General features: G+C 58.3%; 53 protein-coding genes, 1 tRNA gene and 1 pseudogene (1 of these 55 only partly in view). 28 read left to right on the top strand and 27 right to left on the bottom strand.

Going from position 1 to position 56,124, the window contains the following annotated elements; genetic code table 11:
* The 5 genes and pseudogenes from ACFWW2_RS25825 to ACFWW2_RS25805 all read left to right on the top strand — a co-directional run.
* Positions 1–736: the 3' portion of a hypothetical protein gene (locus ACFWW2_RS25825; RefSeq protein ID WP_393933385.1), read on the top strand. 176 nt of this gene lie to the left of the window's left edge; the window shows 736 of its 912 coding nt (coding positions 177–912); the start codon falls outside the window, past its left edge; its stop codon occupies positions 734–736.
* Positions 733–951, top strand: a pseudogene (locus ACFWW2_RS25820) (pentapeptide repeat-containing protein); the annotation flags it as partial. The gene ACFWW2_RS25825 and the pseudogene ACFWW2_RS25820, both read left to right, overlap by 4 nt.
* Positions 952–984: 33 nt before the next feature.
* Positions 985–1,314, top strand: a complete 330-nt coding sequence (locus ACFWW2_RS25815; protein ID WP_393933391.1) for a sigma-70 family RNA polymerase sigma factor — start codon at positions 985–987, stop codon at positions 1,312–1,314.
* Positions 1,315–1,506: 192 nt separating this feature from the next.
* Positions 1,507–1,737 (top strand): acyloxyacyl hydrolase, encoded by a 231-nt coding sequence (locus ACFWW2_RS25810; RefSeq protein ID WP_393933383.1) that lies wholly within the window; start codon positions 1,507–1,509, stop codon positions 1,735–1,737.
* Positions 1,738–1,819: 82 nt separating this feature from the next.
* On the top strand, positions 1,820–2,338 hold the full coding sequence (locus tag ACFWW2_RS25805) for an acyloxyacyl hydrolase (protein WP_393933381.1): 519 nt from the start codon (positions 1,820–1,822) through the stop codon (positions 2,336–2,338).
* 251 nt (positions 2,339–2,589) lie between these two features.
* Here the strand turns inward: ACFWW2_RS25805 and ACFWW2_RS25800 are convergent, their stop codons facing one another.
* The 3 genes from ACFWW2_RS25800 to ACFWW2_RS25790 form a co-directional block, all read right to left on the bottom strand.
* Positions 2,590–4,233, bottom strand: a complete 1,644-nt coding sequence (locus tag ACFWW2_RS25800; RefSeq protein ID WP_393933379.1) for a CTP synthase — start codon at positions 4,231–4,233, stop codon at positions 2,590–2,592.
* Between the two features lie 159 nt (positions 4,234–4,392).
* Positions 4,393–4,746 (bottom strand): preprotein translocase subunit SecG, encoded by a 354-nt coding sequence (gene secG / locus ACFWW2_RS25795; RefSeq protein ID WP_393933377.1) that lies wholly within the window; start codon positions 4,744–4,746, stop codon positions 4,393–4,395.
* A 76-nt stretch (positions 4,747–4,822) separates the two neighbouring features.
* Positions 4,823–5,218 carry a DUF6524 family protein gene (locus ACFWW2_RS25790; RefSeq protein WP_393933375.1) on the bottom strand — a complete coding sequence of 132 codons (396 nt, stop codon included), beginning with the start codon at positions 5,216–5,218 and terminating at the stop codon, positions 4,823–4,825.
* A gap of 141 nt (positions 5,219–5,359) precedes the next feature.
* Here ACFWW2_RS25790 and ACFWW2_RS25785 point away from each other — a divergent pair, with 141 nt between their 5' ends.
* Positions 5,360–6,652, top strand: coding sequence for an adenylosuccinate synthase (locus ACFWW2_RS25785; RefSeq protein WP_393933373.1), 1,293 nt, complete (start codon positions 5,360–5,362; stop codon positions 6,650–6,652).
* Positions 6,653–6,658: 6 nt separating this feature from the next.
* Positions 6,659–6,874 carry a DUF2842 domain-containing protein gene (locus tag ACFWW2_RS25780; RefSeq protein WP_393933371.1) on the top strand — a complete coding sequence of 72 codons (216 nt, stop codon included), beginning with the start codon at positions 6,659–6,661 and terminating at the stop codon, positions 6,872–6,874.
* A gap of 192 nt (positions 6,875–7,066) precedes the next feature.
* On the opposite strand, the gene ACFWW2_RS25775 is transcribed toward ACFWW2_RS25780, so the two are convergent.
* Positions 7,067–8,923 (bottom strand): hypothetical protein, encoded by a 1,857-nt coding sequence (locus ACFWW2_RS25775; RefSeq protein ID WP_393933370.1) that lies wholly within the window; start codon positions 8,921–8,923, stop codon positions 7,067–7,069.
* 134 nt (positions 8,924–9,057) lie between these two features.
* Between ACFWW2_RS25775 and ACFWW2_RS25770 the strand changes: the two genes are divergently transcribed.
* Positions 9,058–9,723, top strand: a complete 666-nt coding sequence (locus tag ACFWW2_RS25770) for a thiamine diphosphokinase (RefSeq protein WP_393933368.1) — start codon at positions 9,058–9,060, stop codon at positions 9,721–9,723.
* Here the strand turns inward: ACFWW2_RS25770 and ACFWW2_RS25765 are convergent.
* The gene (locus tag ACFWW2_RS25765) at positions 9,668–10,579 is read right to left on the bottom strand and encodes a DMT family transporter (protein WP_393933367.1); all 912 of its coding nucleotides are present in this window, start codon (positions 10,577–10,579) and stop codon (positions 9,668–9,670) included. The two genes, ACFWW2_RS25770 and ACFWW2_RS25765, sit on opposite strands and share 56 nt — an antisense overlap.
* Positions 10,580–10,770: 191 nt before the next feature.
* Between ACFWW2_RS25765 and ACFWW2_RS25760 the strand changes: the two genes are divergently transcribed.
* Entirely contained in the window at positions 10,771–11,781 is a 1,011-nt protein-coding gene (locus ACFWW2_RS25760) for a heme-binding protein (RefSeq protein WP_393933366.1), read from the top strand.
* A gap of 6 nt (positions 11,782–11,787) precedes the next feature.
* Here ACFWW2_RS25760 and ACFWW2_RS25755 read toward each other — a convergent pair whose 3' ends face one another.
* From ACFWW2_RS25755 to ACFWW2_RS25745, 3 genes are read right to left on the bottom strand one after another with little or no spacing between them, the layout of a single operon-like run.
* Positions 11,788–12,270 (bottom strand): DUF6886 family protein, encoded by a 483-nt coding sequence (locus ACFWW2_RS25755; RefSeq protein ID WP_393933364.1) that lies wholly within the window; start codon positions 12,268–12,270, stop codon positions 11,788–11,790.
* A 10-nt stretch (positions 12,271–12,280) separates the two neighbouring features.
* Positions 12,281–13,654: an L-serine ammonia-lyase gene (locus ACFWW2_RS25750; protein WP_393933362.1), complete on the bottom strand. Its 1,374-nt coding sequence runs from the start codon at positions 13,652–13,654 to the stop codon at positions 12,281–12,283.
* The gene (locus tag ACFWW2_RS25745; protein WP_393933360.1) at positions 13,654–14,340 is read right to left on the bottom strand and encodes a glutathione S-transferase family protein; all 687 of its coding nucleotides are present in this window, start codon (positions 14,338–14,340) and stop codon (positions 13,654–13,656) included. Before ACFWW2_RS25745 ends, ACFWW2_RS25750 begins: the two co-directional genes overlap by 1 nt.
* A gap of 170 nt (positions 14,341–14,510) precedes the next feature.
* Between ACFWW2_RS25745 and rpiA the strand changes: the two genes are divergently transcribed.
* The 5 genes from rpiA to ACFWW2_RS25720 all read left to right on the top strand — a co-directional run bounded on the left by rpiA (position 14,511) and on the right by ACFWW2_RS25720 (position 20,558).
* Positions 14,511–15,299, top strand: a complete 789-nt coding sequence (gene rpiA, locus ACFWW2_RS25740; RefSeq protein WP_393933358.1) for a ribose-5-phosphate isomerase RpiA — start codon at positions 14,511–14,513, stop codon at positions 15,297–15,299.
* 30 nt (positions 15,300–15,329) lie between these two features.
* The gene (locus tag ACFWW2_RS25735) at positions 15,330–16,796 is read left to right on the top strand and encodes an FAD-dependent oxidoreductase (RefSeq protein WP_393933389.1); all 1,467 of its coding nucleotides are present in this window, start codon (positions 15,330–15,332) and stop codon (positions 16,794–16,796) included.
* A gap of 78 nt (positions 16,797–16,874) precedes the next feature.
* Positions 16,875–18,011, top strand: a complete 1,137-nt coding sequence (hflK, locus tag ACFWW2_RS25730) for an FtsH protease activity modulator HflK (RefSeq protein ID WP_393933356.1) — start codon at positions 16,875–16,877, stop codon at positions 18,009–18,011.
* Positions 18,011–18,892, top strand: coding sequence for a protease modulator HflC (hflC, locus tag ACFWW2_RS25725; protein WP_393933354.1), 882 nt, complete (start codon positions 18,011–18,013; stop codon positions 18,890–18,892). Before hflK ends, hflC begins: the two co-directional genes overlap by 1 nt.
* A 184-nt stretch (positions 18,893–19,076) precedes the next feature.
* Positions 19,077–20,558 carry a Do family serine endopeptidase gene (locus ACFWW2_RS25720; protein ID WP_393933352.1) on the top strand — a complete coding sequence of 494 codons (1,482 nt, stop codon included), beginning with the start codon at positions 19,077–19,079 and terminating at the stop codon, positions 20,556–20,558.
* 64 nt (positions 20,559–20,622) lie between these two features.
* On the opposite strand, the gene ACFWW2_RS25715 is transcribed toward ACFWW2_RS25720, so the two are convergent.
* The 3 genes from ACFWW2_RS25715 to ACFWW2_RS25705 are packed head-to-tail and all read right to left on the bottom strand — an operon-like array spanning position 20,623 to position 24,167.
* Positions 20,623–21,003, bottom strand: coding sequence for a GFA family protein (locus tag ACFWW2_RS25715; RefSeq protein WP_393933350.1), 381 nt, complete (start codon positions 21,001–21,003; stop codon positions 20,623–20,625).
* 11 nt (positions 21,004–21,014) lie between these two features.
* Positions 21,015–23,108, bottom strand: coding sequence for a TRAP transporter permease (locus ACFWW2_RS25710; protein ID WP_393933348.1), 2,094 nt, complete (start codon positions 23,106–23,108; stop codon positions 21,015–21,017).
* Positions 23,109–23,165: 57 nt separating this feature from the next.
* On the bottom strand, positions 23,166–24,167 hold the full coding sequence (locus ACFWW2_RS25705; protein WP_393933346.1) for a TAXI family TRAP transporter solute-binding subunit: 1,002 nt from the start codon (positions 24,165–24,167) through the stop codon (positions 23,166–23,168).
* Positions 24,168–24,492: 325 nt separating this feature from the next.
* On the opposite strand from ACFWW2_RS25705, the gene ACFWW2_RS25700 reads away from it, so the two are divergent.
* Together ACFWW2_RS25700 and ACFWW2_RS25695 are read left to right on the top strand one after the other, a co-directional pair.
* The gene (locus ACFWW2_RS25700) at positions 24,493–24,816 is read left to right on the top strand and encodes a 2Fe-2S iron-sulfur cluster-binding protein (RefSeq protein WP_393933344.1); all 324 of its coding nucleotides are present in this window, start codon (positions 24,493–24,495) and stop codon (positions 24,814–24,816) included.
* A gap of 146 nt (positions 24,817–24,962) precedes the next feature.
* Entirely contained in the window at positions 24,963–25,649 is a 687-nt protein-coding gene (locus ACFWW2_RS25695) for an FG-GAP repeat domain-containing protein (RefSeq protein ID WP_393933342.1), read from the top strand.
* Here ACFWW2_RS25695 and cobS read toward each other — a convergent pair.
* On the bottom strand, positions 25,639–26,403 hold the full coding sequence (gene cobS, locus ACFWW2_RS25690; RefSeq protein WP_393933340.1) for an adenosylcobinamide-GDP ribazoletransferase: 765 nt from the start codon (positions 26,401–26,403) through the stop codon (positions 25,639–25,641). The two genes, ACFWW2_RS25695 and cobS, sit on opposite strands and share 11 nt — an antisense overlap.
* Positions 26,404–26,480: 77 nt before the next feature.
* Between cobS and cobT the strand changes: the two genes are divergently transcribed.
* Positions 26,481–27,491, top strand: coding sequence for a nicotinate-nucleotide--dimethylbenzimidazole phosphoribosyltransferase (cobT, locus tag ACFWW2_RS25685; protein WP_393933338.1), 1,011 nt, complete (start codon positions 26,481–26,483; stop codon positions 27,489–27,491).
* A gap of 2 nt (positions 27,492–27,493) precedes the next feature.
* On the opposite strand, the gene ACFWW2_RS25680 is transcribed toward cobT, so the two are convergent.
* Positions 27,494–29,368, bottom strand: a complete 1,875-nt coding sequence (locus tag ACFWW2_RS25680; RefSeq protein WP_393933387.1) for a monovalent cation:proton antiporter-2 (CPA2) family protein — start codon at positions 29,366–29,368, stop codon at positions 27,494–27,496.
* Between the two features lie 118 nt (positions 29,369–29,486).
* Here ACFWW2_RS25680 and ACFWW2_RS25675 point away from each other — a divergent pair, with 118 nt between their 5' ends.
* Complete coding sequence (locus ACFWW2_RS25675; protein ID WP_393933336.1) at positions 29,487–30,677, top strand: MFS transporter; 1,191 nt, start codon at positions 29,487–29,489, stop codon at positions 30,675–30,677.
* On the opposite strand, the gene ACFWW2_RS25670 is transcribed toward ACFWW2_RS25675, so the two are convergent.
* Positions 30,674–31,132, bottom strand: a complete 459-nt coding sequence (locus ACFWW2_RS25670) for an Lrp/AsnC family transcriptional regulator (RefSeq protein ID WP_393933334.1) — start codon at positions 31,130–31,132, stop codon at positions 30,674–30,676. The genes ACFWW2_RS25675 and ACFWW2_RS25670 overlap by 4 nt on opposite strands.
* Positions 31,133–31,264: 132 nt before the next feature.
* Here ACFWW2_RS25670 and hppD point away from each other — a divergent pair, with 132 nt between their 5' ends.
* Positions 31,265–32,359, top strand: coding sequence for a 4-hydroxyphenylpyruvate dioxygenase (gene hppD, locus ACFWW2_RS25665; RefSeq protein WP_393933332.1), 1,095 nt, complete (start codon positions 31,265–31,267; stop codon positions 32,357–32,359).
* On the opposite strand, the gene ACFWW2_RS25660 is transcribed toward hppD, so the two are convergent.
* Positions 32,356–35,496 (bottom strand): hypothetical protein, encoded by a 3,141-nt coding sequence (locus ACFWW2_RS25660; protein ID WP_393933330.1) that lies wholly within the window; start codon positions 35,494–35,496, stop codon positions 32,356–32,358. The genes hppD and ACFWW2_RS25660 overlap by 4 nt on opposite strands.
* Before the next feature lie 134 nt (positions 35,497–35,630).
* Complete coding sequence (locus ACFWW2_RS25655; RefSeq protein WP_393933328.1) at positions 35,631–36,923, bottom strand: O-acetylhomoserine aminocarboxypropyltransferase/cysteine synthase family protein; 1,293 nt, start codon at positions 36,921–36,923, stop codon at positions 35,631–35,633.
* Positions 36,924–37,010: 87 nt separating this feature from the next.
* On the opposite strand from ACFWW2_RS25655, the gene ACFWW2_RS25650 reads away from it, so the two are divergent.
* Both ACFWW2_RS25650 and ACFWW2_RS25645 read left to right on the top strand, forming a co-directional pair.
* Positions 37,011–37,430 carry a VOC family protein gene (locus ACFWW2_RS25650; protein ID WP_393933326.1) on the top strand — a complete coding sequence of 140 codons (420 nt, stop codon included), beginning with the start codon at positions 37,011–37,013 and terminating at the stop codon, positions 37,428–37,430.
* Between the two features lie 203 nt (positions 37,431–37,633).
* Positions 37,634–39,955 (top strand): glycosyltransferase, encoded by a 2,322-nt coding sequence (locus ACFWW2_RS25645; RefSeq protein WP_393933324.1) that lies wholly within the window; start codon positions 37,634–37,636, stop codon positions 39,953–39,955.
* A gap of 201 nt (positions 39,956–40,156) precedes the next feature.
* Here the strand turns inward: ACFWW2_RS25645 and ACFWW2_RS25640 are convergent, their stop codons facing one another.
* Entirely contained in the window at positions 40,157–41,140 is a 984-nt protein-coding gene (locus tag ACFWW2_RS25640) for a hypothetical protein (RefSeq protein ID WP_393933322.1), read from the bottom strand.
* Between the two features lie 121 nt (positions 41,141–41,261).
* On the opposite strand from ACFWW2_RS25640, the gene ACFWW2_RS25635 reads away from it, so the two are divergent.
* Together ACFWW2_RS25635 and ACFWW2_RS25630 are read left to right on the top strand one after the other, a co-directional pair.
* Positions 41,262–42,263 carry an HWE histidine kinase domain-containing protein gene (locus ACFWW2_RS25635; protein ID WP_393933320.1) on the top strand — a complete coding sequence of 334 codons (1,002 nt, stop codon included), beginning with the start codon at positions 41,262–41,264 and terminating at the stop codon, positions 42,261–42,263.
* Positions 42,264–42,298: 35 nt separating this feature from the next.
* Positions 42,299–42,586 carry a DUF1330 domain-containing protein gene (locus ACFWW2_RS25630; protein ID WP_393933318.1) on the top strand — a complete coding sequence of 96 codons (288 nt, stop codon included), beginning with the start codon at positions 42,299–42,301 and terminating at the stop codon, positions 42,584–42,586.
* Here the strand turns inward: ACFWW2_RS25630 and ACFWW2_RS25625 are convergent.
* The 7 genes from ACFWW2_RS25625 to ACFWW2_RS25595 form a co-directional block, all read right to left on the bottom strand.
* A complete protein-coding gene (locus ACFWW2_RS25625) occupies positions 42,583–43,512 on the bottom strand; it encodes an AEC family transporter (protein ID WP_393933316.1) in 930 nt (309 codons plus the stop codon). The two genes, ACFWW2_RS25630 and ACFWW2_RS25625, sit on opposite strands and share 4 nt — an antisense overlap.
* A 67-nt stretch (positions 43,513–43,579) precedes the next feature.
* Positions 43,580–44,380, bottom strand: a complete 801-nt coding sequence (locus ACFWW2_RS25620; RefSeq protein ID WP_393933314.1) for an MBL fold metallo-hydrolase — start codon at positions 44,378–44,380, stop codon at positions 43,580–43,582.
* Positions 44,377–45,165, bottom strand: a complete 789-nt coding sequence (locus ACFWW2_RS25615) for a TatD family hydrolase (RefSeq protein WP_393933312.1) — start codon at positions 45,163–45,165, stop codon at positions 44,377–44,379. Before ACFWW2_RS25615 ends, ACFWW2_RS25620 begins: the two co-directional genes overlap by 4 nt.
* 10 nt (positions 45,166–45,175) lie before the next feature.
* Entirely contained in the window at positions 45,176–46,282 is a 1,107-nt protein-coding gene (locus tag ACFWW2_RS25610) for a DNA polymerase III subunit delta' (RefSeq protein ID WP_393933310.1), read from the bottom strand.
* Positions 46,279–46,887 (bottom strand): dTMP kinase, encoded by a 609-nt coding sequence (gene tmk / locus ACFWW2_RS25605; protein ID WP_393933308.1) that lies wholly within the window; start codon positions 46,885–46,887, stop codon positions 46,279–46,281. Before tmk ends, ACFWW2_RS25610 begins: the two co-directional genes overlap by 4 nt.
* Positions 46,884–48,074: a D-alanyl-D-alanine carboxypeptidase family protein gene (locus ACFWW2_RS25600; protein ID WP_393933306.1), complete on the bottom strand. Its 1,191-nt coding sequence runs from the start codon at positions 48,072–48,074 to the stop codon at positions 46,884–46,886. Before ACFWW2_RS25600 ends, tmk begins: the two co-directional genes overlap by 4 nt.
* Before the next feature lie 28 nt (positions 48,075–48,102).
* Positions 48,103–49,059: an SPOR domain-containing protein gene (locus ACFWW2_RS25595; protein WP_393933304.1), complete on the bottom strand. Its 957-nt coding sequence runs from the start codon at positions 49,057–49,059 to the stop codon at positions 48,103–48,105.
* Between the two features lie 376 nt (positions 49,060–49,435).
* On the opposite strand from ACFWW2_RS25595, the gene ACFWW2_RS25590 reads away from it, so the two are divergent.
* Positions 49,436–49,525 (top strand) — tRNA-Ser (locus ACFWW2_RS25590).
* Between the two features lie 203 nt (positions 49,526–49,728).
* Here the strand turns inward: ACFWW2_RS25590 and ACFWW2_RS25585 are convergent.
* From ACFWW2_RS25585 to ACFWW2_RS25575, 3 genes are read right to left on the bottom strand one after another with little or no spacing between them, the layout of a single operon-like run.
* Complete coding sequence (locus ACFWW2_RS25585; protein ID WP_393933302.1) at positions 49,729–51,408, bottom strand: recombinase family protein; 1,680 nt, start codon at positions 51,406–51,408, stop codon at positions 49,729–49,731.
* The gene (locus tag ACFWW2_RS25580; protein WP_393933300.1) at positions 51,405–51,890 is read right to left on the bottom strand and encodes a DUF2924 domain-containing protein; all 486 of its coding nucleotides are present in this window, start codon (positions 51,888–51,890) and stop codon (positions 51,405–51,407) included. Before ACFWW2_RS25580 ends, ACFWW2_RS25585 begins: the two co-directional genes overlap by 4 nt.
* Positions 51,887–52,195 (bottom strand): DUF3489 domain-containing protein, encoded by a 309-nt coding sequence (locus tag ACFWW2_RS25575; RefSeq protein WP_393933298.1) that lies wholly within the window; start codon positions 52,193–52,195, stop codon positions 51,887–51,889. Before ACFWW2_RS25575 ends, ACFWW2_RS25580 begins: the two co-directional genes overlap by 4 nt.
* Before the next feature lie 508 nt (positions 52,196–52,703).
* On the opposite strand from ACFWW2_RS25575, the gene ACFWW2_RS25570 reads away from it, so the two are divergent.
* From ACFWW2_RS25570 to ACFWW2_RS25555, 4 genes are all read left to right on the top strand, one after another.
* Entirely contained in the window at positions 52,704–53,129 is a 426-nt protein-coding gene (locus ACFWW2_RS25570; protein ID WP_393933296.1) for a hypothetical protein, read from the top strand.
* Positions 53,130–53,484: 355 nt separating this feature from the next.
* Positions 53,485–54,231, top strand: coding sequence for a hypothetical protein (locus ACFWW2_RS25565; RefSeq protein ID WP_393933294.1), 747 nt, complete (start codon positions 53,485–53,487; stop codon positions 54,229–54,231).
* A gap of 6 nt (positions 54,232–54,237) precedes the next feature.
* Entirely contained in the window at positions 54,238–54,666 is a 429-nt protein-coding gene (locus tag ACFWW2_RS25560) for a hypothetical protein (protein ID WP_393933292.1), read from the top strand.
* Positions 54,667–55,028: 362 nt separating this feature from the next.
* Complete coding sequence (locus ACFWW2_RS25555; RefSeq protein WP_393933290.1) at positions 55,029–55,745, top strand: DUF3800 domain-containing protein; 717 nt, start codon at positions 55,029–55,031, stop codon at positions 55,743–55,745.
* Positions 55,746–56,124: the final 379 nt, after the last annotated feature.

The following is a 56,124-nucleotide window of genomic DNA, read 5'->3' as shown; positions in this document are numbered from 1 at the left end:
ATTTCGAAAGTGTTTCCTGAGGTTGAAGTTGGACAGGTGCCAGATTATTAACTCAACACCGCGCTATCAGACTACTCTCCCACCCGAAGACTTTGTCCAACTGGTCAAGCGAACAATTCAAAAAAGCCGAGACGCGTCCGGCAAAATTGGTGCCTCTGTAGATGGGCTACTAAGCAAGGTTCTTTCATCAGTTGGCCTTGAGGGCGCTCTCGGTGGTAGTATCGAGAAGACAATGCAAAACCTCGAAATGGACGAATACAAGAGTACCATCAAGTATCGAATTGTTGAACCTACCGCCGGTGACTCTTGGAGGATTGGGCATGAGGTCCTGGGCGACCCTCGAACTTTGGATCAAACACTGTCCGGTCAGTACTTTCGAGATAAGTCAGACAACACCAAAGAAGAAGCGGAAGACGCAACCGCTCTTTGTGCAGTGGGCCCCGACAGCGAATTACAAAAGACTTACGAAGTTGGAGTCATGATCTCCTGCACCTTCAAAGATGGTGTTTATTTGCCCATTGTAGAAAATGAGGACGCCGACCTAATGCCGAACTCATTGGACTGGAGATCTAGCAATAGGTTAAAAATTGAGAAACTAATGATGTTGAAGGCAATTCGCGACGACCAGATTAAGAATGGATGGGATGTTCATGAGGGAGAATTGATAATTTCTCACGCAAAAATTAAGGTTCGAATTTCAGATGCCGAACAAGACAACATGAGAGAAAACCTATGATGGAGCTGGTAAGTAAAAACCTTCCGTTCAAAGTTGCAAAAGAAGTGCGAGAGTCAGAAGGCGGTAATTTGGCGGATTTGATAAGAACTGCCAAGATCAACCCAAAGAAGGATTTTCGATTTGCTGACTTGCAGGGCGTTAGTTTTGCGGGGGTAGATTTAGACGGCGCCGATTTCTTTGGGGCTGACCTGAGCAACGCGAGTTTCTATGGAGCAAGAATTACTGACTCAACGAGCTTCGAGGGTGCAATGGTTGAATCGGTTATTTGGAATGACGATGCGCCGGAAGATTGGCACCTGAAAAAATTGGAGGGAAAGTCCACCCAGCCGCAGGACTCTGCCATTCACGAGAACTTACGAAAAACCTCAACGCGCCCTCTCTCTTCTCTGACTCCACGCGAGGAAAAGGTCTTACGCATGCGCTTCGGTATAGGCATGTCCACCGACCATACACTTGAAGAAGTTGGCCAACAATTTGGTGTAACTAGGGAACGAATTAGGCAGATCGAAGCAAAGGCGCTTCGCAAACTGAAACATCCGAAAAGAAAAGCGACAAAGGCACGTAAAGAATCGAATTGAGAGCGGTAGTGCTTACCATTTCTTGAATGGGACACATGGTTAAGCTTGTCTCACTCTGTACCAGCAAACCGCCATTTGCTCGTCTGCAACGAACGGTAGAAAAGTCCGCTGACCGGCCGATCCTGCCCAGAATTCGAATGGCCGGTTCGGGCTGGATTTTCCTAGGAAACATCCTTTATCCGTGGCATCCACTTGCGCGGCGATGGGCCTGATTTAGGCGGAGAAGTTCATTTTCGTGCAGCGATCGGCGCGGGATATGAATTCGACAATGGATCCACACTCACGTTATCATGGGATCATTGGTCGAACGGCGACACACGCGCGACCAACCCCGGACTAGAAAATTTGTCGATCCGCTACGCGATCAGTTTGAACCAACGACGTTTGTCGCATTATAAGTTATCAACCGTGCAGGCGACTTGATCTGCATATGCGCCTTAGTTTTATCTATCATTAGTACCTCTCGCGGGAGGCTCCACCGGGCCACAAAAAATAGGATGATATCATGGACGGTACACTTGGTCTAATCTGGCTGCTGACGAGTTTGACAGATATGACGTTGAATGATTGCCCCAGCGGTTGCCTTGATACCGAAAAGCAAGAACCACAGGTGCTTTATCAGCTGGGACAACTGCAATCTGATGAATTTCAGAGTGCGAATGAGTTCTACCTTGGCTACGACAGCCATCGTCGACGCGGCCCCTTTCGCCCCACTTACGGCCTTTCGCTGACAACCGATGGGGCTGCATGGTTCGGGATCGGCTGGAAATGGAGCACCCAATACGTCTACGACACCCCATTGTTCATCGAAACCTCGATGATGCCCGGTCTTTATATGCAAGGTGACGGCGCTGATCTTGATGGAACTCTGCAATTTCGATCGGCACTTGGTATTGGCTATACGTTTGACAACGGCAGTAAAGTGACGATCAGCTACGACAGCATGTCCAACGCAGATTTTCGCGATGCAAGCCCAAGCCGCGAAACGCTCGCTATCCGTTGGTCGACCAACTGGGAGGGATAGAGCCATCCTTCAAAAATGCTTGATGATAGAGATACCCGAGCAAGGCGGCCTCGTCTTTCGACAGTCATGATAAGCACACTGGGTCGCTGTTGTCGGTCCAGTCGGCAATCTTCACCTTTAATGCGGACGTTGATCCGGAACGCACGAGGTGGTTGATACGTGCATCCAATGTCTTCTTTGGTCTGGCACCAGTTAATCGCCAAAGTTGTGCAAACGACGGCTCTTCCCGCTAAGCGGCCCCAACCTCACACCTATACCAGCCGCGATGTTTCTACTGCGGCTCTGACGAAGTCCGCGAAAAGCGGGTGGGGGGCGAAGGGTTTGGATTTCAGTTCGGGGTGGAACTGGACGCCGATGAACCAGGGGTGATCTTCCCATTCGACGATTTCGGGCAGTTTGCCGTCGGGTGACATGCCGCAGAATTTCAGCCCGGCCTTTTCCAGCGTATCGCGGTATTTCACGTCGACCTCGTAGCGGTGCCGGTGTCGTTCCTCGATCGAGGTGCTGCCGTAGATCTGCGCCACTTTGGAGCCTTCGGTCAGGGTCGCGCTGTAGGCGCCGAGCCGCATGGTGCCGCCTTTGTCGTCATCGGCCTTGCGCGCCACCTTATGATTGCCCTGCACCCATTCCTTGAGGTGATAAACCACGGGTTCGAAACGCTTTTTACCGGCCTCATGGTCAAATTCCTCTGACCCGGCCTTGTCCATCCCGGCGACGTTGCGCGCGGCCTCGATCACGGCCATCTGCATGCCGAGGCAGATGCCCAGATAGGGGATCTTTTTCTCGCGGGCGAACTGGGCCGCCTTGATTTTGCCTTCGGTGCCGCGTTCGCCAAAGCCGCCGGGCACGAGGATGGCATGGTATCCTTCGAGATAGGGGGCGGCGTCTTCGCGGTCGAAAAGCTCCGCATCGACCCATTCGATCTTGACCTTGACCCGGTTGGCCATGCCGCCATGGGTCAGCGCCTCTGCAATCGATTTATAGGCATCTTCAAGCTGGGTGTATTTGCCGACGATGGCGACCTTGACTTTGCCTTCGGGGTTGTGGATGCGGTCATAGACATCGTGCCAGACATCCAGTTTCGGGGCCGGGGCGGGCGAAATGTCGAACGCATCCAGAACCGCCTGATCCAGACCCTGTTCGTGATAGGCCAGCGGCGCCTCGTAGATGGATTTCAGGTCATAGGCGGCGACCACGGATTCCTTGCGCACGTTGCAGAACAGGGCGATCTTTTCCCGCTCCTTGTCGGGGATCGGCTGTTCGGACCGGCAGACCAGCACGTCGGGCGCGATCCCGATGGATTGCAGTTCCTTGACGGAGTGCTGGGTTGGTTTTGTCTTCAGCTCACCACTGGCCGCCAGATAGGGCAGCAGCGTCAGATGCATGAAAATGCACTGGCCGCGTGGTTTGTCGTGGCTGAACTGGCGGATCGCCTCGAAGAACGGCAGGCCCTCGATGTCGCCGACGGTGCCGCCGATTTCGCAGAGCATGAAATCGACCTCGTCCTCGCCGATCTTCAGGAACTCCTTGATCTCGTTCGTGACGTGGGGGACGACCTGAATGGTCTTGCCCAGATAATCGCCGCGTCGTTCTTTTTCGAGGACATTGGAATAGATCCGCCCGGAACTGACGGAATCGGTCATGCGGGCAGGCACGCCGGTGAAACGTTCGTAATGGCCGAGGTCCAGATCGGTTTCGGCCCCGTCATCGGTCACGAACACCTCACCATGTTCAAAGGGTGACATCGTACCGGGATCGACGTTTAGATAGGGGTCAAGCTTGCGAAGACGCACGGAAAAACCGCGGGCTTGCAAGAGCGCGCCGAGGGCCGCAGAGGCCAGGCCTTTACCAAGGGAAGACACCACGCCGCCGGTGATGAAGATATAACGCGCCATGGCTGGGAACTCCCGTGAAAACGTCCAAAATCTGTGGGAAAGCGAACGGCGAAGTTCGCATCATCACGGGATTTGACTATTACCGGATTCGGGGCGTGCGCGCAACCGGTGACGCAACATCATGTTGCCGAACTTGTCCGTTCGGCAACAGCTTGTGGTTTAGTCGCCAGTTGGAACCAGCGGATCATCATCTGCCGACGGTGGCAGAAGGCTGTCACCCAGATCAGGGGCAGGCACGCCTTCTTCGGTGCCGGTTCCACCCAACCGGTCCACTACGGAGGAGCCTGCGGATTTTTCCGCCGCAATCAGCGTCAGGGCAATGGATGTGCAGATAAAGGCGATGGCCAGAAGCCATGTGAACTTGCCCATCGCTGTTGGCGCGGGCCGTCCCCCCGTGGCGGCACCGCCACCGCCGCCGATGCCAAGACCGCCACCTTCTGACCGCTGCAACAGCACGGTGCCGATCAGGCTGAGCGCCAGGATCAGGTGGATGATGAGGACAACGTTTTCCATGACAGGCCTTTCGGGGCGTTCGCGAACACGCGGTATCTAAAAGCTGCAGGGCTATCCCGCAACCCCTGAATGTCCCTTATTCGTCGATGTCATCCACGTCAGTCTGGCCGGTCAGCTTGCGGCGTACGATGGACCAGCTAAGACCGATGGCCAGAACCACCGACAAGGCTGCAAGTGCGATCCATGTGTTGAGCGTTGGGTCGTCCAGATTGACGATACCCTGATCATAAAGAACCCACAGGACGGTCCCTACCACGGCCAGGATCAGAACCATCCCGAAGATACCGATCGATCGCAATGTGGCGCGCAGATAGATGATGTAGCCCACAAGAAGGACCAGCCCGAACAGCACCGTCATGGACAGGTTTGTTTCGGCATTGGCCGCGCTCCACCGCACGAAGTTCCATTCCGTCGGATTATAGGTGGCCGCCAACAGCACAAAGGCAAAGACCCAGCGAATGACGAAACCCATGATATGCCTCACTTCTTTTTATCTGGCAGGACAATGGCGAGGCCCGCGTGCCCTGTCCAGCCTGCGGGGGGCCAAATTTGCGGTTTCGTCTGAACTGTGGCGGCTATATAGGGGCGTGGGACATCTGTAAGGACATCGCGTATGGCAAATGTAGTGGTCGTTGGCGCCCAGTGGGGCGACGAAGGCAAGGGCAAGATCGTGGATTGGCTATCGGAAAGGGCCGATGTGATCGCGCGCTTTCAGGGCGGCCACAATGCAGGCCATACGCTGGTGATTGATGGTGAGGTCTACAAGCTGCACGCGCTGCCCTCTGGCGTGGTGCGCGGTGGCAAGCTGTCGGTGATCGGCAATGGGGTGGTGCTGGACCCGTGGCATCTGGTCAAGGAAATCGAAACCTTGCGCGGCCAAGGCGTGCAGATCACACCAGATACGCTGATGATCGCCGAAAACACGCCGCTCATCCTGCCATTTCATGGCGAATTGGACCGGGCGCGGGAAAGCCAGAACTCTGTCGCCAAGATCGGGACGACGGGGCGCGGCATCGGCCCATGTTACGAAGACAAGGTGGGCCGCCGGGTGATCCGTGTGGCCGACCTTGCCGATGATGCGACACTGGAATTGCGGCTGGACCGTGCGCTGATCCATCATGATGCGTTGCGTCGTGGGCTGGGGCTGGAACCGATTGACCGTGATGCAGTGCTGGAACAGCTGCGGGGCATCGCACCCGAGGTTCTGCAATACGCAGCGCCAGTCTGGAAAGTGCTGAATGAAAAACGCAAGGCGGGCAAACGGATCCTGTTTGAGGGTGCGCAGGGCGCGCTCCTCGATATTGATTTCGGAACCTATCCGTTTGTGACCTCGTCCAATGTGATCGCCGGTCAGGCGGCCACCGGCGTTGGTGTCGGGCCGGGAACGATTGATTTCGTACTCGGCATCGTCAAGGCCTACACGACCCGCGTGGGCGAGGGGCCGTTCCCCACCGAACTGGAGGATGCGGACGGGCAGCGGCTGGGTGAGCGGGGCCATGAATTTGGCACCACCACGGGCCGCAAGCGGCGCTGCGGCTGGTTTGACGCCTGCCTTGTGCGGCAAACCTGTGCGACCTCTGGCGTGTCCGGCATCTCGCTGACCAAGCTGGATGTGCTGGACGGTTTTGAGACGCTTAAAATCTGTGTTGGTTATGATCTGGACGGGGAAAAGCTGGATTACCTGCCAACCGCCGCGGACCAGCAGGCGCGTTGTGTGCCGATCTATGAAGAGATTGAGGGTTGGTCTGAATCAACCGAAGGGGCGCGCAGCTGGGCGGACCTGCCAGCGCAGGCGATCAAATATGTGCGCCGGATCGAAGAGTTGATCGAATGCCCGGTCGCGCTAGTCTCTACCTCGCCTGAACGCGAGGATACGATCCTCGTCACTGATCCGTTTTCCGACTGAGGATGAATGACCTATAAAGCGCGCAAAAGACTGGCCCTGTTCGTGCTGGTGGTCGGCCTGCCGGCCTATATTGTGCTGGCGGTGACGATCATGTCAGGGGCGTCGCGCTTTCCAAAAGTGATCGAGTTTTTCATCTATGTCGCCCTTGGCATTGGCTGGGCATTTCCGCTGAAATGGGTGTTCAAGGGGATCGGGCAGCCCGATCCGGATGAAAAACCCTGACCAAAATGCGCGGACCTTCGGCTCGCAAGACATGTTTGGTTTGGCGCATGAATGCACGTCATGGCCGACGGTTAAGCGGTGTCAGAAATATCAGCCATCAGATGGTCGCGACTGCACCGTCTTTGCTATGTCCAAACGAGAAAAAGGCGGGGTATTAACCCCGCCCCTTTCACCCTAGCGTCTGCTCGACGGTCAGCCTTGTGCGGCCTTATCATCAGGACGGAACCGTGTGTCTTCGGACACCTGGAAACGCCCGTTATTCAGTTTGATAATTTTGCTTTGCCGCAGCAGACGCCCGAATGAGCGGAGCCCATCCTCGCGGCTGAACTGATCGGCGGAAGCCATCTGAACCTTCTTCATCACCTGCGGACGCGAGAAATCGTCGTCGCCTTCGACAAACGCGATATAGGCGGCGGCGGCCTCAAGCAGATCGGCAAGCTCGGTTGCGCCTTTTGCGCTGGCAAACTCGGCAAAGCCACCTTTCTGACCTTCGCCATCATCTTTTACAGAGGCGATCTGACGCAGGCGGTCTGCGGGATCAGACGGCTCGTCCTCGATGCGCTGCTCGGCCACCAGTTTCAGCGGGGTTGAAACAGAGCGGGCGGCAGGTGCCTCGTCGCTTTCCTCGTCCTCTGATCTGACAGCCTCATCCAGATCTTCACGGAAAGCGTCGCGCGGATCCGTAGTCTCGTTTTGATCGCCCAACTGGCGCGCAGCCTCAGTTGCGGCCACAGCGGCCTTAAGTTGCGCAAACGCATCGCGATGGCGCCGCCCCTCGGGCTCGTTCAGGCGTTCATCGGCTTGCGACATGATCCGCGACATGGCGTCATCGTCGTTTTTGGGCAGATTGTCCCGCTTGGACCGGTTGTCGCGCCGCATGGCGATGTCGTCTTCTGTCTCGCCGTCGTCGGCATCCATGGCGGCATCTTCTGCGCCATCGTCATCATCGACGAGATGTGCGGCGGTATCCTCTGCATCATCACGGTCGAAATCGTCGGCGTGATCGGCCATTTCGTCATCAGCGCTGTCTTCGTCAGACAGGACCAGCGGCTCGGCCTCGTCAGCTTTGAAATCGAAATCATCAACCAGATGATCATCGGTTTGCGGGGCTTTGCCGGTCAGGGCTGACAGGCGGTCAGCAATGCTCCCCGACGCTGCAGGCGCGCCCGCGTCAGGAGCGGCCGTGCGGTTGGCCGGAGGCACGCGCCCGACCAGAGAGCGGATACGCTCCAGCTTGGCGGCAACGCTGTCATCCTGATCAGCAGCGGGCGGGGCCGCAGCGGGATCGTAGAAGGGCGCGTCAGCTGTATCATCATCGGCAACATCATCTTCCGCTACCAGCTCAGCCTCTGCCATGTCGTCATCGGCGTCGTCTGCTTCGGCAGCAACCATCTCGTCTTCGTCAGTGTCGTCATCCGCAGCCAAGGTGTCTTCTTCTTCGACCTCGGTATCTTCGACAATGTCCATGTCTTCTGCCGCGACCTCATCAAGGTCATCTTCGGCGACAGCGTCGTCCAGTTCGGCGGCGTCATCAACCTCTGCATGCTCATCGCTGTCATCGTCAGAGGCTGCGACATCGTCGTAATCATCCAGATCAGCGACATCGTCTTCCAGATCGTCCAGATCGGAGACATCATCATCCAGATCGGAAACATCATCATCCTGATCGTCGAGGTCAGAAGCCTCATCCGTGAGGTCATCCAGATCAGACACATCTTCGTCCATGGGCTGTTCTGCCGGTTTGTCACGACGCAAGCGCAGGCTCGGCCGTTCCTCTTCTTCCGTCGGTTCAGGGCGCTGAATGCGCAGGCTGACCACACCGCTATCGACAACGGCTTCAACTGGGGTTCCGTCATCTTCGACCGTCAGATCTGCCAATTCGTCCAGATCAGGGGCTTGCGGTTCCATATCCATAAAGCGGTCATGACCTGCCAATTCGTGGAAGTAGGACACCACGGTTTTCATCGTTTCGACAGAGTCTTCGAACCCTTCAAGGCGGCACGAAAAAGTGCCATATGAAACGCTCAGAATTTTGTTGGCTTCGCCCATATTTTCCGCTTTCTAGATCTATTAGCCGCAGTTTGCTGGACAGATACTCATTCTTAATCGAGAACAGCATGACGGAACATTCGGGATCATTTTGTGACCGTTTTGAGGAATGTTTGTGAATTGAGGTTAATAACGTGCCCATCAAACAAATTGTTTCTGACGCAGGTATAGTTTGCCTGGTCGGAGGCGCAAGGGTGGATGCGGCAGAGATTCATCAGCTTTCCCCCTTTGTTTCCAAATACATAGCGGTCGATGGCGGTGCTGACAGTCTTTTGCAGGCGGGAATCACCCCTGCCGCAGTGATCGGCGACCTGGATAGTTTGTCTGAACACGCCCGTGCCACATTTGCGGATCTGCTCTGCCACATTCCCGAACAATCCACGACCGATTTCGAAAAGGCGCTGACCCGCGTTTCCGCCGCTGCAATCATCGCGCTGGGCTTTACCGGCGGGCGGATTGATCATGCTCTGGCTGTATTGAACGTGGTCGCCCGGTATCCCGACAAGAACGTGCTGCTTGCTGATGCGAACGATGTCAGCTTCATGGCATCCCAGGGTCGCACGGTGTTGCACCTGCCACACCAGACCCGTGTGTCGTTAATGCCGCTTGGCACCGCGCGGGTCAGCGTCAGCGGTGTGCAGTGGCCCTTTGCCGATCAGGAAATGCATCCAACGGGTTTTATCAGTTCGTCAAACGCCGCGGCGGATGATGCGGTGGTGATCGACGCGGCAGGACCGTTGCTGATCACTGTGCCGCGGTCGCATCTTGCGGCCGCCTTGAAAGCTGTTGTTCCCGCATGATGATGTAAAGGCCCGCACCGACAGTGATACAAATGCCAATGGCAGCGAGCCCGTTTGGTAAATCCGAAAAGATCATCCAGCCGATAGCCGTGCCAAACGGGATTTCAAGATATTGCATCGGCGCAAGGGTCGAGGCGGGGGCAAATCGCAGGCTCCACGTCATGAACAGATGCGCGCTGGTCCCGATCACCCCAAGCGCCAACAGCAGCCAGAGTGTAGATGGGGCGAAGTCAAAAGCGCCCGTACCTCGGGCATCTGGGAACAGCAGCAAGAGCGGCACTAGCATCACGGTCGCCTGAACGCCACTGATCGCCTGCAACCGGATCGGATCAATATCGCGGGCAACCTTGCGTGTCAGCATCATGAACAGTGCAAAAACAAGCGCGACGCCAAGCGGCAACAGGGCAGGGTATCCGACCTCGACAAAATTGGGCTGGATCACCAGAAGCGTCCCGATAAAGCCCACAAGACAGGCCATCATCCGTGGCATGCCGACCTCTTCCCCCATCGCGAAATGCCCCAGAAGCAACATGATGAACGGCATCACAAAGGCGATGGCCAAGGCATCAGCCAAAGGCAGATACCGCAATGCGGTAAACATCAGGCCGATCCCCAGAATGTGCAGACCAGTGCGCATCAGGGTCCAGATCAAAAGATCACGCGGCAGGGTCAGTTTTTGACCGTTCAGCAGAACCAAGGGCAACAGGATCAGCGCCTGCATGACAAAGCGGACCAGCAACAGAATACCAAGGGCGACAATCCCGCCAAGCAGTTTTGCCACAGCATCGCCAAGCGGTGCGAGGACGCAGAACGCGAGCATCAAAAGGACGCCAAGAAAGGGACGGTCACCAGACATTCACGCAGCCTATCGAGAGTGCGTCTTCGGCACAATCGCGCCGACTTTGTTGATAGATTCGAAAAAATCAGAAACTTGTGCTAAGATCGTTTCGCAGAACCGGCGCCCTTATTTCAAGCCGTCTATGCGTTTTACAAAAGATGAAGCACCGGCTTCTGCATTTAAATGTTTGTTTTAAAAAGGTTATTGTTATGATCTCTGAAGATCGCTTGGAAACTCTTCGCAGTGGGGGCCGCTATGTCGATGTGGCCCAGACCGGCGACCCGGATCTTGGGCCGCTGAAACTGCTGCCCGGCACATGGAAAAACACTGACGCCTTCGACGGGCGGGGCTGGAACATGATTGCCCTTCCCTTTGCCCGCGAGGACAACCCGATCAATTACCGGGTGCTGGCCAATCAGTACAACGAAGAGCTGAAGTTCTCGCTGGTGGATAAGGCGGTGCCCAATCGCGGCATCGCCTTTGGCAACCCGTCCGAGAATACCGACCAGTTTGTCGTCACGCTCGACTATGAGCAGATGATCAAACAGAAGGCAGCCGATGATCACCCCAAAAGCGGGCTGGCCGGCCCTGCTGATCTGGCCATTCACCACGAACCGGGCCTGTTTCTGCACATGCTGAACCGGCAGACAGACAACCTTGATATCGCGCGGCTGGGTACCATCCCGCATGGTGACAGTGCGCTGGTTATTGGCGAAAGCAAGGTGATCGACGGCCCACCCACAATCCCTGATGTCAGCGGTCTGCCGATTGGTGTCGCAACCGATCTGAATGGGGTGTACCTGTCGCCCTACAAGGCGTTCAACGACAACCCCTTCAAGGGCACGGTCACCGCACCGGGCTTTCCCGGTTTCAATCCGGTCACCCCGAACGATCTGCTGAAAGGGGCAGTGCCGGGAACGGTCAAGCGCACAACCGTGCTGGAGATGGAGACATCCGTCGAACAGGCGCGGATTTCGAACATTCCCTTCATTGTCAGGCAGGCAAATGCGACCGACATGAAATCCATCTTCTGGATCATGGAAGTGGATGTCGATGGCGAGGAAAAGCTGATCATGCAGTATTCGCAGCTTGTGATGCTTGATTTCTTCCCGCGCCGTGATGGCCAGCCCGGCCTGATCCGCTGGCCGCATGTCAGCATCAACACGATGGAAAAGGTGGCAGAGCCTGACACATCGAAGGCTGAAATGCCATCTGTTTAAAGTGACTTATGCGGCATTCCTCAAGCGAATGCCGCTGGCATGAAGGGTGCTGTCCCAGACCGCTTTGATCGGGTCCAGGGACGGCGCCGAACGCAGCGAAACCTCCCGCGCTGCAAGAAGCGCTGGCAGGCCTGTCAGCGCTTCGATTTTGTCCGGCACGACGGGGCGGTCAGACACCGCCATGCCGACATCATCAAGCGCGGTGAAATGGTCGCCCGGCAGGCTGTAGCGATAGATCGTTGCTTTGCTGATCCGGTCCATCCAATGCTCTTGCACAAACGCCACCCGCCGATGTCCGCTCAGCCAGTGCTGCGCGTCTTGTGTGGTCGTTTGCTCTGTCGCCCAGATCACGATCCGGGGACAGTCGCGGGGGAAGAGGTAGAGGAAATCAAACGCGTCGCTGATCGCCCAGACCAGCGGGCGGTTCAGCCGGGATGGCCTTGGATCGAACCGCCTGATCTTGGGTTCTTCGCTGAAGTGAAAAAACATGCACCGGGCATTAGCAATTCGGCACGTTCACGGCCAGCCCGCCGAGGGCGGTTTCCTTGTATTTCTCGCTCATGTCCACGCCGGTCTGGCGCATGGTTTCGATGGCCACGTCCAGCGAGACAAGATGCTGGCCGTCGCCGCGCATGGCGAGTGATGCGGCGGAGACCGCCTTGATCGCGCCCAGCCCGTTGCGTTCGATGCACGGGACCTGCACCAGCCCTTTGACCGGATCACAGGTCATGCCCAGATGGTGTTCCAGCGCGATTTCGGCGGCATTTTCGATCTGTTCGGGGGTGCCGTCCAGAACGGCGGCCAGCCCGCCCGCCGCCATGGCCGACGCGCTGCCGACCTCAGCCTGACAGCCACACTCGGCACCTGATATCGAGGCGTTGAATTTGATCAACCCGCCGATGGCCGCCGCTGTCAGCAGAAATTCCGGCACGCGGGATGCGGTGGCCCCCGGCACGTGATCCAGCCAGTAGCGGATTGTTGCGGGCACAACGCCCGCCGCGCCGTTGGTAGGGGCCGTCACCACCTGACCGCCAGCGGCGTTTTCCTCGTTCACGGCCATCGCATAGGTCGACATATAGTCGTTGATGGTGTGCGGGGCGGTCAGGTTCATACCGCGTTCAGCCATCAGCGCGTCATAGATCCCCTTGGCCCGGCGTCGCACCTTCAGCCCGCCGGGCAGCGTGCCATCGGTCGTCAACCCCCGGTCGATGCAGGCATTCATCACCTCCCAGATCCGTGCGAGGCCGCGATCCAGATCGGCGTCGGGCATCCGCGACAGTTCGTTCGCCCGTTTCATTCCCGCGATGGTCTTGCCGGATGTGGCTGCCATTTGCAGCATCTCATCGGCGCTGTGAAACGGGAACGGGATCGGCGGGCCGTTATCTGTGTCTTTGCCAGCGGCTAGCTCCGCCTCAGTCAGAACAAAGCCCCCGCCGATGGAATAATAGGTAACTTGCGTGATCACGTCGCCCTGCGCATCCGTCCCGCGCAGGATCAGCCCATTGGCATGACCGGGCAGGGCTGGCCCATAGTCGAATTCCAGATCGTCCTTGGGGTGAAACTTGAGCGTGCCCAACCCTTCAGGACTAACCGTATGGTCGGATGCAATTCGGGTCAGTTCAGCCTCGGCCCTGTCAGCGTCGTAATCATCGGCGCGAAACCCGGCGAGGCCCAGAATAACGGCCCGGTCGGTGGCGTGGCCCACCCCGGTGAATGCCAGGCTGCCATGCAACGAGGCGCGCAGGCCTGCCACCTGGAACGGCTGCGCGCGCAGGTGGTCCAGAAACCGGGCTGCGGCGACCATGGGCCCGATTGTATGGGACGAGGATGGGCCGACACCGACCTTGAACATATCAAAGACAGACAGGAACATCAGACAGCACTTCCTTCGGGCGGATGACAGTGAATAGGGGCGGAAAACGGTTTGGGGCCAAGCCCCTCAGCACTGGCTGCCTTGCGGGCGGCGGACTGAAGTTCGGCGCGTTCCGCAAAGGCCAGCAGACGCGGCCAGCGCTGCAGGGCAAACCAATCCGTCGCCCCGCCATAAAGCGCAAACCAGCGCAGGAGCGGGCCAAGATAGCAGCCCTGCGCGCTGGCGCCATCGGCATCGATCCAATCCGCATGGCTGGCCTGTTCAAGCAGACCCAACTGGTGTGACAGGCGCTGGCGCGTTGTCCGGCGCAATCCTTCGGCATCGCCATCGCAATACTGATCCGGATAGAACAGCATACGCGCGGTGGGATGCAGCGTGTTGGCCAGCCAGAACAACCACTGCACCGCATGGGCGCGTGCCGGATCATCAGGCGCAGGCATCAAACCGCCATAGGTGTCAGACAGCCAGAGCAGGATCGCCCCGGTCTCAAACATCGGGCCCTGCGGGATTTCCAGCACTGGAATCAGGCCATTCGGATTCATAGCCAGATAGGCGGACGATTTCTGCGCCTTTGCCCGGCGGTCCACCAGAACGCTGTCATAGGCCAACCCCAGTTCTTCCAACGCCAGCCGCACGCAAAGCGAGGCGTTGTCCGGGGCATAGTGCAGGCGCAAGGGTCTGGTCATGCCGGGACGCTAGACCATCGCAGATCGCTCGTCCGCCCAAATACGACCATTGCACCCAAAAAGACGGAGATCAGGACACACTGCCGTGAGCCGCCCGTGAGAGGCATTTGAGGTCTCGCACCTCGTGCCCATCTTGCCTATAAGGCATCAGGAACTATCGGAGCTGCCCCATGACCAGTGAATTGTCGCCCATCGACAAGGCAAAATTTGTCGCCGCCAAACAGGCCACGGAATATGTGAAATCGGGTATGAAAGTTGGTCTCGGGACCGGCTCGACCGCCGCGTGGCTGGTGCAATGTCTGGGCGAAATGGTGCGTGACGAAGGGCTGCAGATCAAAGGTGTGCCCACCTCCGTCCGGACGGCCAAACTGGCACGCGAAGTGGGGATCGAGGTGATCACTCTGGACGAAGCGCGCTGGCTGGACGTGACCATCGACGGGGCCGACGAATATGACGATGATCTGAACCTGATCAAAGGCGGCGGCGGCGCGCACCTGCAAGAAAAGATCGTGGCAACCGCCAGTGACCGGATGATCGTAATCGCCGACGCCTCCAAAAAGGTGGACACGCTGGGGGCATTCCCGCTGCCGGTCGAGGTGATCCCATTTGGCATGGGCACAACACAGGCCCTGATCGAGGAAATGCTGATCGGGATGGATGTGCTGGGGCGCACCATCACGCAGCGGATGGCGGGTGACACGCCCTTTGTCAGCGACGAAGGGAACTTCATCTTCGATTTGCATCTCAAGCGGATCGGCGAACCACGCAAGCTCAGCCTGATGCTCAATCAAATCCCGGGGGTAGTGGATAACGGGTTGTTCATCGACACCTGCGACATGGTGATTGTGGGCCATAGCGATGGGCGTGTCACCGTGCGCGACATCCTCAATGATGCCACCGAAGAAGTACGTTTCAATGTGTTGGACGATGACAATATCTTTGCCGACGTGACCGACTAAGAACCAAACATGACCGCGGAGAGTGAAGATATGGCGTTCGACTACGATCTTTTTGTCATTGGCGGTGGCTCCGGCGGTGTTAGGGCCGCGCGTGTGGCCGCAGCGACAGGGGCCAAGGTGGCACTGGCTGAAGAATATCGGATGGGCGGCACCTGCGTGATCCGGGGCTGTGTACCCAAAAAGCTGATGGTCTACGCCAGCGGATATCCCGATATCTTCGACGATGCGCGCGAATACGGCTGGGACGTCAGCCATAACGGGTTTGACTGGGGTCATTTCCGTACCCGGCTGCATAGCGAACTGGACCGGTTGGAAGAAGTGTATCGTGACCTTCTGAACGGCTCTGAGGTCGAAATCTTTGATGGGCGGGCGACGCTGGACGACCCGCACACGGTGCGGATCAATGACAAGACGGTGACCGCCAAGCATATTCTGGTGGCCACCGGCGGGCACCCGGTACGTCCGGACATGCCAAACGCCGATCTGGGGATTGTGTCCAATGATATCTTCTTGATGGAGAAGATGCCGAAATCGGTGCTGATCATCGGTGGTGGCTACATCGCCTGTGAATTTGCCTGCATTCTGCACGGGCTAGGTGTGGAAGTTACACAGTATTATCGGGGCGCTCAGATATTGCGTGGCTTCGATGACGAGGCACGGGGTCTTTTGGCTGACGCCATGACCCAACGCGGTATCAACCTGCATGTCGGGACCAATATCGTTGAAATGGCCCCGGCGGGCGAAGATCACGGCGGACCAACACCCACGGATTCCGATGCCGCTATGGGTGCTTCGGCCAAGCACGCCCAAGATATTGCCAGCAATCCCAAAAGCGACACTGATAAAAAGGCCAAGGGGCCGATCTGGGTGAAATCGACCAACGGCAATGAACAGGTTTTCGATCACGTATTGTTTGCCACAGGGCGGGCACCAAACACCGACGGTATCGGCCTGACGGAAGCCGGGGTTGAGATCGGACGCCGTGGCGAAATCGTGGTGGACGACTATTCGCAGACATCGGTGCCGTCGATTTACGCCATTGGTGATGTGACCAACCGGGTGCAACTGACGCCGGTGGCGATCCGCGAGGGCATGGCCTTTGTTGAAACCGTGTTCAAGGGCAACCCAACCAAGCCGGATCATGACTTGATCCCGTCTGCTGTATTTACCCAGCCTGAACTGGGTACGATTGGCCTGACCGAAGAGGAAGCACGCGATCAGGAACCGATTGAGGTTTACTGCACCTCGTTCAGGCCGATGCAACAGGCCTTTGCCGGGAAATCCGGGCGGGTACTGATGAAGCTGATCGTGTCCAAGGAAAGCCGCAAGGTGCTGGGCTGTCATATCGTCGCAGACCATGCGGGCGAGATGATCCAGCTGGCCGGGATCGCGGTCAAGATGGGCGCGACAAAGGAAGATTTCGACCGTACAGTGGCCGTACACCCGACAATGGCCGAAGAGTTGGTGACCATGAAGGAACCGATGCGGACCGCTTGATTTTGCAAGACTAGGCCACACATGGCACAGGGATAGCCCGACCGACCGGGCGATGAATAAAGGAAGCGAAGACACACGATGGCAGGAAACACTGGGGGCCCTTGGGGCGGCGGCGGCAATAACGGATCAGGGGGCGATGACGACCGCAATCGCGGCGGCCGCAAACCGGGCAATGATGGGCCCGGCATCCCTGAAATCGACGATCTGGTGAACAAGGGGCGCGAACAGCTGCGCGTATTGATGGGCGGCGGTGGATCCGGCGGCAAAAACGGCGGTACAGGCGGTGGCGGTGGTCCGCAGATCACGCGCGGTATGGTGGGGCTTGGTGCCCTGATCGCAGCCGGGTTTTGGGTGTTTGCGTCGCTCTACACGGTCAAACCCGAAGAACAGTCAATCGAACTCCTTTTTGGCAGCTATGTCGAGACCAACGGCGAAGGTCTGAACTTTGCACCCTGGCCCATCGTGACCCGCGAAATCTTGCCGGTGACAACCGAACGCAGCATCGATATCGGGACCAGCCGGTCTGGCCTGGAAGCCGGTTTGATGCTGACGGGCGACGAAAACATCGTCGATATCGATTTTCAGGTGGTCTGGAATATCTCTGATCTGCGCGAGTATCTGTTCAACCTGGCCGATCCGCCACAAACGATTGCGGCCGTGGCTGAATCGGCGATGCGCGAAATCATCGCGCAAAGCGAACTGGCACCGATTCTGAACCGGGATCGTGGTTCGATTGCAGAACGTTTGACCGATGAAATCCAGCTCACGCTTGATTCCTATAACTCGGGCGTGAACATCGTGCGTGTGAACTTTAACAAGGCCGACCCACCCGAACCGGTCATCGCGTCGTTCCGTCAGGTGCAGGACGCCGAACAGGAACGGGATCGTGTGCAGAACGTCGCTGACGCATACGCCAACCGGGTGGTCGCCGAAGCACGTGGTCAGGCCGCCCAAATCCTCGAACAGGCCGAAGGTTACCGCGCCCGCGTGGTCAACGAGGCCGAAGGTGAGGCAAGCCGTTTCTCCGCTGTTCTGGAGGAATACCAAAAGGCACCCGAAGTGACACGCAAACGTCTGTATCTGGAAACGATGGAACGGGTCCTTGGCGGGACTGACATCATTCTGCTTGATGAGAGTGGCGGTGGGGGCCAGGGCGTTGTGCCATATCTGCCCTTGAACGAACTGCGCCGCAATTCAACCGGAGGGTCAAACTGATGAGTAGATCAGCCTTTATCCTGCCTGCCATCGCAGTCATTGTGCTTGGCATCATGTCCTCAGTGTTCATCGTCGACGAACGCAAGAAGGCGCTTGTTCTGCAATTCGGTCAGATCGTGTCCGTACGCGAGGATCCGGGACTTTATTTCAAGGTCCCGCTGATTCAGGAAGTCGTGCGTTACGATGACCGTATCCTCAGCCGCGACCTTGATCCGCTGGAAGTGACACCATCGGATGACCGGCGTCTGGTGGTCGATGCCTTCGCCCGCTACCGGATCGTTGATGTTGAACAGTTCCGCCGCGCCGTCGGTGACGGTGGCGAACAGCGGGCTGCCGAACGTCTGGATGGCATCCTGCGCGACAAGACCCGGAATGTTCTGGGTACTGTGGCCAGCAACGACATCCTGTCCATCGACCGGGCGGCGCTGATGCTGCGTATCCGCAATGACGCTATCGTCGAAGCGCGGGGTCTGGGCCTGCAACTGATCGACGTGCGGCTCAAGCGGACTGACTTGCCTCCCGAAAACCTTAACGCCACTTACGAGCGGATGAAGGCCGAACGGGAACGTGAAGCGGCTGACGAAATCGCGCGCGGTAATGAAGCCGCACAGCGTATTGAGGCAGGCGCCGACCGGACCGTGATCGAACTGGTGTCAGATGCAGAACGGCAGGCGCAGATCACCCAAGGTGAGGCCGACGCCCGCCGGAACGAGATCTTTGCCAATGCCTTTGGTGCCGACCCTGAATTCTTTGAATTCTACCGGTCCATGACGGCCTATGAACGGTCCCTGCAGTCCGGCAATGCAACGATGGTTTTGTCGCCCGATAGCGAATTCTTCAACTATCTGAAGTCGGATCAGGGCAGCGCTGCAAACGAATAACTGCAGGATCAGCAGTCTCAAAAAGGGGCCAGGCATAGCGCTGGCCCCTTTTTTCTTTGAATCTTCTCAAATTATCACAGCCTGGTGACACGGTTTGTGTTGAACAATTTGTGCCCTAGATAGATCATCATGAACAGCACGGGCCACCGACTGGCCCATTTGTAATGTACAAGGAGACTTGCCTGTGAAATCGACGGCAATCGCAATTCAACAAGATCAGGCGCGTACACGGCGGCTTCTGGCAGCACTCTTCGCGGCCGTGACACTCGCTCTTGCGCTGGTGCTCGCGCAGGCGACCGGATCCAACGCGCAGACCCGCCCCGCAACCTTCGCTGATCTGGCCGAGCAGGTCAGCCCATCGGTGGTGAACATCACGACCAGCACTGTTGTGGCAGGTCGGACAGGGCCGCGCGGGATCGTGCCCGAAGGTTCACCTTTCGAGGATTTCTTCAACGATCTTGAACGGGGTCCGGGTGAAGGCGCGCGCCGCTCATCGGCGCTCGGGTCCGGTTTCGTGATCTCAGAGGACGGTTTCATCGTCACCAACAACCACGTGATCGAAGGGGCCGATGAAATCCTGATCGAATTCTACCCCGGCGGCGAACCCGGTGTACCTGCCGAACTTGTCGGCACTGACCCGAATACCGATATTGCCCTGCTGAAGGTCGATCTCGAGGACCTGCCATTTGTAGAATTCGGTGACAGCAATGGCGCCGGTAGCCGGGTCGGTGACTGGGTCATGGCCATGGGTAATCCGCTGGGCCAAGGCTTTTCGGTATCCGCCGGTATCGTGTCAGCACGCAACCGCGCGCTGTCAGGCACCTATGATGACTACATCCAGACCGACGCTGCGATCAACCGCGGTAACTCCGGTGGTCCGCTCTTCAACATGGATGGCGACGTGATCGGCGTGAACACGGCAATCCTGTCGCCCAATGGGGGTTCCATCGGGATTGGCTTTGCCATGTCCTCTGCCGTCGTCACCAATGTGGTCGATCAGCTCAAGGAGTTTGGCGAAACCCGCCGTGGCTGGCTGGGTGTGCGCATCCAGGACGTGACGCCCGACATGGTCGAAGCTATCGAAGGGCTTGATATGGCCCGCGGTGCCCTCGTCACCGATGTGCCCGCTGGCCCCGCCGAAGATGCAGGTATGGTGTCTGGCGATGTCATCCTGAATTTCGACGGGATCGAGATTGAGGATACCCGTGAACTGGTCCGCATCGTTGGAAACTCGCCGGTGGGCAAGGAAGTCCCGGTTGAGGTCCTGCGCGATGGCGATATGGAATCGCTGATCGTGGTTTTGGGCCGCCGGGAAACGTCAGAGGCCGTGGCCTTCCCCGCCTCGACCGAGCAGGAAGAAGACCCAGCATCGGCTGAAGTCCTTGGCTTGACCTTGTCGGAAATCACACCGGAACTATCCGAACAGTTCGGCCTGTCCATTGAGGAAGGTCTTGTGATCACCGGGATCAACGCTGAATCAGAAGCAGCCTCCAAGGGTCTTCTCGAAGGTGATGTGATCACCGAAGCAGGCCAGCAAGCCATCGCCTCGATCGTCGATCTCGAAGCGCAGATCGAAGCTGCGTCAGAGGCTGGCCGGAAATCTCTTCTCCTCCTCGTTCGCCGGGGCGGTGACCCACGTTTCGTGGCGCTGTCGCTCGAGGAGTAAACAGTTTCAGAGTGAGTGAGAGAGCAGGGCGGGCCGCGCAAGTGGCCCGCCCTTTTTCATCGCATTAACGATCGTTCTGCGGCAACCCGTCGGCGATATCATAATAATCGCCCTTCTCGGACACGAAGATATGCATCGCCAGCTTGGTTTGTGCCGGCGTGTCAAACGCGCCCATGGCCACGGCGGTCCAATCGCGAAACACTGGGTCCCAGAACAGGGTGGACCCGCAGATGTCACAAAACCCGCGCCGGACTTTCTCGGATGACTGGTACCATCTGACATGCGCTTCACCGGATATCGTCAGCGTATCTGCCGGTATGTCTACTGACGCCTCGAAATGGCCGGAATGCTTGCGGCAGGCAACACAATGGCAGGCCGATGGTTGCGGCAGATCGCCGGTGACCTGAAATGTCACCGCACCGCATAAACAGCTTCCCCGATGCATGAAAGGCCTCCTTAAGCTGTCGCGACGACCGCCGGTTTGCGCAGATTGATCACCAGCAAGCCTAGCACAATGAAGGCGGCTACAAGATTGATCCAGATTTCAGTTGGCCAGACACAGGCGGCCCCGGCAACGGCAAGGATCAGGCGTTCCAACAACCCGACCGGGCGCTCCAGACAGCCCTGTAGTGCACCGGCCAGCCCATAAATGCCCACGACGCCAAAGGCGAAAATCGTGATCATGGCAGGCCAGTCGCCGGACAGGAACGGGGTATAGGCCATCATGATCGGCACGATATATAGCCCCTTGGCCAGCTTCCAGCTGGCAACACCTGTGGCCATGGCGGGGGCCTTGGCAATCGCCGCGGCGGTAAAGGCCGCCAGCGCGACGGGTGGGGTGACGTTACTGTCCTGGCTCAGCCAGAAAATGATCATATGTGCTGACAGGATCGCTGCGACGGCGACCTCGGCCGGAACAACCATATCCCGCAACGGGGCTGCTACCTCCAACGGTAGACTACGCACGATGGCGGTCGCATCTTCAGCACTGACAGGTCCCGCCAGAACCGACGGGTCCGGCAGGGCCAGCATCAGGATCGGCATGGCACTTGGGTCCAGCGTGCCACTTGCCAATGCGTCGATCACGAACCGGTCCTGGATCATGCCCGCAAGGGCAGGGGCCGATAGCGTGGCCAGCACGATATAGGCCGCCGTCACCGGCAGGCCCATGCCCAGCACCAGACTGGCAATCGCGACCATGATGATCGCGATCAGCAGGTTGCCCCCGGCCCATTCAGCGATCATCAAACTGAACGTATTACCGATCCCCGCCGTGGCGATCACGTTCACCACAAGCCCAACAGCGCAAAGCAGAACAGCGGTCATGATCATGCCTTTGGTGCCCATGACCATCGCCTCGAACACCGCCTTGGGGCCCATTGGGTTCTGGGTCAGCCAGCTGGAGGCAATGACGGCCAGAATGCCGAACACGGCAGCATAAGCAGGGGTAAAGCCCGACACCAGCATCGCGATCAAACCGCCAATGGGGATGACAAAACTGGCCCCGCCCTTGCGAAAGGCCGACCCAAATGTCTCGCCATCGCTTTCCATCGGGGGCAGGCCCAGACGGCGCGCCTCGATCCGGACGAAAAAGACGACGGACAGGAAATAAAGCAGGGCGGGCAGGGCCGCGACGGCGACGATTCTTTCGTAGGGGATCTGGGTAAAGCTCGCCATGACAAAGGCGCCAGCCCCCATGATCGGCGGCATCAACTGGCCGCCCGTGGACGATGCAGCCTCAACCCCGCCGGCAAATTTCGGCGGGAAGCCCGCCTTTTTCATCAGGGGGATCGTAATCACGCCGGTTGAGGCTGTGTTGGCCACGGCGGACCCCGAAATCGTCCCAGTCAGACCAGAGGCGATAACCGCCACTATACCCGGCCCACCGACCATGCGCCCCGCGACGGCGCGGGCCAGATTGATCACGAAATCCCCCGCGCCCGACCGCAGCAGAAAGGCCCCGAAGATGATGAAAAGAAAGACGAAGGTCGATGAAATCCGGGCAATGGTCCCGAACATCGCGTCATCGCCATAGATCGACCGGAACGCGATGGATTCCCAGCTGAGCCCGGGAAACGAAAACACACCGCCCACATATTTGCCCCAGAACCCCACATAGCTAAGCGCAATAATGATCAGCAGCGGGATGACGAGCCCGGTCAGACGGCGCGTCAGTTCGATCGCGCCGATGACACAGATAACCGCTGCGATCCAGTCGGCGGTCGAAAACTTCACGCCCCGGTCATAGATGCCCTGTTCGGCATAGGGCAGGTAGATGGCCGCAGCGGCAATCGCGACGCCAAACGTCAGATCAAAGGCCAGCAGGGCCGGGCTGCGCGTCGCACCGCGCACCAGCGGGTGAAACACAGCCGCGAGAAAGGCAAAACCGGCAAAGTGATAGGCATTACGCTGAAACTCGGAAATGAACGGGTCGAACGCCACATAGATATGACCGACCGCGATCAGAAAACATAACAGGGTCAATGCGGTATCGGGCAGGCCGGTAAAGCTGCGCTGTACCGCCCCGTCGGTGGGGCGTTCGTCGGACATCGGCAAATCCTCGGGGTCAGTTTCGGCCCGCGCGGGATGCGCGGGCCGAAAGGTCAGTTATTCAGCGATCAGACGGTCAGGAATTTCGATCCCGACTTCCTGATAATAGCGGACCGCACCAGGGTGCAGTGGCACGGGCAGACCGGCAATCGCCCGCTCGATCGCCATCGCCTTGGTGGCCGGGTGAATGGCCTGCAGGAAAGGCAGGTTTTCATAGATCGTCTTGGTGATCTGATAGACGTTTTCTTCCGGGATATCAGCATGGGTCGCCAGGAAATTCGGCTGGGCGATTGTGTTGATATCCGCGTCCTGACCGGGATAGGTGCCTGCCGGAATGGTGTAGGGGGTCCAAAGACCACGACCGCCATCCGCCTGCGCCACCTGTTCTTCGGTAAAGTTCAGCATGGTCACGCTGTCACCGGCTGCGGCCATCAACTGGCTGATAGCACCGGTAGGCACGCCCGCTGGTGTCCCGATCCCCTTGACCTGACCGTTCTGCAAGGCTTCGGCTGATGGGCCATAGCCTGCAAAAACCAGTTCATAGTCGTTTTCGATATCAACGCCAAAGCCCGACAGAATGGTCGCGTTGGAGCCGATCGTGCCAGAGTTCTGGCGACCAAGCGCCATGCCTTCCCCCTTCAGCGCGACCATATCCTCGATCGTGCCGGTAGGGGCGGCGTCAGCGGCCACGACAAACTGTTCCACATTCTGCCACAGCATGGTGACCGAACGCAGATGCTCCTGCGGGCCAGCCTCTTCCAATGGGCCGGTGCCGGTAGCAGCATAGTAGCCGAACAGACCCTGCAAAATGGCAAACTGCGCCTCGCCTTCGCGGATCAGACGGACGTTTTCGCCTGATCCGGCAGAACTGATGGCCGACATGCCGATTTTCTGTGACGGTTCCAGCTTGACCTTGATCAGCGTCGACAGGGCCACGCCGACAGGATAATAGGTACCGCCCGTTGATGCGGTCGACAGAATATAGCTGGCCTCTTCGGCCTGTGCCACAGGGGCTGCCAGCACAAGACCTGCCGCAACAGCGGCTGTGAACATTTTCATAATGTTTCCTCCCTCAGGATATACGTTGTCGCCCTTTTCGGACGGACGAGACAACAAAACCGCGATGCTGACCGAAGGACAAGCAGGATCGGGTCCGCGGCGTTAACAATTTGACTTATTTGGCTAATTTGCACGGTCAATGGGCAGGATTCGCAAAAGATGTGCGGATAACCGCACACTGCTAGCGCCAACATGACGATGCGGCGACTCGCCCCACCGAACACAACTGAATTTGCACAGCCCGACGGTCATTTGCGCTGGCCCAACCTCTGCAGGTGAATTAGTAATCCATGGAACGGATTTTCAGTGCGAGGGACCAAGCGAAATGGCCAAGATTACTTACGTCGAACATGGCGGCAAAGAACACGTCGTCGAGGTCGCCAATGGCCTGACCGTCATGGAAGGAGCCCGCGATAATGGCATTCCGGGGATCGAGGCTGACTGCGGTGGTGCCTGCGCCTGTTCGACATGCCATGTCTATGTCGATGACGCCTGGGTGGACAAACTGCCCGCCAAGGACGCGATGGAAGAGGACATGCTGGACTTTGCCTATCAGCCCGACACGACCAAATCGCGCCTGACCTGCCAGTTGAAGGTGACCGACGATCTGGACGGCCTGCGCGTGCAGATGCCGGAAAAGCAGATTTGATGCGCTTGGGGTTTATCGCCTTTTGTGCACTGCTGGTGCCCGCGGCTGTCTCTGCGTGCCGGTCACCGCCGCACATTTCTTCCGATTTCAGGGTGGAAAGTTATGTCAGCTTGCCTGGCTGTTCAGGGCAATGGCCCGCATGTGATGTGATAGGGATAACAGCCGCCTGGTACGAAGTGCCGACGGATCGCTATGCTCATGGTGTGTTGGGCGATGCCATCGAAGGCAGTCGACTGGCGGCATATTATACGCCCGTTTTGGGAGGCGAAGTGATCAGCAGTTGCGGCGACAAACACGCGATACTTGATGACGCGCATGTGTTTGAAGATACGCAACCGCGTCTTGCTGACCTGAACGGTGATGATCAGGCCGAAATCATAGCGGTGCGCAGCCACGTGCAGAAGGGGGCGCAGCTTGCGATCTACGCGGCTGTGCCGGATGAAGTGGAATTGCGACTCATTGCGGCGACACCTTATATCGGCCAACGCAACCGCTGGCTTGCCCCCATCGGGGCCGCTGACCTTGACGGCGATGGCTATATCGAAATCGCCTATATCGACCGTCCGCACTTGGCCAAGACGCTGCGGGTCTGGCGCTTCAAGGATGGTGAGTTGACGGAGGTGACCGCCGCCTCTGGCCTCACCAATCACCGGATCGGCGAGGATTACATCAGCGGGGGTATCCGCGACTGCGGGCAGGGGCCCGAGATGATCACGGCCGATGCCAACTGGACCAATATCATGGCGACCCGGCTTGTGGATGGTCAGTTGCAGGCCCGGATCGTCGGACCGCATGAGGGTCGCCAGTCGTTCGAGGCCGCCCTTAGCTGCTGATCAGCCCGACCACCGTCACCAGCAGAACCATTTCGGTCACCTGCTGCGTGGCCCCCAGAATATCCCCGGTCTGCCCACCTATCTTGGCCTTTGCGACCAGCCCGCAAAACAGCGCGGCCAGACAGGCGGGAAAAATCAGTCCGAAGCCAAAACAAACCACCGCGATGATTGTGGCAAGACCAAAGGCAACAACGCCCGTCATCGTCTCCGGACGGCCCACGCTATGGCTCAGCCCGGTATCACGCGCATGGGGCAGGCCGGACATGACACCGACCATCCCCGCCCGGCTCAGCGCGCCAACAGCGATCAAGACCCCCCAATAAAGCCCGCTTTGCACAATTGCCGCCAGCGCCAGCCATCGGATCAACAGCGCCAGCCCAATCGCCACAACGCCGTAAACACCGATATGGCTGTCCTTCATGATCTCCAGACGTTTCTGTTTGTCCCATCCCCCCCACAGCCCATCAGCCGCATCGGCCAACCCATCCTCATGCATAGCGCCTGTCAGGATGACCGATAAGGCCAATATCAGCGCGGCGACGATCCCTGCAGGCAGGTTCAGCCAGAGCAACAGGGCGGCAAGTGCCGCCATGATTGCCCCGATCAGCGCGCCCACCAAAGGATAGGCCCATGCCGCCCGCGCACCTCGCGCCATGGCCCGGTCCGTATCGACAGGCACGGGCAGGCGGGTCAGCAATCCGACCGCCGCTGCCACGTCGCCCACGGTCATTAGTGATGTGTCGCGATTGTTCACGCGGATGCCCCTTGTGGCCCTTTTCATCGCCGTCCTGATCGTTAGACAGTTCGCAGGATTTACGCAACGAGGACCTGATGCCAGCACCTTTCACGACCCTTGATGACTTCCGCACAGTTCTGGCGCAGGCTCCCGCGCCCGATGCTGTAGCCACTGCAGGTGCGCAGGATCGCAACAGCCAGTTGACCAAACCACCGGGCGCGCTGGGCCGGCTGGAGGATCTGGCGATCTGGTATGCAGGCTGGCGCGGCACGCCGCAGCCACAGATCAAAGCACCGCAGGTGATCATCTTTGCAGGCAATCACGGTGTCTGCGCGCAGGGTGTGTCCGCCTTTCCAGCAGAGGTGACAGCACAGATGGTGGCCAATTTCGAACATGGCGGGGCCGCGATCAATCAACTGTCCAAGGCGTTCGGGGCCAGAATGGATGTTCGTGCCCTGTCGTTGGAAACACCAACTGCCGATTTCACCCAAGGCCCCGCGATGACAGAGGCAGAGGTGATCGACGCCCTGCAAACCGGCTGGGCAGCGGTTGACCCTGACAGCGACCTACTGGTCACTGGCGAAATGGGCATCGGCAACACGACATCAGCCGCCGCCATCGCCACCGCCATTTTGGGCGGCGAGGCGGCCGACTGGACCGGGCGTGGCACCGGGGTGGACGACGCCGGGCTTGCGCACAAGACGGAAGTGGTGGCCCAAGGTGTCGCCCTGCACGCCACCGACGACCCGCTTGAGGTGCTGCGCTGTCTGGGCGGGCGCGAGTTGGCGGCGATGGCCGGGGCCATCGCGGCGGCACGGCAGCACCGGATCCCGGTGATCCTCGACGGTTTCATCTGCACCGCCGCCGCCGCCGTGCTGGTCAAGACACAAGACGGGGCACTGGACCACACGGTCGCCGGGCATCTGAGCGCGGAAGGCGCGCATCAGAAAATGCTGGATGCGCTGGGCAAGGCGCCGCTGCTAAACCTTGGTCTGCGACTAGGCGAAGGGTCCGGTGCGGCGCTGGCCATCGGCGTCCTGAAAGGGGCGGTCGCCTGCCATTCCGGCATGGCCACATTCGCAGAGGCCGGGGTCAGCGACGGCTGACCTTACTTCTTCTTGTTGTCATCCGCTTGCTGACGGGCGGCAAGCGCCGTCTCAAGATCAGTGTTCAACTCTTTGGATCGTTTTACATATTCGGGAACTTCGGCCACCGGCACGCCCGGCTTCCAAAGGGCGGCCAGCTCGCGCAAGGCGGTCCGGTCATGGTGGTAGAATGTCTCTTCCGCCTCTGCCGCTTCAAACTCGGTCAGGCCGAGATTTTCCAGCGCGTACCGGCCCGCACGCAATGAACTGTCAAACATCTCGCGAACGATATCATTGGCACCCGCATCGTATAGCTCATAGACATGCACGCGGTCACGGGCGCGGGCGATGATATGCAGATCAGGGCGGGCCTTGCGAGCATAGGCCACCAGCTTGACCGCCGATTCCTTGTTATCGATGGCCACCACCAGCACCTTGGCGTCTTCGAGGCCAGCAGCATTCAGCAGGTCAGGTCGGGTCGGATCGCCAAAGAAGCCGCGAAAACCGAATTTGCGCATGGTCTGCACGGTGGTCAGGTTGCTGTCGATCACCACCGTCGAAAACCCCGCACTTTGCACTAGGCGGTTCACAATCTGACCAAAGCGACCAATACCCGCGATGATGACGGTGCCTTGTTCGTCCACCTCATCCTCATCGGCCTCTTCGTGATCAACCATGCGACGGCTCAGCTGATCGTAGACGATGAACAGCAAGGGCGTGATCAACATCGACAAAGCCACCACCAGAAGCAGGGTGTTGGATTGGCCCTGACTCAGCACCCCCTGCTGCAGCGAGAATGAGATCAGGACAAAACCGAACTCCCCCGCCTGCGCCAGACCAAGGGTGAACAACCAGCGATCCTTGCCCTTCACCTTGAACAGCAGAGACAGGGCATAAAGGATCACACCCTTGATCAGCATGACGCTCAAGGTCAGCGTCAGGATGTAACCCGGCTCGTCAAAGAGCAGGGAAAAGTTAATGCCCGCACCCACGGTGATAAAGAACAGGCCCAACAACAGCCCCTTGAACGGTTCAAGGTCGCTCTCCAATTCGTGCCGGAATTCTGAGTTGGCCAGAACCACACCCGCCAGAAACGTGCCCAAAGCCGGCGACAGTCCGACCATCCCCATCAAAACGGCGATCGACACGACCATCAGCAAGGCAAGGGCGGTATACATCTCACGCAAGCGGGCATGGTGGATATAGCGAAACACCGGGCGGATCAGATAAATCCCGGCCAGGATGACGGCGATGACCGCGCCGAGGGTCACAAGGGTAACACCCCAACCGGGCAACCCCTCGACAAGGCTCATCGCGCCATGATGGTCGTCTTGATGTGTATCAACGCGCTGAACCGATCCATCCGGGCCCAACTGCATGACCGCAGGAACCGCCAGCAGCGGCAAAACCGCCAGCATCGGGATCACGGCAATGTCCTGCGTCAGCAGCACGGAAAATGTCGCCCGCCCGCCGCCGGTTTGCATCAATCCCTTTTCTGTGAGCGTTTGCAAAACGATAGCCGTCGAAGATAATGCAAAAATCATGCCAACCGCAAAGGAGATGGTCCAGCTGTAACCCATCAGCAGACAGCCACCCATGATGGCGACCGTTGTTACGACAACCTGCAAACCACCCAGCCCGATCAACCTGTCGCGCATGTCCCACAAGGCGCGCGGTTCCAGTTCCAGCCCGATCAGGAACAGCATCATCACCACGCCGAATTCGGCGAAATGCTGGATGTCCTGCGCCTCTGTCCCGACCAGCCCTGTCAGCGGGCCGATGACGATCCCCGCCAGCAGATAGCCCAGCACGGACCCAAGCCCCAGACGTGCGGCCAGTGGCACTGCGATGACCGCAGCACCCAGATAGATCGTGGCCTGAAGCAGAAAGGATTCCATACGCGACGTATCGCAACCTCCAATGTCATAAGCAACGCGCGATTGCGTGTGCCCGCGCTTCATGCGAGGCAGTGATGCAATGGCCATATATTACTCCCCATTTGGTTAATGCCCGCTGATGCCCACCAACCCCCTTTCGCGTGACCTGCGCCGCCTGCTGGCGGCCCAGCTGCCCGCCGATTTTGCCGATTGGCTGGATTTCGTGGCGATCGGGGCGCTGCTAGCCTATGTCTGGCAAGCAGAGCCGTTTGTGTTTGCCCTGCTGGCTGTCAGCATGGGCGCGCCTTACCTGCTGATCGGCCCGTTCGCCGGGGTGCTGGTGGACCGGATGGCGACCCGTCAGGTGCTGATCCTCAGCAACCTCGGCCGGGCGGTCATGACTGCGGCGCTGTTCCTCGCCCCCGACTGGCCGGTTCTGTTGGCCCTCGTGTTCTGCCGCAGCGCAGTTGATACCTTCTACACGCCCGCCAAACAGGCCGCGATCCAGGCGCTGACCGAACCCGACCAGCGCAACCGGGCCAACGGGTTCAGCCATGCGATCAACCAATCCTCCAAAATCGCGGCACCGGCGCTGGGCGGCGTCTTCCTGATCTGGCTCGCGCCGCAGATGGTGTTTCTGATCAATGCGCTGGTGTCGCTGTTGGCGGTGGTGATGATCCTTCGCTTGCCTGCCATTGGTGTAACGAGGGCTGCACCCGACGAAAACATCCTGCACAGCATCCGCGACGGGATGCGGACGGTGCGCGGCAAACCGGTCCTCCGCGCGGCCTTGCTGATGATGGCCGCAGGCTATTTCGCCATGTTCTTCTATGACACGCTGATCGCCCCGCTGACCCGTGATCTGGGGTTTTCGCAAACCGTGCTGGGGCTGAGCCTTGCGGCCGTCGGGGCAGGTGGTGTCGCCGGGGCGCTGGTGCTCGGGACAACCAATCGCGCGCTCAGACCGTTCGTCTGGATTGCCGGCGGCTTCGCCATCGGCGCATCCATGACCGTGATCCTTGGCATGTCAGAGGTCACATCCACGCCTCTCCATGTGATCCTTTACATAGCTCTATTCGGCATCCTCGGTATCGCCTCAGCTATGTCGGTCGTGCCCTTCCGAACCATCATCCAGGATGCTGTCAGCCCCGACCAGATCGGTCGGATCACGGCCCTCAGCGAAGCAATCAACACCTTTGCCCTGCTTACCGCCCCGTTCATCGGCGCGGCCATTGCGGCGACTTTTTCGATTGGGGCGGCCTTCATTGCCGGTGGGCTGGTCATGTGCGGGGCTGCGATCCGCGCGTTGACGTTGCGCGATCAAGGCTAGACTGGCAATGGCGCGTCCGGTTTGACCCGCTCCATCACGATCTGGCTTTGCACCCGGCTGACAGCCGGATGCGGCAGCAAGACCTGCTGAACCAGCAGGTTCAGCGCTGTCAGGTCAGCGCAGTAAACCCGCAGCAGGTAGTCGGCTTCCCCGGTCAGGGTCCAGGCCCCCACAATTTCGGGCCGGGTCCGGGTCAGGCGCACGAAATCCCGCGCGTTCTGTTCGGTATGCGTGGCCATCACAATCTGGATAAAGGCCTGCACCGTCAGCCCGACCTTTTCAGGGTTCAGATAGGCGCGGTAGCCTGCAATGTATCCCTCCGCCTCCAATCGCTGACGGCGGCGCCCGGCTTGCGAGGCTGACATGTTCAGGGTCTCACCGAGATCTTGCGCCGTTAGGGTGGAATCGCGCTGCAGGGCTGCCAGCAATTTCAGGTCGGTCGGATCAAGTTCCATGCGGCATCCACGCGCAAATTTCTATTAACTTGCGCCACACTCGCACATATTTGCTTGTCGAGCTACTAGAATGCGCAAAATAGGCCCCCTCGACGCGTTACAATGCATCAAACGCGAACAGGAGAATATCACATGGGCCCTTTCCCACACGACGCCCCCAAGGCTACGATCACCGCTGAAAATCCCGCAGGCACTGACGGTTTCGAATTCGTCGAATTCGCGCATCCGGAGCCCGAAACGCTTCGCGATCTCTTCAGCAAGATGGGCTACACCCACACAGCCACGCATAAGATCAAAGATATCGAACTTTGGCAGCAAGGCGACATCACCTACATCATCAACAACGAACCGAACAGCCACGCCCGCACCTTTGTCGAGGAACACGGGCCTTGCGCCCCCGCGATGGGCTGGCGGGTTGTCGACGCGCAGCACGCCTTTGACCACGCTGTCAGCAAAGGGGCCACACCCTATGAAGGCGACGGCAAAACCATGGACGTCCCTGCCATCGTCGGCATCGGCGGCAGCCTGATCTACTTCATCGACCAGTATTACGAAGCCAACCCCTATAACGACGAATTCAACTGGGTCGCAGATGCGCACCCAATCGGTGTCGGCTTCCACTACCTCGACCACCTGACCCACAACGTCCACAAGGGGAACATGGACAAATGGTTCGCGTTCTATGGCGATCTGTTCAATTTCCGGGAAATCCGGTTCTTTGACATCGAAGGCAAGTTCACCGGCCTTCTGTCACGCGCGCTGACATCGCCTTGCGGGCGCATCCGTATCCCGATCAACGAAGACCGGGGCGAAACCGGCCAGATCGTCGAATACCTCAAGCGGTACAAGGGCGAAGGCATCCAGCACATCGCTGTCGGGGCGCATGACCTCTACGACGCAACGGATGAGATCGCCGAGCGTGGTATCAAATTCATGCCCAAGCCGCCCAGCAGCTATTACGACCTGAGCTACGACAGGGTTGTTGGCCACGACGAACCGCGCGACCGCATGGAAAAGCACGGCATCCTGATCGACGGCGAAGGCGTGGTGGACGGCGGCGAAACCCGCATCCTGCTGCAGATCTTCTCCAAGACGGTCATCGGGCCGATCTTCTTCGAATTCATCCAGCGCAAGGGCGATGACGGGTTCGGCGAAGGCAACTTCAAGGCGCTGTTCGAAAGCATCGAGGCCGACCAGATCGAACGTGGCGTACTGGAAGCCGGTTAACCCGGCACCTGCAGCGCATAGGTGCGGCCACGCTTCACATAGTTCAATGCGTTGTCGCCGATGGCGGTCACCTGGCCGCCATCCAGCGAACTGCCGATTTCGACGCGCACGAAACTGCCATTGGGCAGGCGCACCAGCGCGCGGCGGTTATTGGGGCGGCCATAAACACCGATCAGATTGATCTCGCGCAGGCCAATCGCCTCTTCCTGCGTGGCCGCCCGGGCGACACCGCCGGGGACAGGGCCAGTATTGCGCGGGATATTCACAGGGGCCGAGGCTTGCTGGGGTGCGGCCTGTTGCGGTTGCTGCTGCTGGGCTGCTGCGGCCGCGGCCTGCCGGTTGGCTTCCTGCTGGCGCGCATTGGCCACTACAGTAGCAAAGTTACGCGGGCGTGTATCAGGGCGGCGCGATGCGCTGACCGCGCGGGGCGTCATGTCGATGAACGGTTCGGCAGCCGCTTCTTCTGCGATACTAGCGATCACGGATGTGATGTCAGGATTGCTGGGTAGATCAGCAGGCGGCGGGGGCGGGACCAGCCCTGACGGCCGGGGCTGCGGTCGCGGACCAATCGGCGTGGTTGACCCCAATGCGGCCTCTTGGGTTTCGACCAGTGGTGCAGCTTCCGCATCAGGCTGTAATCCGGCCAGACCCACGCCGCCCGGCGATGGCGCCGGTTCTGCATCTTCTTCAACCACCTCTGGCAATGCCGCGTTGGCCGGGCGCAGGGGTGGGATCACATCCGGTGTGCCCGCCACGATCACCACATCTTCAGCCGCCGGGGCCAGCAGCGCCATACGGGCCAGATCATCCTCGGTCAATGTCGGGCGCGTGCGCACATTCAGATCGGGCAACCCGGCAAAAACCACGGCCCCTTCCGGTGTGACAGCCCCTTCGGCTGTGGCCAGAACATTGCCATTCTCATCCAGATCGAATGTCGCATCAGGAGGCGGCGGATCGGCAGGTGCGACAAAGGTCAGTTCCGGCTGCAACGCATTGGCATCAGGCGTAACGGGCTGCGCAACCTTGCCGGGGGCAATGGTCACATCCGGCCAGATAATGCCCTCTGCCGTGGTCGTATCCGGCACATCCACAATCCGGGGCGCGCGCTGCCAGACGCCGGTGGCGGCATAAATACGGGCCGCCTCATCCGGGCTCAAGACGCGACCGCGTAGGATCGGCGCACCGACTTCGGCCTGCGCGGCTTCGGTCGGTTCGGCAGGTGCCGGCATCGGTGGCAGCGCGGCTAATGGCGCATCCGGCTCTGCGATGTCAGGGGCGGTCACTGGTGCAGCTGGATCATAGCCAGTCCAGGCCGCAATATCCGCTGCATTCGCCGGATCGGTTGACGGCACGGTCTGGCGCATCACGTCCATCGTGCCGACACGTGGCGCCTCATCCGACAGCGGGGTGGCACTATCGGCGGTGGTTACCGGTGCATCAAGAACGGCAGAGTCAATCGTTTCCACCACAGCGGCAGGTTCACCCTGCATTTCAGCAGGCGCATCGACCGGATCAGCACCCAGCTGCCACCAGGCCAACAACCCGGCCACGGCAAAGCTGGCTGCGATGGCCGTACCCACCAACAGTTTTTTCGGCGGCGCGTTATTGGCGGCTGCCACCGGACGCGCCGGGGCCACCGGCGTTTTTGAGGTCTTGGGCGGCGGAACAAGGGCTGCCGCATCGGCGGCAGGGGCCACCGCCGTGATCGACCCCACAACGCGTCGCCGGGCGCGGCGCTTATATTTGGGCCGGGCGGTATGATATTCGGCAATGATCGGATCGACCGGCATCGGATAGGTCGGATCGCGCAGCACCGGCTGCTTGGCTTTTGCCGGTTCAGCGGCAGGCGGCGTTACAGTTTCGGTCGCCGCCACCTCGGGGGCATCTTTTTCGACCTCTGGTGTGTCCTCGACCGGTGTCTCGGATGTTGGCGTGTCAGTCGCGACTGCGTCGTCTTCCGATGTCTCTTCCTTCGGCGCAGCGGTGTCTTTGACCGGCTCAGCCGCTTCAACATCCGTCAGGCTGCTGAACAGATCCGGCTCCGCCTCTGGCGTATCGGTTTCACTGTCTGCAGGCGCATCATCAACATTTTCCGAAGGCGGCGTTTCGGCCACCGCAGCCTCATCCGCCGGGTCTGCTTCAACGGGCTCCTGATCCACCGCAGCGACGTCAGAAACCGGATCTGCGGTCACATCGGCAGGGCCGTCCGGCGCATTCTCTTCCGATTCCGCCGTCGTCGCGTCGGCGTCTGGAACGCTGGGGGCTGTTTCAGTGGCAGGGGCTGCTGCGTCCTCCTCCGGCACCTCCGGTTCATCAATCGCATCCGATAGAACAAGAACGTCCTTCTCTTCAACAACCGGCTCCGCCGGTGCCTTCTCGGATGGCCCCTTTTCGGGCGATGCAGCCTCTATCTCGGGCTCGGCCTCCGGCTGATCCGGCGCAGCTTCAACAGACACCGCTTCCGCAACTTCGGGCTTTGGTGTCTCAGCCGGGGCATCAGCCTCCTCAACATGGGGGGCCAGCAAGGCGGCCAGATCGGCACCGTCTGAAGGGGGCAATTCCTCCTCAGGGATATCAAAGATCAGCAGGCGCGATTTGATGCGGGTGCCCACGACCATGATCGGCAGGATGTCACGTTCGACCGCACCGTCAGGGCCCAGCACCTCTGGCATCATTGCGGTGGGGCCGAAAAACACCTCGCTTTGAAAAGTGAACGGTTCCGGAATGGCGACAAAGGCGACAGGGTTGAACTTGTGGGCGCGGGCAAAGGCCTCGGCTTCATCCAGGGTCTCGCGGGCGACAGCCGCGATATGGGTGCGGCCACCACGGCGCTCACAATCAATAACCAACTCGTCCAGATCGTACGGCGTTGCGCCATCAAGGGCGGCGTTGATGTGATCCTGCGTGGTCTGCGTTGTGTCCAGAGCCAGGTATTTGATCTGATCCAGCGGGATCACGATCTTGGTGCGCAATCCGCCGGGTTCCAGCGCCAGCGCCTTCTGGCGCAGATCGGCCAGAACCGCATCCAGATTGGGGTCTTCGACATCCGCATCGCCCACGACCCGCCAGCCGCCTGTCACCCGATGCAACAGTTGAATACCTTCGAATGAAAGGGACAAAGCGAAATTGGTGGTCATGTGACGGGTCTAGCATTTTGTTGTTGCGGGCAAAACGCGTTTCGCCTGCGCGGGTTAACATTATAGCAGAAACCCGCCAACGCCAAGGGTTTGGCAGGCCCGAACGGGCCTGCCATTTTGATCAGGGCGCGACGTCAGGCAGTGGCCTTGGCCAGCGCCTGATCCAGATCGGCAATCAGATCGTCAGCGTCCTCGATCCCGATGGACAGACGGACAATCCCCGGACCGGCCCCCGCAGCTTCCTGCTGCTCGGCGGTCAGCTGGCGGTGGGTGGTGCTGGCGGAATGAATTATCAGGCTGCGCGTATCACCCAGATTGGCCACGTGGCTGAATATCTCCAGACTATCGACCAGCTTCACGCAGGCGTCATAACCGCCCTTCACGGCCACCGTAAACAGGGCGCCAGCGCCTTTCGGGCAGATCTTGGGGACCAGCTTGGCATAGGGGGAACTGTCCAGCCCCGCATAGGTCACGTAGTCGGTGCGCGGATCATCCTCCAGCCATTTGGCGATCTTCATCGCATTTTCCACATGGCGATCCATGCGCAGCGACAGGGTCTCGATACCCATCAGCGTGTAATGGGCGGCCTGCGGGTTCATCGTCATGCCCAGATCGCGCAAACCAATGGCGATGCCATGAAAAGTAAACGCCAGCGGGCCAAAGGTCTCAGCAAATTTCAACCCGTGATAAGCCGGTTCCGGCTGGCTGAGCGACGGGAACTTGTCATTCGCGGCCCAGTCAAACTTGCCGCTATCGACAACGCAACCGCCGGTCACCGTCCCATTCCCGGTCAGATACTTGGTCGTCGAATGCACCACCAGTGTCGCCCCATGCTCAATCGGGCGGCACAGATACGGGGTGGCCGACGTATTATCGACAATCAAAGGCACACCCGCCGCATCCGATATAGCCGAGATCGCATCCAGATCAGTGATATGCCCGCCCGGATTGGCAATCGCCTCGCAGAACACCGCGCGGGTGTTGTCATCAATGGCGGCCTTGACCGCCTCATGATCGTCGAAATCCACAAATTTCGCGGACCAGCCAAAGCGCTTGATGGTCTGGGAAAACTGGGTGACTGTGCCGCCATATAACCGGCTCGAGGCGACAACATTCATCCCCGGACCCATCAGCGGAAACAGGGCCATGATCTGGGCCGCGTGACCCGACGAACAGCAGACAGCACCAACACCACCCTCCAGCGTGGCGATGCGCTCCTGCAATGCAGCGACCGTGGGATTTGTCAGGCGGGAATAGATATAGCCGACCTCCTGCAGATTGAACAAAGCAGCAGCGTGATCGGCATCGCGAAACACATACGCCGTCGTCTGATAAATCGGGACCTGCCGTGCCCCTGTCGCGGGATCAGGGCGGGCGCCCGCATGGATCTGCAAAGTGTCAAAGCCGTATGTCGGGCCGTCAGTCATTGGTGGTCTCCCTTTGAAATCTGTCGGGCGAAGGTGTAGGCGGAAAACCGGGGGCACTCAACGGCCCTTGATGAAAAGGACCAGACCATGCCCGTACCGTTCCATTTCGCCTTTCACGTCACCGATCTGGACGCGGCCAGAGAATTCTATTCCGGCGCGCTGGGGGCTGTCGAAGGGCGATCCACCGACACCTGGGTCGATTTCGACTTTTTCGGACATCAACTCAGCCTGCATCTGGGCGAACCCTTCAGCAACGCGCCCACCGGCAAGGTCGGGGATCACATGGTGCCCATGCCGCATTTCGGGGTCGTCCTGCCGCTCGATGATTGGAACGCATTGGCCGGGCGTCTGGAAGAAAGACAAACCGACTTCATCATGGCCCCCTCCGTGCGGTTCAAAGGCGAGGCGGGCGAACAATGGACCATGTTCTTCCGCGACCCCTCCGGCAACCCGATCGAGGTGAAAGGGTTCGCAGAGCAAAGCGGGGTGTTTGCAACCGACGAGTGAATTACTTCGTGATTTCGTGGTAAATACGTGTAAATGCGTGGTTTTTCATACTGCAGACTGGATTCCTATCATCGTTCGATGGCAAAACTATGCTTGATCGCATGACGGTTCTTTGAGCGTTCCATTTATAATAGTGATTTTGATTTCGCAGACGAGCCGATGTGAGGATTGAGTAGGATCAAACCCGCAGACAGGAGATCACTGTGGATACACGTTCTTTGTCGCCAAAGTTGGCCAAACGTAAAGTATTGGAATGGTACCGTGCACGCCGTCTTGACGAAGAGTTGAGAACCCGACGAGGGGTACCATGGCAACGAATGGAACCCGGTCGGTTCGGTCTCTATGATGCCGGAGCAGTTCAGATCGGTCGGTTGCTTTACGTATTTGGCGGGTATCTCAATCTTGGCAAAGTGAATGAAAACTTCGAGATCTACGATTTGGAAGCGGATCGTTGGATCGACACCATTCCACTCGTCGAAGGAATGCCTCAATCACATTTTGCAGCCGCAACTGATGGCAAGCGCTTTATCTACATTGCGTCTGGACAACTAGGCGCGGAATGCAGCCCAGCAGTGCCCGATGTGTTTTCGTTCGATGCAAAGTGCCGTACCTGGCAAAAACTTCCTGACCTACCGCAGGCGCGTTACGCGGGAACCATGCAGATTTGGCGCGGACGGCTGCACTTTGTCGGAGGCGCGGGCGCGGACCGATGGACACCCAAAGGCGACCATTGGAGCATTGCGGTCGATGAGGGAGTAGCGACAGATACGCATTGGCGACCCGAAACTGCCATTCCGACCCCCGGTATGCATCGGGGAAGTGTCTTAGTGGATGACAATCTTTATGTCGTGGGTGGGCAGCAGGGTGACTTCATGGCGATTGAAGGCGATCCGGATTTCCGATGTACTGGACGAACTCAGGAAACCTACCTGTCTGATTGTTTCCGGCTCGATGAACCTTCTGGCGAATGGAGCCGGCTGGCTGATATGCCTATCGCTTCGTCGCACAATGATTTCTCGGTCATTTTTCGCGACGGCCAGATTCTCTCTGTTGGTGGACAGATTTATAAGGACCCAGAGAATTTTGAGTTGCGACTGACAGATGCAATCCAAAGCTACGATGTCGTCAATGACCGTTGGTCGGTCAGCGGCCACCTTCCTTTCAGGCTCAAGCTGCCATCAGTTGGCGTCTGGGACGATCGGATTTGTGTCTTTGGCGGGCAACGTGGAAAGAAGGACACTGATCGTCCCGGGCCAATAGTGAAAGATACGTGGCGCGGGCAGCTCTCGGGCCTTGCCCCGCCTGAATACTCGACCAATGGCGCATTTAGCGGCAAACGTGTATTGATGTTGACGCATGACCTATCCCGAACCGGTGCGCCCTTGCTTCTGTGCGAGACGGCCCAGATGCTCATGCGTCAGGGTGCATGTGTCCAGCTTGCCACCGCATCAGATGACATAAATGGCTACAATCTGGCGGCAGAATTCGACTTGCCTCTGATACCGATAGAGACTGCTCCGACGGTGGCTCAAGAGGTTGACGTCATTATCGCCAACACGGTGGCACCGCCCGTTGCCATTTGGGTGCGCAAGCTGTTGGATCAAAACCCTAATCTGGCGCAGAAACTGGTGTGGTGGGTGCATGAGATCGACGTCGAGCATTTCTTGCCGCATGTCCCGCACCTGCAAGACGCCAAGCTTGTGATCTTCGATAGTCATGCCTGCCGCGACGCTTGGCAGAAAAAGATTGGTAAGTTCAGCGCCGCTGCCGTCGTGCATCCGGGGTTGAGCGATCGCTTTGTCAAAATAGTCGGTGATGATGAAGTTTCGCAGTCGACAAACAAGTGCGATGACAAGTTTCAATATAACAACAGCGCACTGCGAAGGCGCGCCCGGCAGCAGCTGGGCATAGGAGCTGACGAATTCTTGGTTTGTTCGATCGGTACGATAGAACCCCGAAAGGGTCAGAGGCTGTTGTTGCGCACCTTGTCCAACCTTGCACATGATCAAAAGTTACCAATCAAAGTACTGCTGGTGGGTTTTCGGAACAAGCGGCACCGAGCCCGTTTTCTCCGCAAGTTGACGCGTGCAGAGCGCGCTATTGCGCCCAAGAAACTTTTGTTCGTTAAACAAGCCGATATCGCTCAGTTTTACCTGGCAGCGGACGCATTTGTTCTGAACACCCAGGGTATTGACGCGCCACGGGGCGAATGCTTTGGCCGTGTGACGATTGAGGCCATGGCGGCTGGGACGGCGGCGATCGGTACCGAGGCTGGTGGAACGACGGAAATCCTCAAGCATAATAAAACCGGATTACTTTTTCCAATCGGCGTAGATGGGCAGGCCGATTTGGCCAAACATGTCGCTGATCTCATCCGCGACCCTCATCGGCGAGACACGATTGCCAAGGCGGGTCAAAAACACGCTTTGGAGTACTTTAGGCAAAAGCGTTTTCAGTCAGACTTCGAAAATGCGCTCATTCAGCATTTGGCCTCTGACCGCAAACCGCTGAGGTATTCGGCGTAACTAAACCAAAGCGATGGTTGAAACGACTTAACCCACCGCACGCGGCCTTAACCCCACAAATGCCCGACAAAAGGTCCGACGCTTTGCCGACGCAAATCCGACGTGATGCCGACAGCGTTTTTGTCAGGAAATGCAGGCGTTAACCTTTGATTCGTGCAGTGCGGTCGTTGCGACCGTACGGTGGGGGGTGACGCAACACCCTCAGCGCATCCAGAAACCCGCTGCCTTGATCTTGTTTCTTAACGCCTTTTCCTTGCGCGGCAGATTGGTCTGATCAAACAGCGCCCGCACTTTCCGCCCGCGCCCCTGATAGATCATCCGCTTGAACGGGTCATATTGCTTGAGCCATTTCTTGATTTTGTTGGGTGCCGCCACGGCCTCCAACGTGTCAATCACATGATCACTCTCGCGGGCATAAAACAGCGGTAATACCCTGTAGTGGCACGTTATTTCCCCATCCAGCCCGTCCAGTTCCGGCCTGGGCCGTCCGCCACCCAACGTATGGATCACCAGCGGCAGCACCACCTGATCCAGCCAGGGATCGAGCGGTTGGATGACCAGTTCCTCCGGCGGATTGTCCCGCACTGAAACCGCGTATTCGGTGAACAATTGCCCGAATTCCGCAGGGTCCGGGCCAAGAAACCAACCGGCGTTGAAATACAGATATCTTTCCCAATATTCATCGGGTTGCGACAGATCAAGCGAGCTATCGAAATCCAAGGCAAACCGGTCGTACAGCGACTTCCAGATCGCAGTATATCCCGGCCAATAAAGCTCCTCCACCGGCCATGTCCCTTCGCGTTTCATCGAGGCGGTTGGCCGCGAAAAGTCGCATTGCAGGCGGCTCAGATCGCCTGTCACCATGGTATCTGTGTCAAAGAAAACAAAGGGTTGGCCGGCGGGCAGGGCCTTGAGCGCTTCGATCTTGTTGCCATGGGGATAGCTGTCGCCGAAATGGTCTGAGGCAAAAGGCACGACCGTTGCCCCCAGATCGGACAGCACCGATTTGATGTCATCCGACATGCGCGGATCGCGCGCCCATTTCGGCCCCGGCTGCGGTTCGGCAACAAAAAGCTGGCCCGCGAAATCCGGACTATTGGTCCGCAGCGATGCCGCAAAAAGCACGGCTTCATATTGCAGCCGACCGCCCTGACCGACGATCAGAATGTTGAACGGTTCTGCCATATTGCCTTTGTCTCGTGTTAACTTATCCTGCTGTAGCGTTGGCCCGGTTGCGTGACAACTACAGATCAGGCTGACACTGTGCCGCGTTGCGTCACAAAGCGGGGACAGGGCGCGCGGGCAAATGACAGATGCAGATTTTGATTTTCAGCGGATTTTTCAGCTGACAACGGCCCCCCACGCTGTGCTGGATGCGGATTTTCGGATTCTGCTGGTGAATGACGCCTATTGCGCCGGCGTCGGGGTGGGGCGCGAGACTCTGATCGGCGCCCATCTGCTGGAGCTGTTCCCGGGAGATGAAGAGCGTCAAGCGCTTGTTTCAAAAGCCTTTCTGACGGCCCTGTCAGGGCAGGTCGCCTCACTCAAAGAGTTGCACTATGCCATCAGCGACCCAACGGTTCCTGCCGCCCCGAAACAGGACATGTGGTGGACGCTGGATTGTATCCCCATGCAGCCACACCCGACCCATGGACCGGTTTTTCTTGTCAGGGTCGAAAACGTCACCGAAGAAGTACAGGCGCGGGGCAAGCGCGATCTGTTCGCCTCGGAACTGCAGCATCGGATCGGCAATGTCCTGACGCTCGTGCAGATTATTGCCCGCAAGACGGCCCAATCCTCTGATGATCTGACTGCTTTTCGTGCGACTTACGAGAGCCGGATCAGGGCATTGGGCAAGACCCATGCCTTTTTGTCTGGCACCAATTGGGACGGGATGACCGTGCGCCAAGTGCTTGAGCAGCAAATACAATCCGAACTGATTGACCGCGTCGATGCGATCGGGATCAGCGGACCGGACTGGCGCATGTCAGTCCTGCATGCCCAGACTTTTGCCATGGCGGTCCATGAACTGATCTCGAACGCGATGGAACATGGCGCGCTTGCCACTGCGACGGGCAAGGTCGAGATCACATGGGACCGTCCGCAGGATGGCAGCCACAATTTTGTCTGGAAAGAAAGCGGTGTTTCAGGGTTGGTCGCACCTGATGAAACAGGTTTTGGGATGCAGATGCTGACCAAGCTTTTGCCCGGGCAGTTGGGCGGCAAGGCTGTCTGCGCCTTCACACCGACGGGATTTCACTACATGCTGGTGGTGCCGGAGGATGTCATCGTTCCGGTGGGCCAGTAAGGCGCGGTTTCGGCTGCATGAATAGGGGGAGAGTTATGCCAAAGGGCTATGTTATCGGTCATATAACGGTGGAAAATCCGGAAGCTTATCAAGAGTATATCCGCCGCGATACGCCAATGATCGCGGCCTATGGTGGCCGGCCCATCGTCCGTGGCGGCACAGGCGAAGTGGCGGAAGGGCCGGATTTTGCCCGGCATGTGGTGTTCGAGTTTCCGGACTACGAAAGCGCCAAGGCTCTTTATTATTCGCCGGAATATCAGGAGGTTGCGCGGATCAGGCGCGAGAATGCGACCAGCATGATCGTGCTGGTCGAAGGCGTTTAGGGCAGCACGTAAAGCCAGCACCAGACCGTCAGGATCGACAGTCCTGTGCCCATCAGCACCGATGACGCAGCGACCCGTCTTGCCTTGCCGTACATGTTTGCGAACACATAGGCGTTGATTCCCGGCGCCATTGCGGCGGTCAGCATTGCCGACCGCGTTGCATCGATGCCCAGATCATTGAACCGGGCCAGTCCCCAGACGATGGCGGGATGCAAAACGAGAGACACCGCAACCACGTAGAGGATTGTGCGCATGTCGCCCTCTGGCCGGTAGCGGTAGAGCACCCCGCCCAGCCCGAACAGGGCCGCAGGCAGGGCGGCCCGCACCATCAGGTCCAGCGCATCGGTCATGACGCCGGGTACTGGGATGCCGCCGATATTGACGATCAGCCCCAGTGTGATCCCGACGATCAGGGCGTTGCGAAACATCGCCCGCAGCACCTTGCCCGGCAGGCTGGCGATATTGCCGCCGCGATTGCGCGCGACTTCCATAGCCGTGATACCCACAGCGTAGCAGAACGGGGAATGGACGGCGATGATTGCATAATTGGCTTCGAGCGCGGAGGCACCATAGGCCCGTTCGGTGATCGGTAGCCCCAGCAGCAGGGAGTTGGAAAACAGGCAGCAGAAGCCGATCGCGACGCTGTCCTCCCAATCGCGGTGGAAGAGGTATCGGCCCCCGAACAGCCCGGCAAGGAATCCGGCGAGCGCCCCGATATAGAAACTGCCCAGTAATGCCAGATCGAAATTCTGGCCAAGATCGAGGGTCGAGATGGCGCGGAACAGCAGGCAGGGGATGGCGAACCCTTGGGTGAATTTCATTAGCCCGTCGACGCCCGCATCGCTGAAATAGCCTTTCCAGACAGCCAGATAGCCGAAGCCGATGACAAGGAAGACTGGCAGGATGACTTCGATCAGGGCGGCCATGTGTGATCCAAAGGCGCGGCTTGCGCCGCATTACATTCTTGTTTGCCGCCCGACCGCAGGGTTGCGTCTAGATCGGAAAGCTGAGCGTCATGCCGTCATAGGCAGGGTGGATATGATCGGGGGTTTCGGCATTGACGGTGTCGTAGTCCAGATCGTTGTGCATGTTGGTCAGGATGGCCTGTTTCGGTTGGACCTTTTCGATCCATTTCAGCGTTCTGGCCAGGTGTGCATGGGTTGGATGTGGCGCGCGGCGCAGCGCATCGACAATCCAGCAGTCGAGGTTTTGCAGCTTGGCCCAGGCAGGCTCGGGTATCTCCGACACGTCCGGCAGGTAGGCGACATCGCCGACACGGAAACCCAGTGCTTCGATGTTGCCGTGTTCGACCTCGAACGGGGTCAGGGTGATCACGCCGCCCGGGCCGGAAATGGTGATATCGCCTTTGATCGCGTTGAGCTCGCAGATCGGCGGGTAGTCAGACCCTTTGGGTTGCACGAAGGCGTAGCCGAACCGCCCGAGCAGATCGTTGCTGGTGTCGCCATCCGCCCAGACCTGCAGCCTTTCGCGCATGTTGAAGACGATCATCCGCAGATCATCCAGCCCATGTACGTGATCGGCGTGGGAATGGGTGTAGACGACCGCGTTCAGCGTGCCGACCCCGGCATCCAGCAATTGGCTGCGCATGTCCGGGCTGGTGTCGATCAGTACCCGCGTGATCTGATCGCCGTTGGTCCGCGTGATCAGGAGCGAGCAGCGGCGGCGGTGGTTTTTCGGGTTGTTGGGATCGCACGCCCCCCAAAGCTCGCCCAGACGCGGCACGCCGCCTGAAGAACCGCAGCCGAGAATGGTGAAGGTCATCGTGTCCGTCATGCTGCCGCCTTCCAGAACAGACGGTCGAAATTGGCGGTGGTTTGTGCGGCGAAGTCTGCGTAGGGCAAATCAAACAGCGCCGCACCGGCCCGTGCGGTATGTGCGGCATAGGCCGGTTCGTTCCGCCTGCCCCGATGCGGGGGCGGGGCGAGGTAGGGGCTGTCGGTTTCCACGAGGATCCGGTCAAGCGGGGCGGCTGCGAAGATGTCGCGCAAGTCCTGGCTTTTGGGGAAAGCCGCGATGCCGGACATCGACAGATAGAAACCCAGATCGAGCGCTGTGCGGGCCAGTTCGGCCGTGCTGGAAAAGCAGTGCATCACGCAGGTATAAGCGCCGTTTTTGTATTCATCGGTGAGGATCTGCGCCATGTCATCATCAGCGGCGCGCGCATGGATGATCAGCGGAAGCCCCGTTTCGCGTGCGGCTGCGATGTGGATGCGCAGGGATTTCTTTTGGATATCAGCGCTTTCTGCTGTGTAATGATAGTCCAGCCCGCTTTCGCCGATGCCAACGAACTTCGGGTGTTTCGCAAGGGTAATGAGTTCGTCCACGGTGGCGAGCGGTTCGTCAGCCGCGCTCATCGGGTGGGTGCCGGCGGCGTAGTAGACCGGATCGAAGGCTTCTGCGATGGCGCGGACCTGCGGTTCCTGTCGCAGGCGCGTGCAGATCGTGACCATCCGGTCCACCCCGGCATCCAGCGCGCGCTGGATGATGGCCGGGCGTTCATCGTCGAAATCGGGGAAGTCGAGATGGCAGTGGCTATCGACGATTTTGGGGTTGGTCACGGGGCCGCCTTTACGCTGCGGCGACACCTTGCGCCGTCTCTTCGATCTTGAAGATCATATCAAGGATCAGCGCGGCAGGGTCAAGGTTCACCGCCCGTCCGTGGCGCGACCGATTGGACAGGTCCTGCTGCAATTGCGCCCAATGACGCGCGGCGCGGTCATCGGGGGCGAGGCGGGCCAGCAAACGCGCTTCGCCCGGCGCGCCTTGGCTGTGGGGTTCGCCCAATAGCCCTGCATGGGCCGCACGGGACAGGAACAGATCGATCAGGTCGAGCGTCAGGCCGAACCGAATTTCGGCACCGCGTCCGGCGCAGCTGTCGGCCAGTTTGAGCGCGGCGGGCCGGTTGATCTGCGGCAATCCGTCGAGCAGTTTGACGATCTCTGCGTATAGCGGCAGGCCATCGTGGTTCAAAAGTCGGATCGCGTCGCCTGCTGACCCGCCGGCCAGCGTGGCAAGGCTTTCGGAATTTTCCGCCGGATGCCCGGCCTGTTGCAGCGCCTTTTGCAGGTTTTCTGCATTCAGCGTGCTGCTGCGTAGTTCGCGGCATCGTGACCGGATCGTGGGTAACAGACGTGACGGCTGATGGGCGATCAGCAGGATCGTGCAGTTTTCTGGCGGTTCTTCGAGTTCCTTGAGGATGGCGTTGGCGGCGTTCCGGTTCAGCTCATCGGCGGCATCAACGATTACCACCCGACGGCCCCCATCGGTCGCCGACATATGAAAAAAGGATTTGAGCGCACGCACCGCATCAACGGTGATTTCCGTCCGCAGCTTCTTGGTTTTGTCATCCCGCGGACGGCGGATCAGGGCGAGGCGGGGATGCGCGCCGGATTGGATCAGCCGCGCATCCGGGTGATCGGGGTCAACGGCGAGTGTCGGTTCACCGAACAGGCCAGTGTCCGGATCAGCCAATAGGAACGTGGCGATTTTCCAGGCAAGGGTTGCCTTGCCCACGCCGCGCGGGCCGGTGATCAGCCAGCCTGAATGCAGACGACCCGTTGAGAACGCTTCAAGAAAGCCTGCAACCGCCTTGTCCTGTCCGAACAATTGCGCGGTTTCGCGCGGATGCGGCGCGCCTTCGATCCGGTCAGGTTCTGGGATGCTGTCATCGCTCATGCGTAGGCCGCAATTTCTGATGCGATTTGGTCAGGCGTTCGATTGCCGTCAATCAAAACGCATCGTCTGGGGTGTGCGTGAGCCAAGGCCAGGAACCCGTGGCGCAGCGTTTCCTGAAAGGGCAGGCCGAACTCCTCGAATCGGTCTTCGCCGGATTTGCGCGCCAATCCACGCTCAAGCGCGGTTTCAGGGTCCATGTCGATGATAAATGTCAGATCAGGCTCGCGCCCGATCATGAGCGTGTGCAACTGATCGACCATACCGCGCAGATCACCCCGCGTGGCCCCCTGATAGACACGGGTACTGTCGGCAAACCGGTCACAGATCACTGTTTGACCCGCTGCCAGTGCCGGTTCGATTGTTTTTTCCAGATGGTCCCGACGTGCGGCGGTAAAGAGCAGGATTTCGGTTTCAGCCGACCAGCGTTCCGGATCACCGGTCAGGACCAGTTGTCGGATCTCTTCGGCACCCGGGCTGCCGCCCGGTTCACGAGTCAGGACGACCTGATGCCCATGCTTGCGCAGATGCTCTGCAAAAAGGCGGGATTGTGTGGATTTTCCGGAACCGTCGATACCTTCAAACGTAATGAAACGGGGCTTGGTCATGCCTCCTCTGGCACCTCATCCACGGTCGGTTCGGCACCTGGTCCGAACTTGTCCCAAAGGACCAGCGCCGCCGTGCGCAGCCGGGTGGCAAACCCGCCACGGGCCACAGCCGTTTCGGCCACTAGCGGCAGCCGCTTTTCAGGCAGGCCGTCAAGATTGATCACCAACTCACCTAGTTGATCACCCGCCGCAATCGGGGCTTCAATCGGGCCGTTGTAGACAACCTCGGCGTCCACCTCGCCCTCGTTCAGAATGGGGACGAGCAGTGATAGGTCTTCGGCCACTGTCAATCCAACAGTGGGGGTGTCACCCATCCAGACGTCAGCTTCTGCGATGCGGGACCCGGCACGTGCGACTTCTTTTTCGGCAAACTGGCGAAAGGCCCAATTCACCAGCTTTTCGGACTCCTCCGCACGGGCTTCCCGGGTCTCCAGCCCGGTGATGACAAAGATCACGCGGCGATCACCCTGCTTGGCCGACCCCACCAGACCATAGCCGGCCTCTTGCGTGTGGCCGGTCTTCAACCCGTCGGCGCCAATGCCGAGGGTCAACACGGGGTTCCGATTGCGCGAGTTTGATGGAACCCGTCCGTCAAATGCAAATTCTGTTTCGGCGAAGAGCGGATAGAATGTCGGGAAGTCGGTAATGATCCGGTCGGCCAGAATACCCAGATCCTCCATTGACATGCGGTGACCGGCGGCAGGCCAGCCGTTGGAATTGACGAAGGTGGAATTCATCATGCCCATCTGCTGCGCGCGTTGGGTCATCATACGGGCAAACCCTGCCTCGGTCCCGTCAGGCGACAGGGCTTCGGCCAGAACCGCGCTGGCATCATTACCTGACAGAACGATGACACCGCGCAACAGGTCCTCGACACTGACGCGGTCGGTTGTATCCAGAAACATCGACGATCCGCCATAGGCAGCGGCAGCGGAAGAGACCGGCAGCAATTCGTCAATGACAAGGCGCCCGTCGGCAATCGCCTCGAAAGCCATGTAGATGGTCATGAGTTTCGACATGGAGGCGGGGGGGAGGGGCAAATCCTCGTTCTTGGCCAACAGAACGGTACCCGTTGTCTGATCAAAGACATACGCCGCCTCTGCGCGCGTATCAAAGGATTGGGCAAACGCCCCTGTCGCGCTGAGCGCGAGGCCTAGAAGGACGGCACGGAAAGCGTGAAAAGTCATCTGCCTGAACTCCTGTTTTTGCGCGGGATTAGCCTTCGACGACGAAGGCGTCGACATAGCCCAGATCCTTGATCTTTGCCAGAATATCATCGCGCTCTGCGGTGTCGTCAGATGACCCGGACGCGACGCGCCAGACGGTGCGCCCGCCCGCCTCTTGCGCGATGACGGTCGTGGGAACACCCGCATCACGCAGGCGCTGCGCGGCCTGATTTGCATTGTCTTCAACGCTGAAGACACCAATCTGGATCATCGGCCCTTCCATTGCGGCTGGTGCAACGGGGGCGGCTTCGGCTGTATTCTCGGCTTCCGGAGTCGCGGTTGATGCGGCCTCTGTTGCTGCGGCGGCCGTTGCGGCCGCGGCAGGAAGCACGACATCAATAGCTGGCGCTGCGGCCTCTTCGGCGGCATCAATCGCAGCGGCAGCACCAGCCACAGGATCTAGCGGCGTCGCCTCGACATTTACCGGTGTGGCAAGGCTGGCCACAACGGGGTTGTTTTCGGGCACGTCGTCCTCGACCGTGATTTCCTCGCGGCGCAAGGCGACAACATATAGCTCGGTCGGGGCACCCGGCAATATACCCAATGCTTCGGCCACGTCAGACGACACCTGCAAAAGCGGTCCGGGGTTTTCACGTTCGCGACGGAAGAGCGCACCGACAACGGTTTCACCTGTTGCCGTGTTGCGGATCAGCGCGCGTTCGGGATCGACCACATCGGGATGCGCCACCCACGCCCCGCCTAATGACGGGCGACCATCCCAAAGGCCGCGATCCGTAACTTCAAAAAGGTCAGGCCGCTCAACATCCTGTTCAGTCGTCGTAGTCTGGAGCGGAGCGGCACTCGTCGTTGTGCCGGATGCAGCAGCATCGTCGCCGCTGGGGAATGCAAATTCGCCGTTTTCGTCACATGCGGCCAGCCCGAGTGCTGCGGCCAGCACCAGCGACATACGGATTGTCCCCGACCTGCGAAAAGATATGCCCGTCATTCTTTGCCCCTTTACTTACGCCCTGTTTTTGCAGGGTTATTGACTGTTTTTCAGCCTTGATACTTGCGTGACTTTGCGCAAACGGTATCGGTTGTCCTTCCGACATTCCGCAGGCGCACCCCAATTTTGTGGTCACGATAGCGTCGGCCTTGCCTTTTTGAAAGGCTGATGGCTATTTTGTCGGCGGATTTTCCCTCATTTGCGAGGTTAGTTTGGTGGTCGTCGGTCCGCTTCGTTTCGCCCGTGCTGAAGGGCCTTCCTCGCTGCGATCGTCATGACATTGTGGAAGCCGCTGCAAGACGCGAGCTTGCTGTTGATTTTATCACGGACAATCGACCTTTCCGAATCGCAATTTGGACGCTAACACGTCGCGGACGGAGGCTTGGCAGAGTGGTCGAATGCACCGGTCTTGAAAACCGACGAGGGTGAAAGTCCTCCCAGGGTTCGAATCCCTGAGCCTCCGCCACACTTAACCTATTGTTTTTGAACGTTTTTCTGGCGTTCTTTTCTCCCGACGTTTCAAAGCTCATCGGATGCTATTCTTGCACCTGAGACCTGATCTGCTGTGATCTCCGCACTCTTTCGCTCGTATGTCTCAAGTACCCGACGCGCCGGGTCCGTTTTTTGACCATGGGTCAACTGGAGCTGAAGAAGTTTTTTAGTGGTGGTTTACAGCGCGTTGAACAGGACGCGTTGCGCATCCCAATCGGCGGGTAAGTCATTGCTCTTCAGCCATTCGGATGTAAAGCCAAGAGGCTGATGGCCAGTGGTGATCTGTGTGAGAAGATCAGGGGCGAGGAAGGCCAGATTGAGGTTGCGGCTGAGCCTGCCTCGAGAGACGCCATCACGTGCTATGAGCTGTGTGATCGTCTTGCCCGCGATGATCTCGCTGTACCAGAGCCGCGCCTGATGGATGTTGCGCAAGAGCACCGGATCGATATTGGCCCCCGCCTGACCAAGGATGATCCGCGTTTCAACGCCGCGCCGCTTCAGTGTGAATGCGTCGTCCCAGGCCAGATGCGCGTCATCCAGCATCTCTTGGTCAATCCCGAGGATCTGAGCTAATTGGATTACATCAAGTGTTAATCGGATGTGGGCAGCGCCGAGGTCGATGCGTGCAATGAGTTGTAGTGTAGTTGCGGCTGGGTCTTTCGCGTTTGCCGCAACAAACCGTGTTGCGGCAGCTATGGCATCTTGGAGCGTGGCCGCATCGGCCTCTGGCAGCAGGGCTGCGATGAAGGCGGCATCTGCCAGCTTCGCCTGGATCAATGCGGCGATCTCGTTTTCGAGTTTGACAGCAGGCAAGCGCCAGGCATGGGGATGGTCCTTTGCTGCACCGCTCACAAGGCAGCGGGAGATGTAATACCTGATACGGGTCTTGTCCTTGACCGTATGTGTCGGGGTCAGTGTCTCCCCCTGCGCATCATAGATCTTGCCACAGAGGGCTGCGCGTGCGCCACGGTTCTGGCTGCCTCGGCGGCGCGCAGCATCTGTCCTGAGCTGCATTTGCAGGGCCTCCCAGTCATCAGGCGGGATCAAGGCGGGATGCTGTCCTTCATAGATGGCCTTGTGATGCCGGATGCGCCCGGCATAGATCGGGTTGCTGAGGATCTGGTGGATATGGGTACGACTCAATGGATTGCCGCCACGACGTTGTCCTGTTGCCGCGTCCGTCACGATCCGGGTGCAAAGCCCCTCTTCCTTGGCGCATCTGGTGACGGCAACAATAGACCCATGCTCATGATAGAGCGCGACCAGGCGCCTGATCGTTGGGGCTGTCTCGGGATCGATCTTCAGCGTGCGCCCCTCTGCGAGATATCCAAGGGGCACCGATCCGCCCATCCAGAGGCCCTTGCGCTTCGAGGCGGCGATCTTGTCCCGGATCCGCTCCGCCGTCACCTCGCGTTCGAACTGCGCGAAGCTGAGCAGCATGTTGAGTGTCAGCCGCCCCATGCTGGTGGCCGTGTTGAAGGATTGTGTGACCGAGACAAAGCTCGCCTCCACCGCATCCAGTTGATCAACGATCTTGGAGAAATCTGCGAGTGAGCGGGTCAGCCGGTCGATCTTGTAGACGATGATCCGATCAATCTGGCGCTGCGCGATGGCCGCTAACAGGCGCTGCAAGGCCGGGCGCTGCAATGTCCCGCCGGAATAGCCGCCATCATCAAACGGCTCCGCGACCAGCACCCATCCTTCTGCTTTCTGGCTGGCCACATAGGCCTCGCAGGCTTCTCGCTGGGCATCCAGCGAGTTGAAGTCCTGTTCCAGACCCTCGTCGGTCGATTTGCGGGTATAGATCGCGCAGCGGATTTTACGTCGTCTCCCTGTTGTGGCGGGTTGCACTGTCATGGCCGTACCAACCCCGGACGCAGCACCGCCTGCTGGACCGCAGCTTGGCGGGTGCCTTTGCCAAGCCCAAAGAAGCGTGGGCCGGACCAATGGGCACCGGTAATGTGGCGCGCCAGGGCGGAGAGCGAGGTCCATGTTTGTCCCTCCATCACAAAACCCGCCTCTGATACTGTCACGCGATAGGTCTGCCCGTTCCATTGACGGACAAGCTGTGTCCCCGGCGCCAGGCCCGCCTTGGGGGACGCGGCTGTGTCAGACGTTGCCTGTCGCTTCAGATCGCGCAGCACCTGGCGTGTTGGTCCGCCGCATGCGGCGACCTGGGCCTCATAGCGCAGGGCCTTGCGCAAGAACCCGACCGACAGGCTCTTGGGTGGCGGCGCACCATGTACACGGCGCCACCGGGCGAGAAGCTCAGCACGCTCAGCCGTGGCAAGCGCTGCGAGGGTGGTTACGACGGCGGTCTTATCATTGCCCGCCCTCATGCATCATTACCCTGCTTGGCACTCTCAGCAGCCTGTGGGACGATCCGGTAGCTTGCTGGACCACCGCTTTGTGACTTGATGGTCTCGACCACCAGGCCTTCCTTGCGCAACCCGCTGATCGCAGCCCGTACCGAATGGGGTTGCAGTGAGAGCGATGTTGCGAGCCGGGCAGCCGTGACCGGCTTCGCCTTGGACAAGGCCTTGATCAGCAAGCTCTTGCGGGTGGGTTTTGCAGCAGTCTTGCGTCGTGCTGTCGGTTTGTTTGGTTTACGCGCTGGCTCTTGTTGTGCATTGGTCGTCGTCATGCCTGTCTCCTTGATCAAACCGGAGGGCAACTTGCCCCCAGTACTGACCCAAGCCCGACAGACCGGGCGGAGACTCACGCAAAACGCACACACACTACCGCTTCCTGTTCAGCACAAGTCCAGTCGAAAAGGTGGGAAGGTGATCGTTCGCAGGATGTCTCAGCAACGTCGGCGATGCGCAGAAAGCGGACACTGCAAAGTTGCAAAGCATACGTGGCTTCCAAGGCATGCTTGGCCCATTCCTACCGTTCATCGGGGCTGGCTACGCAGCAATGCAGCTTTACCGAACCGGACTTTCGCCGCGAGTGCAAAACCCGATGGTGCCCGAACTCATCCGACTGTTTCTGTTGGCTTCATCGGGCGCGTCAGGGTCCCTGAGGTCGGCTAATGTCGGACCAAGCTGACTTTTGGTTTTGGCGCAGATTTTCCGTCAGACAGATCAATCATGCCTTCCTTAGCATCCATTTGCTCTAGACTTGTGAGAGTATGATTGTTGTGTGAGACTTCGATGACACAAATTTTGGGGGGTACTATGAAATTCTTTAGACCATTGGCATTTGCAATGACTTTAACACCAATCATGGTTCTTGCAGACACGATCAGTGATGCAAACGAGCGTTTCTCGCAATGGCAACCGAACAGCATTCGGCTTGATACAGGCGGGGTATTGCGGGTTATTCTACCTCAGAGCAGAATTACAGACAGTATTTATTACGCGTCGATTCAATCGGGGTTTTGCTTTGGTCCCCTATTAGGGCAAAATATGCCGGAAGTGGAGTCGGTGTTTATTCTCAACGAAAGCGAGACACAGGGGTGGTTATTTGAGGGCGGAACAGCGGCTTGTGAGCATATTAACGACGCACCTGCTAGTGGCGCTAGAACCATTATAGCGGGTCAGACTAGCACTCACACAAATACTGCGAGCGGGCTTTAGCTGCGACTACAAATAGGTTCGTTGCTTGAAGGTGTGTTCTGCAGGACTAGCCGGTCATCTGACAGTTGCCTTTTAGCACCCACTGTAGTTCCTATTGCCACCGCTAGTGATCGTGTAAGTACCGCCCCTTTCCACACAGCCTCTCCGCTGACCGGCCAACCCGCTTTGTAACCCAATGTCCGATTCGGTCTGGCACAAGTCATCTGACCAAAACCGCCTGAAGTCGGCAGCGAGCCCTTAGTGCAGCTGAACACCAGCATTAAATAGGTTGACACGCAAAGGGCCAAGCGCCGATGCTTTGCCTCATTATATTATTGCTATGAGAGAGTAGATTATGTGGGGAAAGTTAAAGAGGATGATTTCGGTTGCTTGGGCGATACCTACCGTTGTCTGGGCGTCGATTCTGTTAACGTTGGTCGTTGTTTTTGGCGCAATGAATACTGCTTACGACGCTATCATATCGGATGTAGAATCAGCCGATGTGTTCCTTGTTCCGGCTTACTTCGGTCATCTAGGGAAAGAATATCTGTTGGCTCTTACTACAATCACAGTGGTATTTGGAGCTTTTTTTAGAAGGTTTCTAAAACGCAATCTGGCCGCTGATCGTACGAGGCGACCACTGAAAACAGTTCCCTGGATGAAGATGATTTTTGCACCTTCTCCCAAATTTGTGAGTCGAGCGATGAATCAGATTATAGCAGAGTACACCGCTAGGTTGGGCGTGAAGGGTACTGCAAGAGCTCGAGTTTCCTCAGAGACATCGCTAATGGTTAGCAAGAATCAAGGATTTATTTATTTATCTATCATTTTTCTACTTGCAATGTGTGTTTTCACGTACAGCTACGCCGGTGGACTTTTACATGAATTCTTTCCAATTACGCTTGGACTGACTGGCATCGTGATTATGCACCGGGGGTTGCAATTGTACCGGGTCTATATGGGCTACTACGGGTTGAACTTGTCTGAAGCCATTGAATTTATGGAGTGGTTGCGCAAAAAAAATATATCAGGTGATGACGATTTTGGTGATAAGGCAGTTGAAAAGCTGAGAACCGAACTCCTAAAAGATTACTCAATGGATAGTAAAGTACTCGGGGGGTAGGCCTTAATGGATAGGGATCAGTTCACCCAAAGCTTATCTTTCGTTACCAAGGCTCTCGGTGGTGCGCATCCAACGCGGCTGTGTGGCGGTTTACTACTAGGGATTATTCTATCTGGTGTGATCTCAGCATTCGCTGAGACATTTCCTCACAATGCGTTACTTGTTGCTTTCGGCGGGGCAAGTGCGGTGTTTTATGTAGCAGTTGGTATATTCATTTTCTTTCTACCTCTATTTTTGCGGCGAACATCTATGTCAGAGAGTAATCGTAATTATCTAGAGCTTATAGATACGGTGACTGACAAGGCCGGCCTTACCAAGAGCGCGAAGCGGGTTTATTGGACGCAACTGCTGGACAAAATGCTGGATGCATTCAAGCCTAAAGGGGAAAATTTGGTCGATACCGAAGAGGCAGTTAATCGGGTCGCAGAAGATTAGAATTCAAGGATTTTCAACTCATGAATCTTTCTCAATACTGCCTGGAATTTTCATTCCATTTCAAATTGCCGCGTCTATATCTAGTCGGCGACGCTGTCAGAGCATCAGGCATAGCGGACGTTCACCCCTGGCCAGCAACTCAACCTGCCGTAAATTCGTGACAATCTCTTATTACTTCGGTCGCTTGTTTGCCATGTGTTTACTCCATTTTTCTCAATATAGCGGAGGGCCACTTCAGTGTGGGAGGATCAGAGGCGTTGGTCCGGATAATGAGGTGGAAGCGCGACAACTTAAGGTGGAGTTTATTCTCACGAAGTTGTATTAGCTAAGCCAACTATGGAACTCTGTAAGAGACTGATTCTATGCATCTTCTCTACTATGACGAAGTGAAATATGACCCGCCGACACAGCCCTGTTTTTGGCTTGGTGCAATCTGTGTGGATGCAGCCGACGTTCCATTAGTTGAGGACGCGGTCAATGATGTCTCCGAATATGCGTTTGGATCGCGTCTGCTAGCCAAAGAAACTGAGTTTCATGGCAAGGAAATATCTGGCGGTAGAGGTAACTTCAAAGGCCGTAAATTTACCAATCGACTTGAAATTCTGACTAGGCTGTTGGCGATCATCGAGCACGAAAAGGTTAAACGCCTCTATATTCGGATCATTCCAGACAACATTACGCACTCGCCTACGCCACCTGAAGAGATTGCTTTCATGTATCTTATCGAGCAGGCCGACTCCCTCTTCAAAAGTTTGGACAGCGTCGGGATGTTATTTGGAGATTATGACGAACCGTTTGTTGGTCCGTCAGTTGCATCGTTGTCTCGCTACCGAGCTGGCGGAACACACTGGAACCGTGGGCGCAACATTGAGAACATTATTGACACGGTTCACTTCGCTAGGTCGCATCACAGCCGCATGATCCAACTCGCAGACGTCTTCTTGTTTTGCATGCAGTTCATGCAGCAGGACAACACTAAAGGTTGGAGAAAAGGGGTTGCCGATGTCATCTCTGCGAGTGGAATCCAGACTTGCGCACGAGTTCGGGTTTGGCCAAGCGAAGCGCAATGGTATCGGTAGAAATGGAGACGACCGACGCCCACAGGAGGCTGGCAAGGTTATGCACCGCTACACTGTCGGTCGTTCCTCTAATGTGGGTGTTCCTCAGCAGTGTGTCAATGTGGTCAATCTGCTTCGACCAAAACGCCAAGGCCGGTTTGGGGACCGCGGAGAGCAAGATGATTGCCTTTGAGTGGCAGCGATTGAATGGCAACTTTGCCGGCTGAACGACTGGATGGATCGGAGACACAAATGTCCGGTTTGGGCTGGCACTAGTCAACCGACCAAAACTGTCAGATGACGGCAGAGAGCCCAGACTCACCGATGCTGCGCCTTGAACAAATGTCCGCTTCTCGGAGCTGCGGCTACAGACGCGCCAAAATCAAGGACAGTTTTGCAA

The sequence above is a fragment of the Yoonia sp. R2-816 genome (genome assembly GCF_046762905.1).
Lineage (GTDB): Bacteria > Pseudomonadota > Alphaproteobacteria > Rhodobacterales > Rhodobacteraceae > Yoonia.
Note: the sequence above shows the minus strand (reverse complement) of the source record. Positions and strands in the feature narration are given on the sequence as shown.

Excerpts from the sequence above, each read along its gene's own strand:
- hflK (WP_393933356.1), top strand. The coding sequence starts at position 16,875 with ATGGCAGGAAACACTGGGGGCCCTTGGGGCGGCGGCGGCAATAACGGA.
- ACFWW2_RS25580 (WP_393933300.1), bottom strand. The coding sequence starts at position 51,890 with ATGAGGGCGGGCAATGATAAGACCGCCGTCGTAACCACCCTCGCAGCG.
- ACFWW2_RS25705 (WP_393933346.1), bottom strand. The coding sequence starts at position 24,167 with ATGAAAATGTTCACAGCCGCTGTTGCGGCAGGTCTTGTGCTGGCAGCC.
- ACFWW2_RS25675 (WP_393933336.1), top strand. The coding sequence starts at position 29,487 with ATGCCCACCAACCCCCTTTCGCGTGACCTGCGCCGCCTGCTGGCGGCC.
- ACFWW2_RS25805 (WP_393933381.1), top strand. The coding sequence starts at position 1,820 with ATGGACGGTACACTTGGTCTAATCTGGCTGCTGACGAGTTTGACAGAT.
- ACFWW2_RS25650 (WP_393933326.1), top strand. The coding sequence starts at position 37,011 with ATGCCCGTACCGTTCCATTTCGCCTTTCACGTCACCGATCTGGACGCG.
- ACFWW2_RS25815 (WP_393933391.1), top strand. The coding sequence starts at position 985 with ATGGTTGAATCGGTTATTTGGAATGACGATGCGCCGGAAGATTGGCAC.
- ACFWW2_RS25785 (WP_393933373.1), top strand. The coding sequence starts at position 5,360 with ATGGCAAATGTAGTGGTCGTTGGCGCCCAGTGGGGCGACGAAGGCAAG.
- ACFWW2_RS25745 (WP_393933360.1), bottom strand. The coding sequence starts at position 14,340 with ATGACCAGACCCTTGCGCCTGCACTATGCCCCGGACAACGCCTCGCTT.
- hppD (WP_393933332.1), top strand. The coding sequence starts at position 31,265 with ATGGGCCCTTTCCCACACGACGCCCCCAAGGCTACGATCACCGCTGAA.
- ACFWW2_RS25625 (WP_393933316.1), bottom strand. The coding sequence starts at position 43,512 with ATGGCCGCCCTGATCGAAGTCATCCTGCCAGTCTTCCTTGTCATCGGC.
- ACFWW2_RS25755 (WP_393933364.1), bottom strand. The coding sequence starts at position 12,270 with ATGTTTTTTCACTTCAGCGAAGAACCCAAGATCAGGCGGTTCGATCCA.
- ACFWW2_RS25620 (WP_393933314.1), bottom strand. The coding sequence starts at position 44,380 with ATGACGGACACGATGACCTTCACCATTCTCGGCTGCGGTTCTTCAGGC.
- ACFWW2_RS25585 (WP_393933302.1), bottom strand. The coding sequence starts at position 51,408 with ATGACAGTGCAACCCGCCACAACAGGGAGACGACGTAAAATCCGCTGC.
- ACFWW2_RS25565 (WP_393933294.1), top strand. The coding sequence starts at position 53,485 with ATGATTTCGGTTGCTTGGGCGATACCTACCGTTGTCTGGGCGTCGATT.
- tmk (WP_393933308.1), bottom strand. The coding sequence starts at position 46,887 with ATGACCAAGCCCCGTTTCATTACGTTTGAAGGTATCGACGGTTCCGGA.
- ACFWW2_RS25570 (WP_393933296.1), top strand. The coding sequence starts at position 52,704 with ATGACACAAATTTTGGGGGGTACTATGAAATTCTTTAGACCATTGGCA.
- ACFWW2_RS25555 (WP_393933290.1), top strand. The coding sequence starts at position 55,029 with ATGCATCTTCTCTACTATGACGAAGTGAAATATGACCCGCCGACACAG.
- ACFWW2_RS25750 (WP_393933362.1), bottom strand. The coding sequence starts at position 13,654 with ATGTTCCTGTCTGTCTTTGATATGTTCAAGGTCGGTGTCGGCCCATCC.
- ACFWW2_RS25760 (WP_393933366.1), top strand. The coding sequence starts at position 10,771 with ATGATCTCTGAAGATCGCTTGGAAACTCTTCGCAGTGGGGGCCGCTAT.
- ACFWW2_RS25715 (WP_393933350.1), bottom strand. The coding sequence starts at position 21,003 with ATGCATCGGGGAAGCTGTTTATGCGGTGCGGTGACATTTCAGGTCACC.
- ACFWW2_RS25775 (WP_393933370.1), bottom strand. The coding sequence starts at position 8,923 with ATGGGCGAAGCCAACAAAATTCTGAGCGTTTCATATGGCACTTTTTCG.
- ACFWW2_RS25710 (WP_393933348.1), bottom strand. The coding sequence starts at position 23,108 with ATGTCCGACGAACGCCCCACCGACGGGGCGGTACAGCGCAGCTTTACC.
- ACFWW2_RS25765 (WP_393933367.1), bottom strand. The coding sequence starts at position 10,579 with ATGTCTGGTGACCGTCCCTTTCTTGGCGTCCTTTTGATGCTCGCGTTC.
- ACFWW2_RS25670 (WP_393933334.1), bottom strand. The coding sequence starts at position 31,132 with ATGGAACTTGATCCGACCGACCTGAAATTGCTGGCAGCCCTGCAGCGC.
- ACFWW2_RS25635 (WP_393933320.1), top strand. The coding sequence starts at position 41,262 with ATGACAGATGCAGATTTTGATTTTCAGCGGATTTTTCAGCTGACAACG.
- ACFWW2_RS25800 (WP_393933379.1), bottom strand. The coding sequence starts at position 4,233 with ATGGCGCGTTATATCTTCATCACCGGCGGCGTGGTGTCTTCCCTTGGT.
- ACFWW2_RS25660 (WP_393933330.1), bottom strand. The coding sequence starts at position 35,496 with ATGACCACCAATTTCGCTTTGTCCCTTTCATTCGAAGGTATTCAACTG.
- ACFWW2_RS25630 (WP_393933318.1), top strand. The coding sequence starts at position 42,299 with ATGCCAAAGGGCTATGTTATCGGTCATATAACGGTGGAAAATCCGGAA.
- ACFWW2_RS25735 (WP_393933389.1), top strand. The coding sequence starts at position 15,330 with ATGGCGTTCGACTACGATCTTTTTGTCATTGGCGGTGGCTCCGGCGGT.
- ACFWW2_RS25560 (WP_393933292.1), top strand. The coding sequence starts at position 54,238 with ATGGATAGGGATCAGTTCACCCAAAGCTTATCTTTCGTTACCAAGGCT.
- ACFWW2_RS25700 (WP_393933344.1), top strand. The coding sequence starts at position 24,493 with ATGGCCAAGATTACTTACGTCGAACATGGCGGCAAAGAACACGTCGTC.
- ACFWW2_RS25600 (WP_393933306.1), bottom strand. The coding sequence starts at position 48,074 with ATGACTTTTCACGCTTTCCGTGCCGTCCTTCTAGGCCTCGCGCTCAGC.
- ACFWW2_RS25655 (WP_393933328.1), bottom strand. The coding sequence starts at position 36,923 with ATGACTGACGGCCCGACATACGGCTTTGACACTTTGCAGATCCATGCG.
- cobT (WP_393933338.1), top strand. The coding sequence starts at position 26,481 with ATGCCAGCACCTTTCACGACCCTTGATGACTTCCGCACAGTTCTGGCG.
- ACFWW2_RS25575 (WP_393933298.1), bottom strand. The coding sequence starts at position 52,195 with ATGACGACGACCAATGCACAACAAGAGCCAGCGCGTAAACCAAACAAA.
- secG (WP_393933377.1), bottom strand. The coding sequence starts at position 4,746 with ATGGAAAACGTTGTCCTCATCATCCACCTGATCCTGGCGCTCAGCCTG.
- ACFWW2_RS25640 (WP_393933322.1), bottom strand. The coding sequence starts at position 41,140 with ATGGCAGAACCGTTCAACATTCTGATCGTCGGTCAGGGCGGTCGGCTG.
- rpiA (WP_393933358.1), top strand. The coding sequence starts at position 14,511 with ATGACCAGTGAATTGTCGCCCATCGACAAGGCAAAATTTGTCGCCGCC.
- hflC (WP_393933354.1), top strand. The coding sequence starts at position 18,011 with ATGAGTAGATCAGCCTTTATCCTGCCTGCCATCGCAGTCATTGTGCTT.
- ACFWW2_RS25610 (WP_393933310.1), bottom strand. The coding sequence starts at position 46,282 with ATGAGCGATGACAGCATCCCAGAACCTGACCGGATCGAAGGCGCGCCG.
- ACFWW2_RS25790 (WP_393933375.1), bottom strand. The coding sequence starts at position 5,218 with ATGGGTTTCGTCATTCGCTGGGTCTTTGCCTTTGTGCTGTTGGCGGCC.
- ACFWW2_RS25595 (WP_393933304.1), bottom strand. The coding sequence starts at position 49,059 with ATGACGGGCATATCTTTTCGCAGGTCGGGGACAATCCGTATGTCGCTG.
- ACFWW2_RS25680 (WP_393933387.1), bottom strand. The coding sequence starts at position 29,368 with ATGGAATCCTTTCTGCTTCAGGCCACGATCTATCTGGGTGCTGCGGTC.
- ACFWW2_RS25780 (WP_393933371.1), top strand. The coding sequence starts at position 6,659 with ATGACCTATAAAGCGCGCAAAAGACTGGCCCTGTTCGTGCTGGTGGTC.